This window comes from Pseudomonas sp. Colony2 (genome assembly GCF_019382755.1).
Taxonomy (GTDB): domain Bacteria; phylum Pseudomonadota; class Gammaproteobacteria; order Pseudomonadales; family Pseudomonadaceae; genus Aquipseudomonas.
Window position 1 is genome coordinate 5,151,846 of record NZ_CP080030.1, and the last position, 56,636, is coordinate 5,208,481.

The 56,636-nt window shown below is 60.8% G+C and carries 52 protein-coding genes, 4 tRNA genes and 1 pseudogene (1 of these 57 only partly in view); 23 read left to right on the forward strand and 34 right to left on the reverse strand.

The window, feature by feature from the left end:
* Positions 1-383: 383 nt before the first annotated feature.
* The 4 genes from JV201_RS20480 to JV201_RS20495 form a co-directional block, all read right to left on the reverse strand.
* Positions 384-1,163, reverse strand: a complete 780-nt coding sequence (locus JV201_RS20480) for an ABC transporter permease (protein WP_003217229.1) — start codon at positions 1,161-1,163, stop codon at positions 384-386.
* On the reverse strand, positions 1,160-2,092 hold the full coding sequence (locus JV201_RS20485; RefSeq protein WP_003217227.1) for an ABC transporter ATP-binding protein: 933 nt from the start codon (positions 2,090-2,092) through the stop codon (positions 1,160-1,162). Before JV201_RS20485 ends, JV201_RS20480 begins: the two co-directional genes overlap by 4 nt.
* Positions 2,093-2,227: 135 nt before the next feature.
* A complete protein-coding gene (locus JV201_RS20490) occupies positions 2,228-2,851 on the reverse strand; it encodes a glutathione S-transferase family protein (protein WP_102369632.1) in 624 nt (207 codons plus the stop codon).
* Between the two features lie 57 nt (positions 2,852-2,908).
* Complete coding sequence (locus JV201_RS20495; RefSeq protein ID WP_102369633.1) at positions 2,909-3,568, reverse strand: transglutaminase family protein; 660 nt, start codon at positions 3,566-3,568, stop codon at positions 2,909-2,911.
* 192 nt (positions 3,569-3,760) lie between these two features.
* On the opposite strand from JV201_RS20495, the gene JV201_RS20500 reads away from it, so the two are divergent.
* On the forward strand, positions 3,761-6,208 hold the full coding sequence (locus tag JV201_RS20500) for an acyl-CoA dehydrogenase (protein ID WP_087695358.1): 2,448 nt from the start codon (positions 3,761-3,763) through the stop codon (positions 6,206-6,208).
* A gap of 231 nt (positions 6,209-6,439) precedes the next feature.
* Positions 6,440-6,847 (forward strand): PA2817 family protein, encoded by a 408-nt coding sequence (locus JV201_RS20505; RefSeq protein WP_003217220.1) that lies wholly within the window; start codon positions 6,440-6,442, stop codon positions 6,845-6,847.
* Positions 6,848-6,989: 142 nt separating this feature from the next.
* Here the strand turns inward: JV201_RS20505 and JV201_RS20510 are convergent, their stop codons facing one another.
* Positions 6,990-7,922 (reverse strand): LysR family transcriptional regulator, encoded by a 933-nt coding sequence (locus tag JV201_RS20510; protein WP_087695359.1) that lies wholly within the window; start codon positions 7,920-7,922, stop codon positions 6,990-6,992.
* Positions 7,923-8,013: 91 nt separating this feature from the next.
* Between JV201_RS20510 and JV201_RS20515 the strand changes: the two genes are divergently transcribed.
* Entirely contained in the window at positions 8,014-8,640 is a 627-nt protein-coding gene (locus tag JV201_RS20515; protein WP_003217215.1) for a hypothetical protein, read from the forward strand.
* Here JV201_RS20515 and JV201_RS20520 read toward each other — a convergent pair whose 3' ends face one another.
* Both JV201_RS20520 and JV201_RS20525 read right to left on the reverse strand, forming a co-directional pair.
* Complete coding sequence (locus JV201_RS20520) at positions 8,641-10,209, reverse strand: alkaline phosphatase (RefSeq protein WP_219405985.1); 1,569 nt, start codon at positions 10,207-10,209, stop codon at positions 8,641-8,643.
* Positions 10,209-10,763 (reverse strand): GNAT family N-acetyltransferase, encoded by a 555-nt coding sequence (locus JV201_RS20525; protein ID WP_219405986.1) that lies wholly within the window; start codon positions 10,761-10,763, stop codon positions 10,209-10,211. The genes JV201_RS20520 and JV201_RS20525 overlap by 1 nt, the downstream gene beginning before the upstream one ends.
* A gap of 189 nt (positions 10,764-10,952) precedes the next feature.
* Between JV201_RS20525 and JV201_RS20530 the strand changes: the two genes are divergently transcribed.
* The 7 genes from JV201_RS20530 (at position 10,953) to JV201_RS20560 (ending at position 17,331) form a co-directional block, all read left to right on the forward strand.
* Positions 10,953-11,360 carry a biopolymer transporter ExbD gene (locus JV201_RS20530; protein WP_003217209.1) on the forward strand — a complete coding sequence of 136 codons (408 nt, stop codon included), beginning with the start codon at positions 10,953-10,955 and terminating at the stop codon, positions 11,358-11,360.
* A 2-nt stretch (positions 11,361-11,362) separates the two neighbouring features.
* On the forward strand, positions 11,363-12,100 hold the full coding sequence (locus JV201_RS20535; protein WP_003217207.1) for an energy transducer TonB: 738 nt from the start codon (positions 11,363-11,365) through the stop codon (positions 12,098-12,100).
* A 24-nt stretch (positions 12,101-12,124) separates the two neighbouring features.
* Positions 12,125-14,407, forward strand: a complete 2,283-nt coding sequence (locus tag JV201_RS20540) for a TonB-dependent receptor (RefSeq protein ID WP_008431274.1) — start codon at positions 12,125-12,127, stop codon at positions 14,405-14,407.
* Between the two features lie 17 nt (positions 14,408-14,424).
* Complete coding sequence (locus tag JV201_RS20545) at positions 14,425-15,072, forward strand: MotA/TolQ/ExbB proton channel family protein (RefSeq protein ID WP_003217203.1); 648 nt, start codon at positions 14,425-14,427, stop codon at positions 15,070-15,072.
* Positions 15,073-15,128: 56 nt separating this feature from the next.
* Positions 15,129-16,346, forward strand: coding sequence for a phospholipase D-like domain-containing protein (locus JV201_RS20550; protein WP_177021681.1), 1,218 nt, complete (start codon positions 15,129-15,131; stop codon positions 16,344-16,346).
* A gap of 116 nt (positions 16,347-16,462) precedes the next feature.
* Entirely contained in the window at positions 16,463-16,789 is a 327-nt protein-coding gene (locus JV201_RS20555) for a hypothetical protein (protein WP_102606452.1), read from the forward strand.
* Positions 16,786-17,331: a hypothetical protein gene (locus JV201_RS20560; protein WP_219405987.1), complete on the forward strand. Its 546-nt coding sequence runs from the start codon at positions 16,786-16,788 to the stop codon at positions 17,329-17,331. The genes JV201_RS20555 and JV201_RS20560 overlap by 4 nt, the downstream gene beginning before the upstream one ends.
* Before the next feature lie 99 nt (positions 17,332-17,430).
* Here the strand turns inward: JV201_RS20560 and JV201_RS20565 are convergent.
* From JV201_RS20565 to JV201_RS20580, 4 genes are all read right to left on the reverse strand, one after another.
* A tRNA-Gly gene (locus tag JV201_RS20565) sits at positions 17,431-17,506 on the reverse strand.
* 3 nt (positions 17,507-17,509) lie between these two features.
* Positions 17,510-17,585 (reverse strand) — tRNA-Glu (locus JV201_RS20570).
* 104 nt (positions 17,586-17,689) lie between these two features.
* Positions 17,690-17,765 (reverse strand) — tRNA-Gly (locus JV201_RS20575).
* A 3-nt stretch (positions 17,766-17,768) separates the two neighbouring features.
* A tRNA-Glu gene (locus JV201_RS20580) sits at positions 17,769-17,844 on the reverse strand.
* Positions 17,845-18,214: 370 nt separating this feature from the next.
* On the opposite strand from JV201_RS20580, the gene JV201_RS20585 reads away from it, so the two are divergent.
* The gene (locus JV201_RS20585; RefSeq protein ID WP_003217193.1) at positions 18,215-18,973 is read left to right on the forward strand and encodes a hypothetical protein; all 759 of its coding nucleotides are present in this window, start codon (positions 18,215-18,217) and stop codon (positions 18,971-18,973) included.
* Positions 18,974-19,094: 121 nt separating this feature from the next.
* On the forward strand, positions 19,095-19,907 hold the full coding sequence (locus tag JV201_RS20590; protein WP_219405988.1) for an alpha/beta fold hydrolase: 813 nt from the start codon (positions 19,095-19,097) through the stop codon (positions 19,905-19,907).
* A 36-nt stretch (positions 19,908-19,943) separates the two neighbouring features.
* Here the strand turns inward: JV201_RS20590 and JV201_RS30240 are convergent, their stop codons facing one another.
* From JV201_RS30240 to JV201_RS20605, 4 genes and pseudogenes are all read right to left on the reverse strand, one after another.
* On the reverse strand, positions 19,944-20,825 hold the full coding sequence (locus JV201_RS30240; protein ID WP_371315662.1) for a methyl-accepting chemotaxis protein: 882 nt from the start codon (positions 20,823-20,825) through the stop codon (positions 19,944-19,946).
* A pseudogene (locus JV201_RS30245) lies at positions 20,805-21,911 on the reverse strand (HAMP domain-containing protein); the annotation flags it as partial. The pseudogene JV201_RS30245 and the gene JV201_RS30240, both read right to left, overlap by 21 nt.
* Before the next feature lie 115 nt (positions 21,912-22,026).
* Positions 22,027-23,451 (reverse strand): PLP-dependent aminotransferase family protein, encoded by a 1,425-nt coding sequence (locus tag JV201_RS20600; protein WP_003217187.1) that lies wholly within the window; start codon positions 23,449-23,451, stop codon positions 22,027-22,029.
* Between the two features lie 203 nt (positions 23,452-23,654).
* A complete protein-coding gene (locus JV201_RS20605; protein WP_008431261.1) occupies positions 23,655-24,416 on the reverse strand; it encodes an SDR family oxidoreductase in 762 nt (253 codons plus the stop codon).
* A gap of 229 nt (positions 24,417-24,645) precedes the next feature.
* On the opposite strand from JV201_RS20605, the gene JV201_RS20610 reads away from it, so the two are divergent.
* Entirely contained in the window at positions 24,646-25,653 is a 1,008-nt protein-coding gene (locus JV201_RS20610; RefSeq protein ID WP_102606305.1) for an NADP-dependent oxidoreductase, read from the forward strand.
* A 155-nt stretch (positions 25,654-25,808) separates the two neighbouring features.
* Here JV201_RS20610 and pyrF read toward each other — a convergent pair whose 3' ends face one another.
* The gene (pyrF, locus tag JV201_RS20615) at positions 25,809-26,507 is read right to left on the reverse strand and encodes an orotidine-5'-phosphate decarboxylase (RefSeq protein WP_003217180.1); all 699 of its coding nucleotides are present in this window, start codon (positions 26,505-26,507) and stop codon (positions 25,809-25,811) included.
* A gap of 290 nt (positions 26,508-26,797) precedes the next feature.
* Here pyrF and JV201_RS20620 point away from each other — a divergent pair, with 290 nt between their 5' ends.
* Together JV201_RS20620 and JV201_RS20625 are read left to right on the forward strand one after the other, a co-directional pair.
* Entirely contained in the window at positions 26,798-27,562 is a 765-nt protein-coding gene (locus tag JV201_RS20620) for a response regulator (protein WP_032898726.1), read from the forward strand.
* Positions 27,562-28,599, forward strand: coding sequence for a cell wall metabolism sensor histidine kinase WalK (locus JV201_RS20625; RefSeq protein ID WP_003217175.1), 1,038 nt, complete (start codon positions 27,562-27,564; stop codon positions 28,597-28,599). Before JV201_RS20620 ends, JV201_RS20625 begins: the two co-directional genes overlap by 1 nt.
* A 28-nt stretch (positions 28,600-28,627) precedes the next feature.
* On the opposite strand, the gene JV201_RS20630 is transcribed toward JV201_RS20625, so the two are convergent.
* The 9 genes from JV201_RS20630 to JV201_RS20670 form a co-directional block, all read right to left on the reverse strand.
* Positions 28,628-29,692, reverse strand: a complete 1,065-nt coding sequence (locus JV201_RS20630; RefSeq protein ID WP_003217173.1) for an AI-2E family transporter — start codon at positions 29,690-29,692, stop codon at positions 28,628-28,630.
* A gap of 73 nt (positions 29,693-29,765) precedes the next feature.
* On the reverse strand, positions 29,766-30,584 hold the full coding sequence (locus JV201_RS20635) for a DUF4892 domain-containing protein (RefSeq protein WP_003217171.1): 819 nt from the start codon (positions 30,582-30,584) through the stop codon (positions 29,766-29,768).
* Positions 30,585-30,686: 102 nt separating this feature from the next.
* On the reverse strand, positions 30,687-31,541 hold the full coding sequence (locus JV201_RS20640) for an alpha/beta hydrolase (protein ID WP_177029369.1): 855 nt from the start codon (positions 31,539-31,541) through the stop codon (positions 30,687-30,689).
* Positions 31,538-32,347: an alpha/beta fold hydrolase gene (locus JV201_RS20645; RefSeq protein WP_008431257.1), complete on the reverse strand. Its 810-nt coding sequence runs from the start codon at positions 32,345-32,347 to the stop codon at positions 31,538-31,540. Before JV201_RS20645 ends, JV201_RS20640 begins: the two co-directional genes overlap by 4 nt.
* 98 nt (positions 32,348-32,445) lie before the next feature.
* Entirely contained in the window at positions 32,446-32,889 is a 444-nt protein-coding gene (locus JV201_RS20650) for a hotdog fold thioesterase (protein WP_087695369.1), read from the reverse strand.
* Positions 32,890-32,920: 31 nt separating this feature from the next.
* A complete protein-coding gene (locus JV201_RS20655; protein WP_219405989.1) occupies positions 32,921-34,588 on the reverse strand; it encodes an AMP-binding protein in 1,668 nt (555 codons plus the stop codon).
* Between the two features lie 937 nt (positions 34,589-35,525).
* The gene (sixA, locus tag JV201_RS20660; RefSeq protein ID WP_177023052.1) at positions 35,526-35,975 is read right to left on the reverse strand and encodes a phosphohistidine phosphatase SixA; all 450 of its coding nucleotides are present in this window, start codon (positions 35,973-35,975) and stop codon (positions 35,526-35,528) included.
* Positions 35,972-36,319 (reverse strand): DUF4389 domain-containing protein, encoded by a 348-nt coding sequence (locus JV201_RS20665; protein ID WP_003210547.1) that lies wholly within the window; start codon positions 36,317-36,319, stop codon positions 35,972-35,974. Before JV201_RS20665 ends, sixA begins: the two co-directional genes overlap by 4 nt.
* 10 nt (positions 36,320-36,329) lie before the next feature.
* A complete protein-coding gene (locus tag JV201_RS20670; RefSeq protein WP_003210548.1) occupies positions 36,330-37,355 on the reverse strand; it encodes an NAD(P)H-dependent glycerol-3-phosphate dehydrogenase in 1,026 nt (341 codons plus the stop codon).
* 195 nt (positions 37,356-37,550) lie between these two features.
* Between JV201_RS20670 and JV201_RS20675 the strand changes: the two genes are divergently transcribed.
* The 5 genes from JV201_RS20675 to fabB all read left to right on the forward strand — a co-directional run bounded on the left by JV201_RS20675 (position 37,551) and on the right by fabB (position 44,509).
* The gene (locus JV201_RS20675) at positions 37,551-39,683 is read left to right on the forward strand and encodes a TonB-dependent siderophore receptor (RefSeq protein WP_087694449.1); all 2,133 of its coding nucleotides are present in this window, start codon (positions 37,551-37,553) and stop codon (positions 39,681-39,683) included.
* Positions 39,684-39,703: 20 nt separating this feature from the next.
* Positions 39,704-40,615 (forward strand): ABC transporter substrate-binding protein, encoded by a 912-nt coding sequence (locus JV201_RS20680; RefSeq protein ID WP_052024261.1) that lies wholly within the window; start codon positions 39,704-39,706, stop codon positions 40,613-40,615.
* A complete protein-coding gene (locus tag JV201_RS20685; RefSeq protein ID WP_102369646.1) occupies positions 40,612-42,513 on the forward strand; it encodes an ATP-binding protein in 1,902 nt (633 codons plus the stop codon). Before JV201_RS20680 ends, JV201_RS20685 begins: the two co-directional genes overlap by 4 nt.
* A gap of 248 nt (positions 42,514-42,761) precedes the next feature.
* Complete coding sequence (fabA, locus tag JV201_RS20690) at positions 42,762-43,277, forward strand: 3-hydroxyacyl-[acyl-carrier-protein] dehydratase FabA (RefSeq protein WP_003210552.1); 516 nt, start codon at positions 42,762-42,764, stop codon at positions 43,275-43,277.
* Between the two features lie 11 nt (positions 43,278-43,288).
* Positions 43,289-44,509, forward strand: coding sequence for a beta-ketoacyl-ACP synthase I (gene fabB / locus JV201_RS20695; RefSeq protein ID WP_017480195.1), 1,221 nt, complete (start codon positions 43,289-43,291; stop codon positions 44,507-44,509).
* Positions 44,510-45,012: 503 nt separating this feature from the next.
* Here the strand turns inward: fabB and JV201_RS20700 are convergent.
* Both JV201_RS20700 and JV201_RS20705 read right to left on the reverse strand, forming a co-directional pair.
* Positions 45,013-46,638, reverse strand: a complete 1,626-nt coding sequence (locus JV201_RS20700; RefSeq protein WP_134327086.1) for a methyl-accepting chemotaxis protein — start codon at positions 46,636-46,638, stop codon at positions 45,013-45,015.
* Between the two features lie 148 nt (positions 46,639-46,786).
* On the reverse strand, positions 46,787-47,791 hold the full coding sequence (locus JV201_RS20705) for an amidohydrolase family protein (RefSeq protein WP_219405990.1): 1,005 nt from the start codon (positions 47,789-47,791) through the stop codon (positions 46,787-46,789).
* Between the two features lie 140 nt (positions 47,792-47,931).
* Between JV201_RS20705 and JV201_RS20710 the strand changes: the two genes are divergently transcribed.
* Entirely contained in the window at positions 47,932-48,348 is a 417-nt protein-coding gene (locus tag JV201_RS20710; RefSeq protein WP_003210558.1) for an OsmC family protein, read from the forward strand.
* Positions 48,349-48,412: 64 nt separating this feature from the next.
* Positions 48,413-49,285, forward strand: coding sequence for a pirin family protein (locus tag JV201_RS20715; RefSeq protein ID WP_219405991.1), 873 nt, complete (start codon positions 48,413-48,415; stop codon positions 49,283-49,285).
* Between the two features lie 135 nt (positions 49,286-49,420).
* Here the strand turns inward: JV201_RS20715 and JV201_RS20720 are convergent, their stop codons facing one another.
* The 4 genes from JV201_RS20720 to JV201_RS20735 all read right to left on the reverse strand — a co-directional run bounded on the left by JV201_RS20720 (position 49,421) and on the right by JV201_RS20735 (position 53,135).
* Positions 49,421-50,149, reverse strand: coding sequence for a dienelactone hydrolase family protein (locus JV201_RS20720; RefSeq protein ID WP_087694452.1), 729 nt, complete (start codon positions 50,147-50,149; stop codon positions 49,421-49,423).
* 66 nt (positions 50,150-50,215) lie between these two features.
* Complete coding sequence (gene htpG / locus JV201_RS20725) at positions 50,216-52,120, reverse strand: molecular chaperone HtpG (protein ID WP_219405992.1); 1,905 nt, start codon at positions 52,118-52,120, stop codon at positions 50,216-50,218.
* 89 nt (positions 52,121-52,209) lie between these two features.
* On the reverse strand, positions 52,210-52,662 hold the full coding sequence (locus JV201_RS20730) for a PaaI family thioesterase (RefSeq protein ID WP_219405993.1): 453 nt from the start codon (positions 52,660-52,662) through the stop codon (positions 52,210-52,212).
* The gene (locus JV201_RS20735) at positions 52,659-53,135 is read right to left on the reverse strand and encodes a PaaI family thioesterase (protein WP_003210563.1); all 477 of its coding nucleotides are present in this window, start codon (positions 53,133-53,135) and stop codon (positions 52,659-52,661) included. The genes JV201_RS20730 and JV201_RS20735 overlap by 4 nt, the downstream gene beginning before the upstream one ends.
* A 157-nt stretch (positions 53,136-53,292) precedes the next feature.
* On the opposite strand from JV201_RS20735, the gene JV201_RS20740 reads away from it, so the two are divergent.
* A complete protein-coding gene (locus JV201_RS20740; protein ID WP_003210564.1) occupies positions 53,293-53,535 on the forward strand; it encodes a hypothetical protein in 243 nt (80 codons plus the stop codon).
* Positions 53,536-53,684: 149 nt separating this feature from the next.
* On the opposite strand, the gene brnQ is transcribed toward JV201_RS20740, so the two are convergent.
* From brnQ to sucC, 3 genes are all read right to left on the reverse strand, one after another.
* On the reverse strand, positions 53,685-54,998 hold the full coding sequence (gene brnQ / locus JV201_RS20745) for a branched-chain amino acid transport system II carrier protein (RefSeq protein WP_177054674.1): 1,314 nt from the start codon (positions 54,996-54,998) through the stop codon (positions 53,685-53,687).
* Positions 54,999-55,415: 417 nt separating this feature from the next.
* On the reverse strand, positions 55,416-56,297 hold the full coding sequence (gene sucD, locus JV201_RS20750; protein ID WP_003210566.1) for a succinate--CoA ligase subunit alpha: 882 nt from the start codon (positions 56,295-56,297) through the stop codon (positions 55,416-55,418).
* Positions 56,297-56,636: the 3' end of an ADP-forming succinate--CoA ligase subunit beta gene (gene sucC / locus JV201_RS20755; protein ID WP_003210567.1), read on the reverse strand. It continues 827 nt past the right edge of the window; the window shows 340 of its 1,167 coding nt (coding positions 828-1,167); the start codon falls outside the window, past its right edge; it ends in the stop codon at positions 56,297-56,299. Before sucC ends, sucD begins: the two co-directional genes overlap by 1 nt.

Consider the following 56,636-nt stretch of genomic DNA (forward strand, 5'->3'; position numbering starts at 1 on the left):
CTTTTGCTCTTCAACACTCAAGCCGGCCGGTAGGCCGCTGTGCTCTTGCTTTTGATCTTGATCTGACTGCCCCAATAAGCCCGAGGCCGAACGCAGGTATTGCGSAGCGGGTAAACCGGCAGGACGCCGGTTTAGCCGCGCCGGGCCATGGATGGCCCGTCGCGGCGGCCCGCGGAGCAATGCCGGAGTGAGGGAACGCCGAGCCACAGCGAGGCGCCGACAGGCGGGGCAGAGCCCTTTGCTTACTTTGGGGCTTTTGCAAAGTGACTCGCTGTAAGAGCGAAACCATAAGTAGCCGTTACCGAAGAAACGGATATGTACTCAAACCAATCGCCAAAAAAAACGGCCTCATCTGGAGGCCGTCTTTCATCACATATCAACGCTTAGGTGCGCATCCCACGCCCACTCACCAGCAACCGCGCACACCCCACATACAGCACCACAGTCGCCACCAGCATAAAGGTGATCGCCACACTGATCTTGATGTCCGAAACGCCCAGGATCCCATAGCGAAACGCGTTAACCATATGCAACACCGGGTTAGCCAACGACACCGTCTGCCAGAACGGCGGCAGCAAGGTGATCGAATAAAACACCCCACCCAGATACGTCAGCGGCGTAAGAACAAACGTCGGAATAATCGAAATATCATCAAAGTTGCGCGCAAACACCGCATTGATGAACCCCAGCAACGAAAAGATAGTCGCCGTCAGCACCACCACCAACAGGGTGATCCCGAGGTGATGCACCTGCAAATGGGTAAAGAACAGCGACAGCAACGTCACAATCACCCCAACCATCAACCCGCGCAGCACACCGCCCAGGGTGTAGCCGATCAAAATCGTATGAGGCGACACCGGCGACACCATCAATTCCTCGATGGACCGCTGGAACTTGCTGCCAAAAAAGCTCGACACCACGTTGCCGTAGGAGTTGGTAATCACCGACATCATGATCAACCCTGGCACGATGTACTCCATATAGGTGAATCCACCCATATCACCAATCTGCCGACCAATCAGGTTACCGAAGATCACGAAGTACAAAACCATGGTGATCGCCGGCGGCAGCAAGGTCTGCGGCCAGATCCGGGTAAAGCGCTTCACTTCGCGATAAACGATGGTCTGCAGCGCGACAAGGTTGGGTTGCAGTTCCGAACTCATACCGCCACCTTCGCCAGATTTTTCTCCACCAGGGACACAAACAACTCCTCAAGGCGATTGGTTTTGTTACGCAGGCTCAGCACCTCGATGTTCTGGGTAGCCAGTTGGCCAAACAGCGCGGTGATGCCCACGGCTTTGTCCACCTGGACTTCCAGGGTGTGGCTGTCCACCAGGCGATTCGGGTAGCCGATCAACTGGGGCGCAACCGTCATGTCGTTTTTCAGGTCGAGCAGGAAGGTCTCGACGTGCAACTGGCTCAGCAAATTACGCATGCTGGTGTTTTCGACAATGGTGCCGTGGTCGATGATGCCGATGTTGCGGCACAGCTGCTCAGCCTCTTCCAGGTAGTGCGTGGTGAGGATGATGGTGATGCCTTTCTGGTTCAGCTCGGTGAGAAACGTCCACATCGAACGACGCAGCTCAATGTCCACGCCCGCCGTCGGCTCGTCGAGGATCAGCAGGCGCGGTTCGTGAACCAGGGCGCGAGCGATCATCAAGCGGCGCTTCATGCCCCCGGACAGGGAACGCGAAGGCACGTCGCGCTTGTCCCACAAGCCCAGTTGCGTGAGGTATTGCTCGGCGCGTTCCTTCGCGATCTTCGGCGGGATGCCGTAGTAACCGGCCTGGGTCACGACGATGTCGAAGGTCTTTTCAAACTGGTTGAAGTTGAACTCCTGGGGCACCACGCCGATGCTGCGCTTGAGCGCCGCCGGGGATTTGTCCAGGTCGTTGCCAAAGATGTTCACCGTACCGGTGGTCTTGTTGACCAGGGTCGAGAGAATCCCGATGGTGGTGGATTTGCCGGCGCCATTGGGGCCGAGCAAGGCGAAGAAATCACCTTCGGCGACGTCCAGATCGATACCACTCAGGGCCTGGAAACCGTTGCCGTAGGTTTTGGTTAGCTGCCGGATGGACAGAGCGGAACTCATATCGGATTACGCACCAAAGAAGAGGAATAGAATTGTTACATGAGGGCAGACCGCACGGAATACAACGGCTGCGCGTGACAAGCATGGTGCTTGTCCGCGCCGCACAAGTACAGTAACCCGTATTAATAGTCGGTATCAGGTCAACGCGGTCATGACCGATTTCTGATAGGCCGGACGCTGGCGCAGCCGCTGGTACCAGGCTTCCAGGTTAGGCATCGACGGGCGTTCGATGGGCATTTCGAACCAGGCATAAATGAAGCTGCCCAAGGGGATATCGCCCATGCCGATCTCGCTGCCGGACAGGTAAGGTTGCGTGGCCAAGGCCTGATCCACCGTCTGCAAAACGTCGATGCAGGCCTGGCGACCGGCGTTGATGGTGTCCCAGTTCTGTTTTTCAGCCGGGGTTCGCAGCACGCCCCAGAACACGGTCTTGAACGGTTCGGCCAGGGTCGAGGTGGTCCAGTCCATCCACTTTTCCGCGTTGGCCCGGGCTTGCAGCTCGCTGGGGTACCAGTTCGAATCCGGCGCATGTTTGGCGGCCAGGTAGCGCACGATGGTGTTGGATTCCCACAGCACAAAGTCGCCGTCTTCAATCATCGGCACCCGGCCATTGGGGTTCCGCGCGCGGTATTGCGGCGTGTCGACCACACCAAAAGCCCCGCCCGCATCAATTGCCTCATAGTCCAGGCCGAGCTCCTCGGCGCACCACAGTGCTTTCCTGACATTTGACGAATTTTTACGACCCCAGATTTTCAGCATGACCGCCCCGATTTTGAAAAAGATGGTTGGATGAATGCCGGGGCAGCATACGCCGGATCACGTCCGGCTTAAATCACTCTGCATGTCCCCCAGCAGGATCGGCATCTGCTCGCCAAACAGGTGCGGGTAACATTTCTGGATGTGGGCGAAGAAAAATTCCTCGGGCACCTCGGCAAATTGCCCATGGTCCACCACGTACTCCATGGAGCGCTGGCCCTTGCGGTTGAAGGCGTGGAAAACACTGTCATGAATGCCATCGAAATCCAGCGGCGGCACATCGAACAGTTCGCACAGTTGCTGATTGAACGCCGGCGTGGCCTTGACCCAACGGCCGTCCAGATACAACTCGGTATAGCCATGCATGGCAAATACGTCACTTCTGAGCAGCTCGATCAAACGGGGCGTCGAGAGGTGGTTACGCACGTCGGCCAGGCCGATGCGCGCCGGGATCCCGCAGTGCCTTGCGCACGCCGCCAGCAATGTTGCCTTGGGCACGCAATAACTCTCGCCGGCCGCCAGTGCGAAGCTCGCGCTGAGGGTTTGCGGGTCGCGACTGAAGGTATAGGGGTTATAGCGCACCGCCTCGCGCACAGCGTAGTAAAGACTGACTGCCTGGTCACGAAGTGCGGCACTCGAACCGCGATGTTTTTCGGCGAACTCCACCACCGCAGGGTGGTCACTATCGATGAAGCGGCCGGGATTCAAGTACGCATTCATGAGGTTAATCTCAGAGAGCAAGCCCTGAGTCTAACCACAGGCATGCACCTGGGATAACGACGATTCGGCCAAATGTCGGCGCCTGGTGCTGATCATTGCCGGCACACCACGTAACACCCTCGTCACCCCGCTTGTTCGGATGCCGACTAAGCTCTGAGGTGATTTCGCACCTGGTTTCACGGAGGATTGAATATGCTGTTGTTGTGGATACTGGTTCTGGTGGTGGGCATTGCCTACCTGGCGCACCGGCGCATCGCGCCCCTGCCCGCCATCGGCGTGGTCGCCGTCTACCTGTTGGCGATGGGCGCCTTCAGCCACGCACCAGGCTGGTTGCTGCTGATCTTCTGGGTACTGATCGCCGTGGTAGCCGCCCCGCTGCTGCTGCCGGACCTGCGCCGCAAGTACTTCACCGCGCCGCTGTTCAACTGGTTCCAGAAAGTCCTGCCGCCGATGTCCGAGACCGAGCGCGACGCCATCGACGCCGGCACCGTGTGGTGGGACGGCGAGCTGTTCAGCGGCCGCCCCGACTGGGACAAGCTGCTGGCCTATCCCAAGGCGCAACTGACTGAAGAAGAACAAGCCTTCATCGACGGCCCTACCGAAGAACTGTGCGCCATGGTCACCGACTGGGAAATCGGCCAGGCCATGGACCTGCCCCCCGCCGCCTGGGAACACATCAAGCAGCATGGCTTTTTTGCCCTGATCATCCCCAAGGAGTTCGGCGGCAAAGGCTTCTCCGCCTATGCCCACTCCCAGGTCGCGATGAAGCTGGCGACCCGCAGCGGCGACCTCGCCTCCACGGTCATGGTCCCCAACTCCCTGGGCCCGGCCGAATTGCTGCTGCACTACGGCACCGATGAACAACGCAACCATTACCTGCCACGCCTGGCCCGTGGCGACGATATCCCGTGCTTTGCCCTGACCGGCCCACTGGCCGGTTCCGATGCTGGCTCCATGCCCGACACCGGGGTGATCTGCAAAGGCGAATGGGAAGGCAAGGAAACCCTCGGCCTGCGCCTGAACTGGGAAAAACGCTACATCACCCTCGGCCCGGTAGCGACTTTGCTCGGCCTGGCCTTCAAGGCCCATGACCCGGATCATCTGCTGGGCGACAAAGAAGACCTGGGCATCAGCCTCGCGCTGATCCCCACCGACACCCCGGGTGTTGAAATTGGCCGCCGTCACCTGCCACTAGGCGCCGCGTTCATGAACGGCCCCAACTCCGGCAAGGATGTTTTCATTCCGCTGGAATTCCTGATCGGTGGCCAGGAAATGCTCGGCAAGGGCTGGATGATGCTGATGAACTGCCTGTCGGTAGGCCGTTCGATTTCCCTGCCTGCCGTCGGAACGGGCGCGGCCAAGTTCACCAGCCTGGTGACCGGCCAGTACGCCCAGGTGCGTGAGCAGTTCAACGTACCGCTGGCGGCCTTTGAAGGCATCCAGGAAGCCCTGGCCCGCATCGGCGGCAACGCGTGGCTGATGGACAGCGCGCGGATGCTCACCGCCAACGCGGTCGACCTGGGGGAGAAACCCTCGGTACTGTCGGCGATCCTCAAGTACCACCTGACCGAACGCGGCCGCGAATGCATCAGCCACGCGATGGACGTGCACGGCGGCAAGGGCATCATCATGGGCCCCAACAACTACCTGGGCCGCAGCTGGCAAGGCGCGCCGATCTTCATCACCGTGGAAGGCGCGAATATCCTCTCGCGCAACCTGATGATCTTCGGCCAGGGTGCGATTCGTTGCCATCCGTTCGTGCTCAAGGAAATGGCCCTGGCCGGTCGCGAAGACCATGACCAGGCGCTGAAGGAGTTCGACGGCCTGCTGCTGCAGCACATCGGCTTTGCCGTAAGCAACGCCGCCAGCACCCTGGTGTTGAACCTCGGTTTCGGTCACTTCGAAAAGGCTCCGGGCAACAGCCTGAGCCAGGGCTATTTCCGCGCACTCAACCGTCAGGCCGCGGCGTTTGCGATGCTGGCGGACCTGAGCATGATGCTGCTGGGCGGCGAGTTGAAACGACGCGAACGCCTGTCGGCACGTCTTGGTGATGTGCTGAGCCACATGTACCTGGCATCGGCTGCACTCAAGCGTTATCACGACCTGGATTCGCCAGACCACCTGGAACCGCTGTTCGCCTGGGCCATGGAAGAGAGCCTTGGCCACTCCGAGCGTGCACTGGATGAACTGCTGACCAACTTCCCGAGCAAGGTGTTGGGTTGTCTGTTGCGGGTGATCGTGTTCCCGTTCGGCCGCCGTCATAAAGGCCCGTCCGATGCGCTGGATGCCGAGGTGGCCGCAGTGCTTGGTCGCGCCAAGGGTGACCCGACCCTGGAAGCGGTACTGGCGGGCTGCTATCGCCCACAGTCCGCAGAAGATCCGGTGGGCGCCCTGCAACACGCCTACGACCTGTTGGCCGACAGCCATCCGTTGCAGAAAAAACTCCACGAAGGCCTCAAGAGCGGCCAGGTCAAACCGACCGCGGGCGAACACGCCATCGATGCCGCGCTGCATGCCGGCGTGCTGCAACCGGCCGAGGCGCAGACCCTGCGTGACGCTGAAGCGGCGCGGCGCAAGGTGATCGACGTGGATGATTTCAGCAAGGAAGAACTGAGCCAGGCCGAGGGAAAAGTCCGCTGATCCCAGCGGTCATATAAAAACGGGTAGAGTGCCCTGCCTCACAAATACTGATCCCTTTTGACGGCGTCTGTTGTCGTCATGCTGCGTTGCCGCTCCTCGCCATAGCAAGCTATGACTCGTCGCGGCGCCTTGCCTGACAACAACAGCCACTCGTCAAAAGGAATCGTATTTGTGAGGCAAGGCACCGAGCTATATACTCTCGCGCCCGTTTTGCTCTTGAGGACTTATCTCGTGTCCAACGTCGTTGCCGATCATCTCGTCTTGCTCGACCACCTGCGCAGCATCCTGGTTGCCGTCGGCGAAGCCGAACAGGTTCCCGAGGAAAGCCACCTCCTGTTCCTGGAGCGCTTCGATGAACTGCGCGCCTTGCTGCCCATCGACCCGATCGAAAGCCAGTACCTGGGCCAGGACATGATGAGCCAGGTCATCCTGCGCTATCCGCAAATTGCTCACCTGGTGCCACGCGACCTGCTGTGGTTCTTCGGTGGCGACTGCCTGCACTTCATGCCCGACGACGAGCTGGACCTGTACCAGGCCCTGGAAGAACGTCGCTTCGAAGCTGAACAGAACGACGAACCGTTCGACTGGAACCAGGAAAAGCAGTTGTTGGCCATGTCCAATGACCAGCCCAAGCACTGATCTCAGGGCTGACGAAAATCAAATGTGGGAGCGGCGGTGCGACGGTTCGACTTGCTCGCGAATGCGGTGGTTCAGTCAATATTTTAGGTGACTGATACACCGCATTCGCGAGCAAGCCCGCTCCCACATTTAAACTGTATTCCTACCGTTTCTTCAGCGTCGGCTCTTTGGCCATGCACTCCACCAGATAATCAATAAACACCCGCAACTTCGGCGGCAGGTACCGCGTCGGCGAATGCAGTAGCCACGCATCCCCGTGGTACGACGCAATGAAATCCCACCCCGGCAACACCTGCACCACCTCCCTCGTCTCCAGCGCATGCCGCGCCGTGAAATACGGCAAGCTGCCAATCCCCACATGTTGCAATACCGCATCCAGCCGCACGCCTGTGTGATTGGCCGCATACCGCCCGCGCACGCCCACCGTCACCGCCTTGCTGCCCTGGCGAAACTTCCAGCGCGCATCCCCCGGCGTCTCACCCAGGTAGATGCAACTGTGCTCCAGCAAATCATGGGGATGCTGCGGCGTACCGTGCTCCGCCAGGTACCGCGGCGTGGCGCAGATCAAATGCTCGATCGGCAGCAACTGGCGCCCCACCAACCCCGGCGGCGGGCTGTCGGTGATGCGGATGCTCAGGTCGACATTGTCGTCAATCAGGTCCACATGCCGGTCCTCCAGGATCAACTGCACGTCAACCTTGGGATAACGCCGCAAAAACTCCGGCATATGCGGATGCACCACAAAACGCCCTACCGCCTTGGGCACGCTGACCCGCACCAGCCCTTCGGCTTCATGGGTGTATTGGCCGCTGATTTCCATCACCGACCGCGCAGCACTGACCATTTCCTGGCAGCGCTTGAACACCTCTTCGCCACCTTCGCTGAGGCGCAACTTGCGCGTAGTGCGTTGCAGCAGGCGAGTTGCCAGGGCCTTTTCCAGGCGTGAGATGCTGCGGCTCACGGAGGACGGCGATGCTCCCAGTTGGCGCGCAGCCTCGGAGAAGCTGCCTGTTTCCACCACCTTGACGAAAATCGCCATTTCGCCCAGCAGCGGTAAGGGAAGATTGATGCTCATGACGCACAAGTCCATTGAGATTTGAACGGATTATCACCCATTGGCGCACTTCTTATACTGCCGGTTAGAAACCCTGATGCGGATATAAATGATGACCCAGCGCCTGTTTTTTACCCATGACCACCTGAATGCCGAACTTGAAGTGCTGGGATGCACACCTTTTGATAACCAGTTTGCGGTAATCCTGCAGTCCACAATCTTCCATCCACAAGGTGGCGGCCAGCCCTGCGACACCGGCTGGCTCGGGGCAAGCCAGGTGTTGAAGGTGGTGCAGGAAGGCGATCATGTCGTGCATTACGTAGACCGCCCCGTGGCTCCCGGCGTGATCCAGGCACGCGTCGATGAAGACCGCCGCACCTTGCACACGCGCCTGCACTCGGCCGGGCATCTGATCGGCAATGCCGGTGAAACCCTGGGCTGGATGCCGATCAAGGCTCATCACTGGCCGGGCGAAGGCAAGATCACCTTTATTCGCGGCACCTCGGCCCAGGCCATGGACGCCGAGGCGATCCAGCGGCAAGTCGACCAATGGATCGCCGCCAACCTGCCGCGCCATATGGCCCTGGATGACGGTACGCGGCAAGTGGGTTTTGGCGACCTGCCGGCCTATGCCTGCGGCGGCACGCATGTGCAGGCATTGGGGGACGTGGGTCAGGTGACGATCCTGGCCCTCTCCGAGAAAAAGGGTGCATTGTCGGTGCGCTATACCCTGAACTGACTAAACCGCAATCGCCCCCGCCCTGCCCGGTTCCACCACAAACGACTTGAGGGTCGAGACGCTGGCGTTCGGATCCCGGGGATCGGAAATCACCCGGAAGTTCGTCAGCATATTCCTCTCCTCAAGCGCCACCGACACATAGCCGCGCTGGCGGCTGTCGAAAAACTTCACATGGGGATTGAGGGGCAGGATCGCACTGAACGCATCAAATGGTGGCCCGTCAGACGTCACCGACGTGCCGACAAACTCGGTCGCGACCACGGGCGAATCCGGATTCCCTGCGTCAGCGTGCAGGTCCGTCGTCCAGAACGAGTGAATATCGCCGCCCCAGAACACCGGGTTATTCACCTTTCTGCGCACCATCGACGCAAGCATCCGCTCACGGTTGGCCATGTAACCATCCCAGCCATCGGTCCAGCGGCCGGGCTTGTGGTTGGTCAGGTCACGTTGCGTGAGCGGCGCGACCAACAGGTCCTGCGCGATCACGTTCCATTGTGCCCGGGACTCGGCAAAACCCTGATCCAGCCAAGCCTCCTGCTCCCAGCCGAGCATGGTGCGACGGGGATCGCGCAGGTCAGCACAGGTGTTCGCGGCCACATGTCCCTTGTGGCTGCCATTGGCCAGGATGCATGGCTGCTCGGAGCGGTACTGACGCCCATCCAGCACATGGAAACGCGCCAGCCGGCCGTAGTCCAAACGCCGATAGAGGCGCATGTCCGGCCCGCGCGGCAGGCTGCTGGCCCGCAGCGGCATGTGCTCGTAGAAGGCCTGGTAGGCCGCCGCCCGCTGCTTGAGAAAACTCGTCACCGGGATGTTCGGGTCCTGGGACCACTGGCTGGCATAGTCGTTTTGCACTTCGTGATCGTCCCAGGTGACCACACTGGGCGCCGCAGCATGCAGTGCCTGCAAATCCGGATCGGTCTTGTACAGGGCGTAGCGGTTGCGGTAATCCACCAGATTCAACGCATTGCCGCTGCCGTGGGGGCGAATGATCTTGCCGGAATCAGCCGCGTAGGAACTGTCATAGATGTAATCCCCGAGGAAAAACACCAGGTCAGGCTGCTCGGCGGCCAAATGCCGATAGGCGCTGAAGTAGCCTCGCTCCCAATGGGAGCAGGAGACAAAACCCAACTGCGCCGATGCCATGGCATGCACCGCCGGCGCTGTGCGCGACTGGCCCACCGGGCTTTGCGCACCGAGGCCCTCGAACTGGTACCAGTAAGGTCGACCCGCCTCCAACCCGCTCACTTCCACATGCACCGAATGGGCGAAACGCTCGCTGGCCATCACCTCGCCCTGGCGCACAACGCGCGTCATCGCTGCATCGCGGGCCACCTTCCAGCGCACCGGCACCGCTCGGTTCAGGCCACCCCGACCGTCGGCGGCATTGAACAGCGGCGCGAGGCGCGTCCAGATCACGAAACCATCGGGCAATGGATCGCCTGACGCCACACCGAGGGTGAAGGGATAGTCGATGCCTGCACTACGGGCAAACGGGCTGAGGATCGAAAACGCCGTGGCAACTGCAAGCCCGCCCAGTACGCGACGGCGATCGTGATTCACACTCATCAACTGCGCTCCTTCCAATCGGCACGCACCAGGCCATACAACAACATGTCCTCGTGCACCCCATTCTTGAGGAAGGCGCCCTTCATGCACCCTTCGTAACCCAAGCCAATTTTTTCCATGACCCGAGCGGACCCTTTGTTACGAGCAAAGCACTGGCTGCCCACACGCTGCAGCGCCAATTCGCTGAACCCAAACGCTATGATCTGCGCCGCTGCTTCGGCGGCATAACCCTGGCTTCGAGAATGGGCGGCCACCCAATACCCGAGATGCCCACTTCGATGAGCAGCAGATAATCTGAGACTGATCACGCCGATCAATTCGCCAGTTTCCCGCAGATGAATCCCCAGCCCCAGTGAATGCCCCGAGCGGTAATTCTCTGCCTGGCCATCAATAAAGGCGTGTGCGGTTTCCAAGGTGTATGGCGATGGAATCGCAGCCGTGTTGTTCGCAATATCGGGATCGTTGGCCAGCACCGACAACGTCTCGGCCTGCTCCTTTTGCAGAGGCTTCAACAGCAGTCGCGGGGTGGATAAATGCGGCAGTGCAATGCTCATGCAGGGGGACTCGCGAAATAAATTCTCCAAGAATGTACCCGCGTCGTGTCAGTTTCATTACGTAGATAAATAGACCTACGAGTCGTCTGTAAGACGCGTCCTAGAGCCTTAAAAGCTTAAATTAAAGTTAACCATTCGGTCATTTTTGGTTGCTAGCGTGTCGCCCCTAATCAACTGCGGGGTAGCGGAATGAGAACTTGGGATGAACCCAAAAAACGCAAGGCACACATCGAACTGATCCCGATGATCGACGTGATGATGTTCCTGTTGGTGTTTTTTGTACTGGTGAGTTTGAACGTGATTCCGGCCCTGGGCATGAAGACTCAGCTGCCGAGCGCCAGCAGTTCACAGCAGCTCAAGCCGCAAAATAAATTCATCCTGACCCTGGGCCTGGAAGGTCAGCTGCAGCTCGATGGCAAGGACCTGACCGTCGACGCGCTGGTGCCTGCACTCAAGGCCGGCGAGAAGCCAGACACCAAGTCGACGATCATCGTCAACAGCGACAAAGGCGTGGAAGTGTCGCGCCTGGTCGAGGTGATGGACACCCTGCGCCTGGGTGGCTTTACCTCTGTCTCCATCGCCACGAAAAAGTCCTGATCATGTATGCCTTGTTTCGTGCGCGTCGGCTGCTGGGCAGTGTCCCGGCCCTGATCGCCCTGGTGCTGATTGCACTGGGTATCCAGTCCCAACCCCTGAAGATCCAGCCGCAGTACGACGAGTCGGCGGTTGAACTCGCGCTGGTCGAGCCCGAGCCGGAAGTGGTCCCCGAGCCCGTGGTGGAAGAACCGCCGCCACCGCCGCCGGTGATCGAAGACGAGGAGGCCGAACCTGCCCCTCCGCCTCCGCCACCCAAGCCGATCCCCAAACCACTGCCAAAGCCTGAGCCCAAGCCAAAACCGGTGCCCAAGCCCGTGGTCGCCAAGCCAACGCCTGTGCCTGCGCCAGCTCCGGTGGCCGCCAAGCCGGTGCAAGCCGCTCCCGCTCCCACGCCAGCACCCGCTGCGCCACCGGCGCCGCCGAAAGTCGACGGCCAGGCACTGGAAGGCGGCTACCTCAAGGGCTTGCGCAACGAGTTGGACACCTACAAGCAATACCCCACCGGGCGCCAGGCGTCCCTTGAACGCCCGAGTGGCGAGGTGGTGGTCTGGTTAATGGTGGACCGCCAAGGCCGCGTCCTCGACTCCGGGATCCAGACCCCGGCGCCGAGCATGCTGCTCAACCGGGCCGCCACCAACAGCCTGCGCCGTATCAAGCAGGTGAAACCGTTCCCCGAACAAGCCTTCGGTGGACGTAACGAGCAGCGCTTCACCGCCACCTTCAACTACAGCGTGCAATAAGCACACACCACCAGGACGACAGTGATGAAGTTCACCCGGATTCATCTGGCACTCGTTGCCGCGACGAGCATGACCCATGGAGTGGTCATGGCAGATACCAGCGACAGTGACGTCGGGACTATTGGGGTACAGGGCAAGGCAACCGCTGGGGGCGGTTACATGGTCCAGGAAGAGAGCGCCAAGGGCCGCTCGACCATCACCAAGGAAGCATTGGACAAACAGACGGCCACCGGCAACGCCATCGACAAGCTCAAGTACACCCCGGGCCTGAACATCTCCAGTGAAGACAACACCGGCCTCTCGGGTTTCCGCTTCACCATGCGCGGCATGAACTCCGACCAGGTCGGTATGTCGGTGGACGGCATGCCGATCAACGACTCCGGCAACTACGCGTTGTACTCCAACCTGTTGGGCGACCCGGAAAACATCGACCAGATTTTCGTCACCCAGGGCTCGTCGGAAGCCGACGGCCCGCACATCGGTTCCAGCGGCGGCAACATCGGCATCGTGACCATTCGCCCCACCAAGGAAACCGGTGCCTTCGTCAAGCAAGTGGTCGGCAGCAACGCCACCCGCAAGACCTTCGCCCGCCTCAATACCGGTGAAGTCAACGGCCTGAGCAACTGGCTGTCGGCTTCTCACACCGAAGGCCAGATGTGGCGCGGCTCGGGTGCCGTACGTGCGGACAAGGTGGAGTGGAACAGCTTCTTCGACGCCGGCAACGGCAACACCGCCAACCTGATCCTCAAGTACCACGAGCAGGACAACAACAGTTACAGCCAGTTGACCAAGGCACAGTTCCAGCAGTACGGCCGCAAGTACGACCCGTACCCGGCGACACCGGCGGTGGGCGCCAACGGCAAGGTCAGCAGCTACTACGACCTGGCGCAGAACCCGTTCCAGACCTTTACCGCCGTGCTCAACACCCAGTACAAGCTGAGCGACAACCTGTCCCTCTCGGTGATCCCGTATTACTACTACGGCAACGGCAGCGGCGTGGGCTCCTCGGCCTATGCGCTGAACAGTGGCTCGAACAAGGGCGGCGTTTTCGACCTCGGCAACCTGCCGACACAGGCTCAATACAACGCCGACGGTTCCGCGACCACCGGCGTCTACTACCGCCCTTCGCGCACCCAGACCTGGCGCCCGGGCATCACCACCAAGCTGAACTGGGACCTGGGCGACCACAGCCTGCAATTCGGCTACTGGTATGAACGCGCCCGCCAAAGCCAGACCCAACCGTTCATTGCCCTGAAGAACAACGGCAAGCCAAGCGATACCTGGCCCGACGGCAACTCCGTGGTCGACGCCAACGGCAACACCGTACAGGGTCGCGACCGCTACACCGTGACGCCGGCGCAAAAGGTCTGGACCCAGGACACCTGGTACATCAACTCGGACTGGACGTTGATCGCGGGCATTGCGTACATGAACGTCGAGCGTGACGGCACCAACCACGGCAGCCTCACCGAGCAACCCGGCAAGGCCAGCCAGACCTACAACAAACTGCTGCCCAACGCCGGCCTGAAATACCAGCTCGACGAGCGTGACCAGTTGTTCTACAGCCTGTCGCGCAACATGCGTATTCCACAGAACTACGTGCTGTACGACAAAGGCGTCGGCTCCCTCGACTCCAAGCCGGAACTCAGCTGGAACCAGGAACTGGGCTGGCGCTACACCGGCGAAGACAGCACCCTCGCCGCGACCCTGTTCTACATGCAGTTCAAGAATCGCCAGCTCACCTCCCTGGACAGCAACGGTGATTCCGCCGACATCAACGCCGGCACCGTCATCAACAAAGGCCTGGAACTGGAGTGGAGCGGCAAGCTGCCGCACAACTTCAACTACTACACCTCCTACACCTACACCAGCTCCAAGCAGCAGGACGACCTGACCGTCTACAGCGCCGGCAAGCCGATCGTGCTGCCCACCAGCGGCAAGCAGTTCGCCAACGTGCCGACCAACATGCTGGCGGCCAACATCGGCTATGACGACGGGCGCTTCTACGGCACCTTCGGCGGCAAGTTCACCAGCAAGCTCTATGGCGACCTGACCAACGACGAAGCCATCTCCGCCCGCACCATCTTCAACCTCGGCGCCGGTATCTACCTGCCGGTGGACAAGAAAGTCGTCAAGGACGCAACCCTGCGCCTGAACGTCGACAACCTGTTCGACAAGAAGTACCTGGACGGCGTGTACACCACCAAGACCAACTCGGCGAGCTACAGCGGTTTCCGCGATGGCGACCCGGCCTACATCGTTGGGCTTGACCGCACCGTCACCGTTTCCCTGGAAGCCAATTTCTAACTGCGAGGCTCAGCATCATGGACATGAACCTGCTTCACCAAATCACCTTTTATGTGATGTACGCCGCACTGGCGATTGCAATCTTCATCACCATCGAACGTGGCATCTACTTCGCCTACGTGCGCCGCCAGGCCCGTGCATTGACCGAAGTGCTGGGCGCCAATGTGCACAGCGAACGCGACCTGCCGGAAAACCTGACTCGCCGTGACAGCCTGCCGCTGAGCATGGTGCTGCCGATCCTGGCGCAGAAGGCGTCCCATGGTTCGCGCAAGGACCTGGACGACGAGATCGAAACCCAGTACCTCAAGACCCGCGCGCCGCTGTCGCGCAGCCTGTGGATCATCGAAACCATCACCACCGCCGCGCCGCTGCTCGGCCTGTTGGGGACCATCCTCGGCATCATCGACACCTTCAAGGCGCTGGCCAGTGCCGGTGTGTCCGACCCGGGCCAGATTTCCGGTGGTATCGGTACGGCCCTGTTCGCCACGGGTTTGGGTATCGCCATCGCGCTGTTCTGCGTGGTGTTCCACAACTTCTTCCAGGACAGCCTGGAGCGCATCAACGACCAGCTGAAAATCCTGCTGATCCGCGCGGCAACCGGTGCCCGCGTGCAGGGTGAAGTGCCGCACCTGGTACCGACCCCGCTGCACACCCGCACTGCGTGACCTTCCCGGGGCGGGCGCATCATGCGCCCGCCCTTTTTTTGCCCGATGAGACGCCTATGTCCATATCGCTGAAATTACGTATCGCCGGCCTTGCAGGCCTGCTCCTCAGTCCGCTTGCCCAGGCGGACTTTTCAATTCCGGGATTTGAGTTGGTACACACCGTGCCAGTGGACACCCAACTTGGCACCGCCGATCTGCGCCAGCCCGGCCCCGTGTGGATCCAGCTGTTCGACGGCGCGAAAAGCCGCATCGACATCGGCCAGTTCTACGCGGCCGACCATCCTGGCTCGGTGATGGACAAGGTGATTGAACACCTGGAAGCCGCCGGCAAACGCGGGGTGAAAATTCGCTTCCTGCTGGAAGAAAAAGGCGTGCGGCTGTCGGAAGCCTCGACCCTGGAGCGCCTGAAAGCCATTCCCAACCTGACCTTCCGCATCCTGCCCTATGGCAAGCTGAGTGGCGGGATCATCCACGCCAAGTACATGGTAGTGGATGGCAAGCAGGCGTTTATCGGCAGCCAGAACTTCGACTGGCGTTCGCTGGAGCATATCCACGAAACCGGGCTGTTGATCAGTGATGCAAACGTCGTCGCCCAGACCCAGGCCATTTTTGAACAGGACTGGCAGGCCCAGGCTGCGTTGGCCGACAACCAGCCTGTTGCCCTGCCCGCCACAGGCGCCACACCGGCACGCACCGGCAACTACCTGGTAGCCAGCCCCCAGCGCTACAACCCGCCGGGTGTGGGTGATTCGCAGCTGGAACTGCCACGTCTGCTGGGCGAGGCGAAAAAGGAAGTGCGCGTACAACTGCTGGACTACGCGCCGCTGTCCTATGGACCTGACAGAACCCGGCCTTACTACGCGATGATCGACAACGCCGTGCGTGCAGCGGCAGCGCGCGGGGTCTCGATCAAGTTGATGGTATCCAACTGGAACACCGAAGCACTGGAATTGCCGTACCTGAAAAGCCTGGCGGTGCTGCCGAATGTCGAGGTCAAGATCGTCACGCTGCCCGAGGCCAGGCAAGGATTTATTCCTTATGCGCGGGTGATCCACAGCAAGACCATGGAAATCGACGGGCAAGTGGCGTGGGTGGGCACTAGTAACTGGCTGGGGGGTTATTTCGATAACTCGCGCAACCTGGAAGTGGTGATGCGCAGTGAAGCGATGGCCAAGCGCGTGGGAGATTTACACGAACAGCTGTGGGACGGGCCGTACGCCAAGGCACTGGACGCGACAAGCGAGTACCCGGAGCCGCATCCGGGCAAGCCGTGAGCCGTTGCCTGCAAATCCCATGATTTGCGGGCAATGTCACATTGCCAGATATGAATGTTGCACTTTTCCGCCGTTGCGCTGACCAACCCTGCACACCTCATGGATGGAGAGCAGGGATGAACACCACACGCAATGGACTGTACGGTACGGCGCTGGTTTGGGCGGCCATCGGGCTGGCAGGTTGTGCCAATTCCATGACCTCCACCGGGGTGCCGGGGGTGAAGATGGGCGACAGCTATGAGCAGGTACTCGCCGTGGTCAGCCGTGACAATACGGTGACCAGGAAGATCGACGGGCAGGGATTCCGGGCTGAGGGTTACTCGCAGACGTTCAAGGATTGTCGCAGTACATATTTTATCTTCCAGGGCGCCGATGGCTTGCAGATGGTCAGCCATGAGCCCGCGCCGCATCTGTCGGTCAGCCAGAACTGCCGCCAGCCATGAGCACTTTACGTGTCATTCCCGCCCTGTTCCTGGTGCTCCTCAGCGGCTGCGGCCAGGTGTATAACATCCGCTCCCTCAACACCGCCTATACAGCGCCACCGTCTGCCGAGACGGCGCGCTTGCGCATTATCAGCGACGGCATGGTGCGCGCAGTGCCCGGGCGCGATTGTCTGGACTGGAATGTTCCCGGAGCAGGCGTGATGGTGTCCGCCAAATCCGGCTTCGCCGACCGCAATGGCGCAAGCCTGGGGATGCCGGGGCCGATTTACACCTGGGACGGTGCGGTGTCGTCCGAACAGGTGATTCCGGCGAACACGCCCATTGCCTTTCATTACCTTGGGTTGCCGCAATATGGCCGGCAATGTTTCAACACCATGACGTTTATCCCCAAGCCCGGCATGGACTACATGGTGCGAGCATCAATGTCCGGGAGTTGCTCATTCGAGCTTGCTGAGCTGCCGAAAGGTGCCGAACGATGGAGTCCGATTGAACCGACGCCATCGGGAAGGCTATCGATGTGCCATGCGATGGATAATTTCTAGCGGTACAAACGCAACGTGGGCCGAGGCATTGCACTCCGGCTCACAAAAAACCCACAAACAAAAACGCCGATCATTGCTGATCGGCGTTTTCGTTAAATATGGAGCGGGAAACGAGACTCGAACTCGCGACCCCGACCTTGGCAAGGTCGTGCTCTACCAACTGAGCTATTCCCGCAAATGGCGTCCCCTAGGGGACTCGAACCCCTGTTACCGCCGTGAAAGGGCGGTGTCCTAGGCCACTAGACGAAGGGGACACGCTACTGAAACACATGGTGTGTGTTTCAGTGCCCAGAGATTAAATCCGAAGATTACGCCCTGGTTTCACTCAGTGCCGCCCGAGGGCAACACTGCTTAAATTTGGAGCGGGAAACGAGACTCGAACTCGCGACCCCGACCTTGGCAAGGTCGTGCTCTACCAACTGAGCTATTCCCGCATATGGCGTCCCCTAGGGGACTCGAACCCCTGTTACCGCCGTGAAAGGGCGGTGTCCTAGGCCACTAGACGAAGGGGACACACGTACAACATTCACTCCCTACCGCGTTTCGCTGTGTGCTTTACGCTGTAAGTGGCGCGCATTCTATGGATGGATTGGGAGGTCGTCAACCCCCAAGGATAAATTTATTTAAATCAATGACTTCGCCGTGGTTTACGGGGGTTGCAAGGGTTTCTCGCCGTCCAGGCTTTGGCGCCTATATTCTGGCGTTCCACAAGGCGCTATAGTTCGCCACAGCAAATGATGGCAATGTGCATCTACGCAGGGACTGCCCCGCTATATAGAAGAAACTACTGACGCAACTGGTCGCTCAGTCCTATCCGGTCACTGCACCAGTCACTACACTTCAATGCAAACCCCATAAAGAGGTCACACCGGTGACACCACTCATGATCACCCTGCTGGTAATAGCCGGGATCGTAATACTGATCGCCATTGGCTACATGAACCACGTGGTGGAAAACAATAAGCTGGAAAAGAACCGGACCCGGATCGAACTCAATGACCGGCTGCGCCGCTGCGGCGAAATCACCGAGACCTTCCCTGGCCAGTTGATGACGCCGCGACTCAAGTTGCTGCTGACCCGCCTGGAGCTCAACGTCAATCAGCGCCTGCTGAACCTCGACAAGTCCAATGCGTCGCTCAAGGCACGCATCACTGAACTCAACGCACTGGTGGCCCAGGGCGAATCGATTCCGGTGAACAACCCGCCAGGCCCGATCCAGACCGAAGCCAAGGCCAAGGATGTACGTTTCCTGCTCGAAGCACTGCATGGCCAGGTGACCCGAGCGGCCCAGGACGGTTTCCTGCCGACCAATGAAGCCAAGCACTGGATCAAGGAAATCCGCCATATCCTGGTGCTGCTGCACATCGAGTTCTTCAACAACCTGGGCCAGCACGCACTGCAACAAGGCCAGCCGGGCCAGGCTCGCCTGGCGTTCGAACGCGGCGTGCAGTACCTGCGCAAGCAACCGGAGCCGGTGGTGTACAGCCAGCAGCTGCAATTGCTCGAGAAACAGCTGGCGCGCGCCAACTCCATGGTGCTGTCCAACCTTGAACCGGCTGAAGACGAGGTCAACGAATTGACCGAAGGCTTGAAAGTGGTGGATGCGGACGCCGACTGGAAGAAGAAAGCCATCTACGACTGATCCCCTGCCATTGTGGTGGGCGGCAAACCCGCTCGCCACATGCCATCACTCTGCACCTATCCCCTTCCCCTCGAATAGCGTAAAAAAGGCCCCTCACTCCGTTAACGAAAAGGGCTTCGCCATGCCTGTCGTGCTCATCGATGGACAACCGCTGCACTACCTCGACCAGGGCACCGGCCCGGCCGTTCTCCTCGGTTCCAGCTACCTGTGGGACAGTCAGATGTGGGCGCCGCAGATCGAAGCCCTGTCGCAACAGTACCGGGTGATCGTCCCCGAGCTTTGGGGCCACGGCGAGTCCGGCGCACTGCCTGCAAACACTGCATCCCTGGACGACCTCGCACGCCAGCACCTGGCGCTGCTGGATCACCTGGACATTGCCCAGGTCAACCTCGTGGGCTTGTCGGTCGGCGGCATGTGGGGCGCACGCCTGGCGCTGCTGGCTCCCGAGCGGGTCAACAGCCTGGTGCTGATGGACACGCACCTGGGCGCCGAGCCGGAAGCCACTCGCCAATACTACTTTTCGCTGTTCAAGATGATCGAAGATGCCGGCGCCATTCCGGAACCGCTGCTGGATGTGGTGGCGCCGATCTTCTTCCGTCCCGGTATCGACCGGGAGTCGGCCTTGTACCAGGATTTCCGCAACGCACTGCAGGCCTTCCCCAAGGAGCGCCTGGTGCACAGCATCGTGCCCCTGGGCCGGATTATCTTCAGCCGCGCGGATGTGCTGGAACAACTGGCGCGCCTCGACACCGACACCACCCTGGTGATGTGTGGCGAGCAGGACAAGCCACGCCCACCGGCCGAATCAGAGGAAATGGCGGCCTTGATCGGCTGCGCGCTGATGTTGATTCCGCACGCCGGGCATATCTCCAGCCGGGAAAACCCCGATTTCGTCAACGAAGCGCTGCTGACCTTCCTGGCCAACAACGCCTGACCGCCCTGCCCTTTGATCGCCGCAGGCCTGCGGTGATCAAAGGCGGAAGTGCCCGACCATCCCCTTAAGCTCCGTACCCAACTGCGCCAGCTCGATGCTCGACGCTGCATTGCCCTGCATGCTCAACGCCGATTGATCGGCACTCGCACGGATGCTGGTGACGCTGCGGTTGATTTCCTCGGCCACCGAGCTTTGCTCTTCGGCCGCTGCGGCAATCTGCTGGTTCATCTGCTGGATCAACGACACCGCCGCCGCGATGCTGCCCAGGGCGCTTTCGGTTTCCAGGGCATCACTGACCGCCAGCTTGACCAGTTCGCCGCTCTGCCTGATCTGCTGCACCGAAGCCTGCGCAGCGCTGCGCAAGGTACTCACCAACCGTTCAATTTCCTCGGTCGATTGCTGGGTGCGCTTGGCCAGCGCCCGCACCTCGTCGGCCACCACGGCAAAACCGCGGCCCTGCTCGCCCGCCCGCGCCGCCTCGATGGCCGCATTCAGCGCCAGCAGGTTGGTTTGCTCGGCCACGCTCTTGATCACCTCAAGGACGGTACCGATAGTCTGGATCTCCGCGCTCAGGCTTTCGATGCTGGTACTGGCGGAGGTCGCGGAGCTGGCCAGCAACTCGATACGCTGCAAGCTCTGGCGCACAACCTGCTGACCGCTGTCGACCTTGTCATCCGCCGTCTGCGCCGCCTGGGCCGCTTCTTCGGCGTTGCGCGCCACATCGTGCACGGTGGCGGTCATCTGGTTCATGGCCGTGGCCACCTGCTCGGTTTCTTCCTTCTGGCTGCTGACCTCGATATTGGTCTGCTCGGTGACGCTGGACAGCGAATGGGCCGAGCTGGCCAGTTGCTCGATACCTGCCTGCAACCCGCTGACCATGCTGCTCAGGCCGCTGCTCATCTGTTGCATCGCGAGCATCAATTGGCCCATCTCGTCCCGGCGACTGACTTCCATGCGGCCACTGAGATCACCGGCGGCAATCTGCTGGGCCACTGCGATCACGCTGCGCAACGGTGCAACGATCAAACGGGTAATGATCCACGCGGCAATCAGCCCGACCAATAACGCCAACGCCGAAGAACCGATGATCAGCAACGCGCTTTTCTTCAACTGCGCCTGCATCGACAGGTCTTCTGCGTCGTAGGCCTGATTGACCCGGGTGACCACTTCGGCTGCGCGCTCGTGCAACTGCTTGTAGACGACTTTTTCCTGGGCCAGCAGCCCGGTGTATTCGCCGAGTTTTTCGCTGAAGGCCGCGATATGCCCGGACACTTCGTTAAGCACGGTTTGGTAGCCAGGATCCTTGACGGTGGTTTTCAGCTGTTCGACCTGGGCCAGGGCCTGATCGGCCTGCTCGATCTTGCCCTGCTCGGCGTTCTCGTCATCGCCCTTGCGGCTCTGGTCCAGGCGCACGTGCGCTTCGTTCATGGCCTGCAGCATCAGGCGCGAGACCTGGCTGACCTGCCCCGCCTGCTCGATGAATTCGGCACCTTCCTTGCCCTGGCTTTCCTTGAGGCCATAGGCGCCGTCGTCCGCCAGCCCGGCCTGCAACACATCAAGGTTGTTGGCGACACTGGAGACCGACCAACTGGCCATTTCCAGCGCCAGGTCCTTGGTCTGGGTCAGCTCGACAAACTCATCGAACGCCTTGCGATACGCCGCCAGCGCCTGCTCGACGTCGCTCATCACCGGGACATTGGCAGGCGACTGGGCCTTGAGAATTACCGCCTGGGCCGCCAACGCGTCGACACTTTCGTGCAAGGCGTCCACCGACTTGGGGTCGGCATGCAACGCGTAGTCCTGCTCGATCAAGCGCACCTTGAGCAAGCCGCTGTTGAGCGCCGACATGGCTTTAAGGCCCTCGAAGCGCTGGCCAACGGTTTGCAGCGACCATACGCCAATCGCGGCCACCAATGCCGTCAACAGCAGTACCAGGGCAAAGCCCAAGCCCAGTTTCTTGGCCATACCGAGGTTGGCAAAACGTCGTTGCACGGCAGAAATCATTGCACTTGAGTCCTCTTGCAATGGCGAATGCCATCAAGCCAGGTTTCGATGCAGCGAGATTCGCAACCCCGGGGCACTGAATACAAGGGTTTGGCGCCACAATAATGGCAAAAAGCTACATCCTCGTCGTTTTCAGAATGGTAGAGGTCGATCCTGCCGGCCCCATGGCCTTGAACAACGCCAGTGCACGCTGATCAGAAGCGTAGGCCACATTGATGCGCAGCCAGTCGCTGGATTCGCCCGTCGGGCTGAAAAGCGTCCCCGGCGACAGCAACACCCCCAGCCGGCGAGCCCGCGCCTGCACGGTGGAACGGTCGCCGACACCAGGGCGCGCCCAGAGGAACATGCCCCCCGCCGGCACCGCAAACACCTCCCACTCTTCGTCTTCCAGCACCTGCAGGGTCATGGCCATTTCCGTGCTCAGCCGCCGGCGCAGGCGTTGCACCCACTTGCGGTAGGTACCATTGGCCAGCAACGTCGCCACCACCGCCTCGGCAAACCGCGAGGTGCCGATGCCGGTCAAGGTCTTGACCCTGGCCAATTGCGCGATGATCGCCCCGCTGGCCGTGAGATACCCCACCCGCAAGGCGCTGCTGAGGGTCTTGGAAAAACTCGAGACATAGATCACCCGGTCCTCGTGGGGCAACGCCGACAACCGGGTGCACGTGGCATGTTGCAGGTCGCCATAGACGTCTTCCTCAATGATGAAGAAGTCCTGGGAATGGGCCAGTTGCAGCAAGCGCTCGGCCACCGCCAGGGACAGGCTGGTGCCGGTGGGGTTGTGATACAGGCTGTTGATGAACAGGCACTTGGGCCGGTGCCCGCGCAACAGCGCTTCCAGGGCAGGCATGTCCGGGCCGCCACGGGTGCGCGGCACTTCCAGCAGCTTGACACCGTGAAAGGCCAGTTGGCGGTAAAGGTTGCCGTACCCCGGGCTTTCCACCACCACGGTGTCGCCGGCCTTGAGCAGCGTGCGGATCAGCAGGTCCTGGGCGTGGCTCGCGCCGTGGGTGGTGAGAATATGCTCGACCCGGGTTGCCACCTGGATGTGCGCCAGGCGCTTGAGCAGCTGTTCACGCAGGGCCGGCAGCCCCAGCGGCGTGCTGTAGTTGAAGACGGCCGCGGTGTCGGTGCGGGTGACTTCACGAATCGCGTAGCTGATGTCGTCGCTCTCGCGCCAGGTGTCCGGCAGCCAGCCGCATCCCAGTTTCAGTTCGCCCAGTTGATTGTCGATGAAGGCGCCCCACCCCGACTCGGCGCCCTCATACCATTGGTTTTCACCGCGAAGACCACGCTCGGCGGGTGGCTGGGCCACACAGAAACCGGCGCCTTGCCTTGAGGCCAGCACACCTTGGGCAACCATCCGCTCGAACGCCTCGATGACGCTGGACTGACTGAGCAGGTTCTCGTGGGCCAGTTGCCGCACCGAGGGCAACCGCGTCCCGGGGCTGGCGCCGCTCTCGCGAATCCAGGCGGCCAGCGCACTGACGATTTGCTGCACTACCGGTACAAGGGCTTGTCGATCGATCCCTAAATCCATGAGCCACTCACTTAAACTGTTGTCATTTAACCCAAACCAGTTAAGCACAGAAGCCCAATGACAGCCGCGATCAAGATTTATTAAATCATTGATTTAATTGAATTATTTACCTAGTGAAACACATTCAGGTGAGGCATCTGGCCACCTGCGGAAAAACCCCACAGCGCCTCCAACGCTTTTCTGAATGGCATCCGCCTCACTTCCTAAATCGCGGTCGCGCCACCGTCCACCGCCAATGCCTGGCCCGTGGTGAAGGCAGCACCGTCGCTGCACAGATAAAGCACTGCGCTGGCGATCTCCTCGACCTTGCCGATACGCCCGACCGGGTGCATGGCGGCGGCAAATTCGGCTTTGCGCGGGTCAGCTTCATAGGCACGGCGGAACATATCGGTGTCGATCACGGCCGGGCATACCGCGTTGACGCGGATTTTCTTTTTCGCGTACTCGATCGCCGCCGACTTGGTCAGGCCGATCACCGCGTGCTTGGACGCGGCATAGATACTCATCTTCGGCGCCGCCCCAAGTCCTGCCACAGAAGCCGTGTTGACGATGGCGCCGCCGCCCTGAGCCAGCAGCAACGGCAGTTGATACTTCATGCACAGCCACACGCCCTTGACGTTGACGCCCATGATTGCGTCGAACTCATCCAGGCTGCCGTCCGCCAGCTTGCCCTTCTCGATCTCGATCCCGGCGTTGTTGAAGGCATAGTCCAACCGGCCATAGGTGGCCACGGTCTGCTGCATCAACTGCTGCACGTCCGCTTCGAGGGTGACATTGCAGCGCACAAACACCGCTTCGCCACCGGCCTGATGAATCAGCGCCACAGTGCCCTCGCCGCCAGCCGCGTCCAGGTCGGCGACTACGACTTTCAAGCCTTCAGCGGCGAACGCCAGCGCAGTGGCGCGGCCAATGCCGGCGGCCGCACCGGTCACCAGGGCGACCTGGCCGGAAAATGTCATGCTCATGGTGGATGTTCCTTCGATGGGAATGCTCGATGACCCCAGTCTAGCCAGAGCCACCATCGGCGCGTCAGCACTATCAAAAGCCCGGTTGGCGAACCATGAGCCGCAGTGATAACGGCACCGGCATCACTATCATTGCAGTGGATCGGTGGGCATTCGCAGGTGCCGCGCACCTTGCCGGTGCAGCCCGAAGGGTCTATCACTCAAGGTCCACTTCTCAAGAGTCGCTGCCATGACTGCCCAGACTAACCGCCAATTCCTGCTCGCCAAACGCCCGGTCGGCGCGGCCACGCGGGACACCTTCACTTACCAGGAAGTGCCGGTGGGTACACCCCAGGACGGCCAGGTGCTGGTGCACAACGAATACCTGTCCCTGGACCCGGCCATGCGCGGCTGGATGAACGAGGGCAAATCCTACATTCCACCGGTGGGTATCGGCGAAGTCATGCGCGCCTTGGGCGTAGGCAAGGTGATCGCGTCGAACAACCCGAAATTTGCCGTGGGCGACTACGTCAACGGTGCCTTGGGTGTGCAGGATTACTTCCTCGGTGAGCCGCGGGGTTTCTACAAGGTCGATCCGAAACTGGCGCCGTTGCCGCGTTATCTGTCTGCGCTGGGGATGACCGGCATGACCGCTTACTTCGCCCTGCTGGACACCGGCGCGCCCAAGGCCGGCGAGACCGTGGTGATCTCCGGCGCGGCAGGCGCGGTGGGCAGCATTGCCGGGCAGATTGCCAAGATTAAAGGCTGCCGCGTGGTAGGCATCGCTGGCGGCGCCGACAAATGCAGGTTCTTGGTGGATGAACTGGGTTTTGATGCAGCCATCGACTACAAGAACGAAGACGTGCATGCCAGCCTCAAGCGCGAGTGCCCGAAAGGTGTGGACGTGTATTTCGATAACGTCGGCGGGGACATTCTCGATGCCGTGCTCAGCCGCCTGGCATTGAAAGCCCGCGTTGTGATCTGCGGCGCCATCAGCCAGTACAACAACAAGGAAGCTGTCAAAGGGCCAGCCAACTACCTGTCACTGCTGGTCAATCGTGCGCGCATGGAAGGGTTTGTGGTGATGGACCACGCGGCGAATTTTGCCGCTGCCGGGCAGGAAATGGCCGGCTGGATGGCTCAGGGCAAGCTCAAGAGCAAGGAAGATATAGTCGAGGGGCTGGAGACGTTCCCGGAAACGCTGATGAAACTGTTCAACGGTGAGAACTTTGGGAAGTTGGTACTTAAAGTCAGCTGACACACCTCAGAACCAAATGTGGGAGCGGCGGTGCGACGGTTCGACTTGCTCGCGAAGGCGGTGTGACAGTCAATGCATAAGGTGACTGCTCTACCGCCTTCGCGAGCAAGCCCGCTCCCACATTTTTTTACCGTGCCCGCTTCAGGTCGGGTAGGTCAGGCAATCTCGGCAACTACCGCTGCCAGCGCCTTGGCCGGGTCGGCCGCCTGGCTGATCGGGCGACCGATCACCAGGTAATCGGAACCGGCATCCAGGGCCTGGCGTGGGGTCAGGATGCGACGCTGGTCGTCCTGGGCGCTGCCCGCCGGGCGAATCCCCGGGGTCACCAGTTGCAACGCCGGGTGGGCGGTCTTCAGCGCCTGCGCTTCCAGCGCCGAGCACACCAGGCCGTCCAGGCCAGCCTTTTGCGCCAGGGCCGCGAGGCGCAGCACTTGTTCCTGTGGCTCGATGTCCAGGCCGATGCCGGCCAGGTCTTCACGCTCCATGCTGGTCAGCACGGTTACGCCAATCAACAATGGCTTGGGGCCGCTGCGCTGATCGAGCACTTCACGGCACGCAGCCATCATGCGCAAGCCGCCGGAGCAGTGCACGTTGACCATCCACACGCCCATTTCGGCGGCGGCCTTGACCGCCATCGCGGTGGTGTTGGGGATGTCGTGGAATTTCAGGTCGAGGAACACCTCGAAACCTTTGTCACGCAAGGTGCCGACAATTTCGGCGGCACAACTGGTGAACAGTTCCTTGCCAACCTTGACCCGGCAAAGCTTGGGGTCCAACTGGTCAGCCAGCTTCAGTGCGGCGTCACGAGTGGGGTAATCCAGGGCGACGATGATAGGAGTCTGGCAGGCGGACATTGGAATGGGCTCTCAGGCAAGTCGAAATCGGCGCGGATTGTAGCGCAAGCAGCGGGTTTGCGGGATCCGATGATCGGTAATTCGCGATTTAGCCGCCATATTGCGGGCTCCCGGGCAATTGTGTCGAAACAGATACATTCCCGACATGCCTGCAATACCCCCGAAGATTAGCCTCGCACACGTGAACCATCGTACAGAACTTCCAGCCCCGGGGCTGGGCGCCTATGCTGAACGCAACAACCTCGCCGCCGAGCTTCGGCCCGGCGGCCAACCAGGTAGATGATCGCACCATGCAAACCCTGACTCCTGTGCTGAATGACGATCAAAAAGCCTCGCTTGTCGGTGAAGACAAACGCTGGAATACCCGCGCACTGATTGTCGACGACGACGTGCCGATCCGCGAACTGCTGATCGATTACCTGGCGCGCTTCAATATCCTCGCCAGCGGCGTGACCGATGGCGCGGCCATGCGCCAGGCCATGCAAGCCGAGACCTTCGACGTGGTGGTGCTCGACCTGATGCTGCCGGGCGAAGACGGCCTGTCGCTGTGCCGCTGGCTGCGGGCGGAATCGGACATCCCGATCCTGATGCTCACCGCCCGCTGCGAACCTACCGACCGCATTATCGGCCTGGAACTGGGGGCCGACGACTACATGTCCAAGCCCTTCGAGCCCCGTGAACTGGTGGCGCGCATCCAGACCATCCTGCGCCGGGTGCGGGATGACCGCACCGAGCAGCGGGCGAATATCCGCTTCGACAACTGGCGCCTCAACAGCGTGCTGCGCCAGCTGGTGGCCGACGACGGGCTGGTGGTGCCGCTGTCCAACGCCGAATTCCGTTTGCTGTGGGTGTTTATCGAGCGCCCGCGCCGGGTGCTGAGCCGCGAACAATTGCTGGACGCGGCCCGGGGTCGCTCCATCGAGGCCTTTGATCGCAGCATTGACCTGCTGGTCTCGCGCCTGCGCCAGAAGCTGGGGGACGACCCCAAGGCCCCGCAGTTGATCAAGACCGTACGCGGTGAAGGCTACCTGTTCGACGCCCGAGATATCGGCTGATGCGCAACGCCTTCAACACCCTGTTCGGGCGGCTGTTCGGTGTGTTGCTGGTAGCGATTGTGCTGGCCCACGCGCTGGCATTCTTCTGGTTTCACCATTATGGCCCGCCGCCCCCTCCGCCCCACGAGACCTTCATCGAGCAACCGGACGGCAGCCTGACGCCAATGCCCAAGGAGCATCGCCGTCCCTGGTTCGGCGGGCCTGTGGTGCCACTGACCTTCCAGTTTATCTCGCTGATCATCGCCGCCTGGTATGGCGCCAAGCTGCTCAGCCGGCCGATCCAGCGCCTGAGCGCCGCGGCCGAGCGCCTGAGCCTGGACCTCGACAGCCCACCGCTGAACGAGTCCGGCCCACGGGAGGCGCGGCAAGCGGCATCGACCTTCAACCTGATGCAAAAGCGCATCCGCGAACAGGTCACCCAGCGTGCCCGCATGCTGGGCGCCGTGTCCCACGACCTGCGCACGCCGCTGTCACGGCTCAAGCTGCGCCTGGAACAGATCGAAGACACCAAGCTGCAGGGCCAGATGCGCCAGGACCTGGACGACATGATCGGCATGCTCGACGCCACCCTGAGCTACCTGCACGAGCAACGCACCAGCGAAACCCGGCATTGGCTGGATGTGCAGGCGCTGGTGGAATCCCTGAGTGAAAACGCCCAGGACCGCGGCTCCGATGTGCAATGCAGTGGTGAGTGCGCGCCGCTGCAAGTGCAACCGATGGCCCTGCGTTCGTGCCTGAACAACCTGATCGATAACGCCCTGCGGTACGCCGGCACCGCGCGCATCGAACTCGCGGACACTCCGCAGGCGCTGGTGGTGAAAGTGATCGACCACGGCCCGGGCATTGCGGCGGATAAACGCGAGGCGGTGTTTGAACCGTTTTATCGGCTGGAAGGCTCGCGCAACCGCAATTCCGGTGGCGTGGGGTTGGGCATGACGATTTCCAAGGAAGCCGTGGAACGCCTCGGTGGACGGCTGAGCCTGGAGGAAACTCCGGGCGGCGGCCTTACCGCCGTAATGTGGCTGCCAAGGGCGTAGGAATGGTTCCTGCGCCCTGCAGGAACCATTACTGCCCGGTTTTATCTTCCCGCCGCACCTGAGCCTGGGTGGCACTCCAGTCCGTCAACAAGCTATACGCCACCGCCAGCAATGTCGGGCCGATAAACAGGCCGATAAAGCCGAACGCAATCAACCCGCCAAACACCCCCAGCAACACGATCACCAGCGGCAGGTTGCCGCCACGGCTGATCAGGTAGGGCTTGAGCACGTTGTCGACGCCGCTGATGATGAACGTGCCCCATACACCGAGGAACACCGCATAGGTGTAGTCGCCCTTCCAGGCGAGCCAGGCGGTGGCCGGAATCCAGATCAGCGGCGGGCCCATCGGAATCAGGCTGAGCAGGAAGGTCACGATCCCCAGCACCAAAGCCCCCGGAACACCGGCAATCCAGAAGCCGATCAGCGCCAGCAAGGCCTGGGCGGCAGCGGTGCCGATCACACCGTTGACCACCCGCTGCACCGTACCCGCGACCAGTTCGATGTAATAACCCGCCCGGTCGCCGATCAACCGCTCCAGCAAGCGATGCACAAACATCGCCAGGCGCGGCCCGTCACGGTAGAAAAAGAACACGAACACCAGGCTCAGGGTCAGTTCCAGGATGCCGCCGCCGATCTGCGCACTGCGGGCCAGCAACCAGTTGCCGACCTGGCCCAGGTACGGTTTCAACGTGACCATCAGTGCCGCGCCCTGCTGGTCGATGCTGTCCCACATCGCCACCAATCGTTCGCCGACAAAGGGAATGGAACCGAGCCAGGTGGGCGCCGCAGGCAAGCCATCCACCTGGATATCCTTGATCAGGCCCACGGCATCGCGCACATGGTCGGCCAGGTTGAACCCCAGCCAAACCAGCGGCAACGCCACCAATAGCATCCAGACCAGGGTCAGGATCCCGGCGGCCAGCGATTCGCGACCGCCCAGCCAGCGGGTGAGCAAGCGCATCACCGGCCAACTGGCAAACGCCAGTACCGCGCCCCAGAACAGCGCCGACCAGAAAGGCGCCATCACCCAGAAGCTGGCACCAAACAACACCAGCAGCAGGATCTGCACCAGCAGGCGATCGTTATTGAGCATGTGGTTTCTCGAAAAGAAGTCTGTAAGAGGAAGAGCTTAGGCGAACGGCGCGGGTCCGTTCGCCCTGGAACGGTCAGCGTATCAAATGCAGGTGCAAACCCTTGGCTTCGGTGGTGCCGGTTTCCAGGCGCGCCGCACGTACGCCCTGATCGATCAAGCCCTGGCGCCATGCCTCGGCGGTGGGCCCGGTCAAACTGACCCGCAACGTGGCATCCAGGTTCAATCCGCGGGAAATAAGGGTGAGCCAGGTGGCGTCAGGCTCGGCGCCCAGCTTGGGAAAATCCAGCTCGCCAGTGCTTTTCAGTTCCCGCAGCAGCGTAGCGGAGGTCGGCAGCAAATCGCCCAACGGTGCGCTGGCGTCCATCTGTTCCACGTGCAGGTACGCCCGTCGATTGCCCCGGGTGATGCCGTACAACGCGACCAGGGAGTTGTCCTGCGGGGCCGCCAGGCGCAGCAGCAGGTATTCCTGCTGGCCATCGGCGCCCACCAGCTTGGCATTGCCGAACACTTCATTGGCCCACAGGCTGCTTTCGCCGCAATCACGGGCCTGGCACCAGAACAGCAGTTGCGCGCCCTGGGCCTGCAAGGCTTCACGGGTGGCGGTAAAGGCGGCGCTGGAGGTGTGCTCGGCAGGCAGTTCGTAGGTGATGGCAGTGGCTTGGCCGCGGGCGGTGGCCTGGCCTTCATAGCGCAGCTGGCCGCTGATCTTGCGGATCGAGCCCAGCGGGTAGATACGTTCTTTCTCTTCGGCGGGACGGTAGTCGACAATCTGCGCGTCGACCTGACGGGCCACGGCGGGCAAGTCCTGGCTACCCGGTACGTCGGCGGCAAACACCAGCGGGCTGAAACAGCACAGCCCCAGAACACGGAAAAATCCCTTCGGCATACTCATCGGATCGGCGCGCCCTGGCCATTGGGGTGCGCTGCGGTGTTGAGATCGTTCATGGTTGACTCCCTTTCGATCCGCCCAGCCTCGGCAGTTGACCCCGCCAAGTCAAGGCGTGGAGAAGAACCGATTGAAACAGTCTGCAACAAGGGTAGCGCCTGGCTCGTCATTCAGGTGCAAATGATGGCCACCGGGCAAGGTAGTCACCTGGAACGTAAGCCCGGAAAGCAATTCGGAATGTTTCGCCAACATGCCGTCTTCGGCGACCACCAACTGTGTCGGACAGCCGACTCGGCGCACGAAGGCCATCGCCTGTTCTTCTGTCAGGCGCATGGGGGAGGCCAGGGTCAGGCGGCTGTCGCTGCGCCAGGTGTAACCACCCGGCACGGGCATCAAGCCACGCTGGGCCAGCAGTTCGGCGGCTTCACGACTGACTGCCACCACGCCTTTCATCCGCGCTTCCACCGCGCGATCAAGGGTGCTGTACACCGGCTTGCGCTTGTCCTGCAGGTTCATTTGCGCCTGCAACGCCATGCCGAGGCGTTCGGCGGCGTTGTCTGCGGTGCCGGTCGGCGGGATCACGCCATCAATCAATCCCAGGTGCGTCACCCGCTCCGGCAAGGCGCCGGCCAACACCAGGGAAACGATGGCGCCGAGAGAGTGGCCAAGTAATGCAAAACGTTTCCACCCGAGTTGTTCGGCGACTTGCAGCACGTCGTGGACGTAATCCCACAGGGAATAACCGGCGCCAGCGGGTCGATGGGCCGAGTGACCATGGCCGGCCATGTCCAGGGCGACGATGCGCAGGCCATCGAGTTTCGGCGCCAGGCGGGCGAAGCTGTTGGCGTTGTCCAGCCAGCCATGCAGGGCAATCACCGGCAAACCGTCTTCAGGGCCGAACAGATGCGCCGCCAACTCGATGTGCGGCAGCGCCAGGCGGACTTCTTCGACGGGCGCAGTCATGCGCAACTGCGCTCGCGCTGGCGAGCTTCCCAACGGGCAAACAGGTTCTTGATCAAAGTGGCGGTGTCCTGTGGGCGTTCAAGGGGAAACATGTGGCCGCCGGGCATGGTCAGCATTTCGCCCATGGGCATGCGCCCCACGCCGCTGGCATGGTGACGCATCACCACCCGGCTCTGGCGACCACGCACCACCGCCAGCGGCACTTTCAGTTGCCGGGCCTGGCCGGGGCTGGTGTGGGGCACGCCGCGGTAGATGCTGATTTCGGTGGCCGGATCAAAGCGCAGGCGCAGGCGATCACCCACCGGCTCCAGGCCGTGTTGCAGGTAGGCATCAAAACAGTCGGGATCAAAGCCGCGAAACAAGGTCTTGCCAGCGAAGTACTGGCGCGCAGCCGCCAGGTCGGCGAACTCTTCACGACGGCCCAGGGTGCGCCCCGCCGGGGTCAGCCGGTCGATAAAGCCGAAACGCTTGGCCGCACGGATCACCCAGCGATCGGCCAGGGTCAGTACCGGCGAATCCAGCATCACCACCCCGCGATACAGCTGCGGGCTACGCATGGCCGCATGCAGGTGCAGCACACCACCCAACGAATGGCCCACGCCCCACACCGGCTCCGGTTGTTGCTCAAGGTGGTGGATCAGTTCGTCCACCAGGTTCTGCCAATTGTCATCCACTGGAAACCGGGGGTCGTGACCGTGCTGCGGCAAATGCGCGACGGCGTACTCCGGGGCCAGGGCGGCAAACAACTTGCCGTAGGTCGCCGAAGGAAAGCCATTGGCGTGAGCGAAAAACACGTGCTGCGACATACCAGATCCATCACCGTAAACAGAGTGTTGATTCTCCCCAGACCGGGCAGTCACGGCAATGACTGTAACTGCCAGGAATGATGACACTCACGCCACGCCTATCGGGCCGGCGGGTTCTCCCCCAGCGGCACCACGGCCATGGTCAGGCGCGATACGCAGCTGGCCTTGCCTTCATCACTGGTCAGGCGAATGTCCCATACGTGGGTGGTGCGTCCGATGTGAATAGGCTTGGCCACCGCCGTCACCCGCCCGCTGCGCAGGCCGCGCAGGTGGTTGGCGTTGATTTCCAGGCCAACGCAATAGAACTTGCTGGCGTCGATGCACAGGTAACTGGCCATGGAGCCCACGGTTTCCGCGAGTACCACCGACGCGCCGCCGTGCAGCAGGCCGTAGGGTTGATGGGTGCGGTGGTCGATCACCATGCTGGCTGTCAGGGACTCGTCGTCAAAACGTTCAAAGCGGATATCCAGTACTTCACCGATGGTGTTTTTCTGAATCGCATTCAGTTGCTCGATATTCGGTTGGGTGCGCCACAGGCTCATTGATCGGTCCTTATTGGTTTTATGTCAGTGCTCAATCCTGCCACAGCACGGCTTCGGAGCGCTCGCTCCAGGCCAGGAACTGCGACCCGTAGGCTGATTCAATCACGTTGCGCTTGATCTTCAAGGTCGGCGTGAGAAAACCGTTTTCCACCGCCCAACTGTCTTTCACCACCACCAGTTGGCGCAAGCGCTCATGTTTATCCAGCACCTGGTTGACCTCTTCCAGCAAGCGTTCAAGGCTGCCCTGCAAAGCCTGGCGCCCAGCGCCTGCGGCATCTTGCAGGCCCACGGCAGATAACACGCACAGGCCCATGGGCGCACTCAAGCCATCGCCCACCACGCACACCTGCTCGATGCGTGCATGTTCGGCCAGGCGGTTTTCAATCGGCGCCGGGGCCACGTATTTGCCTTTGCTGGTCTTGAAGATTTCCTTGAGCCGCCCGGTCAGCCGCAGGCGGCCATCGGTGCCCTGCTCGCCCTTGTCGCCGGTGCGCAGGAAGCCGTCGGCGGTGAGGGTCTCGGCAGTTTTTGCCGGGTCCTTGTAATAACCGAGCATGGTCGCGCCGCTGCGTACCTGGACTTCGCCGTCGTCACCGATGCGTACTTCGACGTCCGGGCATGGCGGGCCTATCCAGCCGAGTTTCTGCTGGCCGGGGCGGCACACGTGGGAGTAGCCGCAGCTTTCGGTCATGCCATAGACCTCCAGCACATCCAGGCCCAGCCGGCGATACCAGACCAACAGTGCTTCGGGCACGGGGGCTGCGCCGGAGATCGCCACGCGCACAGCGTCCAGGCCCAACCCGGCGAGTACTTTGTGGCCGACCCGCTTGCCGATGAAGGGCAGGCGCAGCAAGGTATCGAGGCGGCTTGCGGGGATTTTGCTATAGACGCCCATCTGGAATTTGGTCCAGATCCGCGGTACGCCGAACAGCGCTGTTGGCCTCGCCCGTTTGAGGTCTGTCAGAAAAGTGTCGAGGCTCTCGGCGAAAAATACTGTCTGTCCGGTGTAGATCGAGGCCATCTCCACGAACATGCGTTCGGCGACGTGGCACAGCGGCAGGTAGGACAGCAGGCGATCGCCCTCCCCCAGGCCGAACAGTTCAGTGCCGCGGATGGCCGCGAAGGCCAGCGCGCCGAAGCTGTGCATCACGCCCTTGGGCAGGCCGGTGGTGCCGGAGGTGTAGATGATGGTGGCTAGATCGGATGCTGCGGGCGCGGGGTTGTCCTGAATGGGTGAGCAGGCTTGCAGGTCGGCCCAGGTGAAATCGAATTCGCCATCGGGGCACAGCGGCAGGCTGATGGTGGGCAGGTCGGCCTTTACTCCGGCGGACATGGCGGGCCAGTCGTCCAGTTTGCCGATAAATGCCAGTGCGGCTTCGGAATGCTCGAGTACGTGGGCGACGGAGTCGGCGGTGAGGTTGGGGTAGAGCGGGACCGAGACGTGGCCGGCCATCCAGATGGCGAGGTCGGCGATGATCCAGTGGGCGCAGTTTTTCGAGATCAGGGCGATGTGGGAGCCCTGGGGCAGGTCGCGGGCTCGCAGCCAGTGGGCGGCGCAGCGGACCTGGTGACCGGCTTCGGCCCAGGTGAGGGTTTGGACCTCGCCGCCTTTGATGGGCTGAACCAGGAATCGTTGCCGTGGGTGGCGGGCTTCGCGGTCGAAGAAGACTTGCAGCGGCAAACGAATAGCGACAGACATGGACGCGCTCCTTTGTGTTCCGATGGTAGCCAACCAAGCACTTGCTTGGATGACTATTTCATGGGAGCGCGGGGGGTGCAAGTTCTGCTGTTTTTGGGGGTATATCCGTTATTTGGGTGATGGCTGAAATGGGTTCCGCTCTTACAGCGGCTCACTTTTGAAAAGCGCAAAAGTAAGCAAAACGCTCTTGCCCCACCACTCGGCACCTCGCCTAGGCTCGGTGTGCCCTCACTCCGGCTTTGGACCGTGGGCCGCCGTCATGGGCCATCCTTGGCCCAGGACGGCTAACCCGGCGTCCTGCCAGGTTACCCACGCTCCAAAGCCTGCGTTCGGCCAGCGTGGTTTAACGGGGCGCCTAAGATCAAAATCAAAAGCAGATCAAGAGCACAGCGGCCTACCGGCCGGCTTGAGTGTTAAAAGCAAAAGCAAAGACCAGAGCGAAAACAGATCTGCTTTTATGTGGGAGCGGGCTTGCTCGCGAAAAACCTGAGGTCGCCGCGCTGAATCAGAATGCCCGCGTCATCGTTAACGACCTTCGCGAGCAAGCCCGCTCCCACATTTGGACCGTGCCCGCCTTAGATTTTGCTTTTAACACTCAAGCCGGCCGGTAGGCCGCTGTGCTCTTGCTTTTGATCTGCTTTTGATCTTGATCTGCGGGCCCCGTCAACCACGATGGCCGCAAGTAGGCACGGTGGAGCGGGTAAATCGGCAAGGATGCCGATTTAGCCGCGCCGGGCCATGGATGGCCCGTCGCGGCGGCCCGCGGAACCGGGCCGGAGTGCGGGCATGCCGAGCCTAAGCGAGGCACCGAGTGGTGGGGCAAAGCGTTTTTTGGTTACTTTTTTAGGCGTTTGTAAAAAAGTGACCCGCTGTAAGAGCGGAACCCTAAGTGGCCGTTACCGAAGAAACGGATATGTACCCAAACCCAAACCCAACCTTAAGGATTCCGAACACTCAAAAGACTCATCAACCCCGCCAACGGAAAGTCCCCTTCCAACTCCGCCAGACTCGCCGTACTCATAGGCTGCGGCTGCCGCAAATGCCCATGCTGCAAATAACTGATCAGCCCCCCCACAAACGGCTGATGGCTAACCAGCAACACATCATCGTCATTGTCGAGATGCTTGAGCACCTCCAGCGGATTACTCTCCGGCGTCAACCAAGGCACAGTGCGGATCTCAGGCTCAAACCCCAACGCCTCCCGCACCAACTGCGCCGTCTGCTGCGCCCGCACATACGGACTGGCAATGATCGCCCGAATCGGCTGCCCAATCAGATGCCCCGCACTGCGCAAAACCTCATCGCGCCCATGGGCCGTCAAATTACGCTCGGCATCCGTACGCGCATGCCCCTCGGCCTCACCGTGACGCAACACCCACACCTTCATAGCTTGGGTTCCTCATCACGCGCCGGATGCGGTGCAGGCGGCACACTGTGGGCAGCCTCACCTTCCGGTGCACGGGGCGTCGGCCAATCTGCAAACGGCCAAGGCTTCTGATCACTGTGAAAACTGCCAAACCGCCCAATCTGCGCCAAAAACTGACTCAGGCTGTCACCAAAATTCATCAGCCCCAGGTTCGGCGCCCCATACACCAGGCGATAAACCAGTTGCACCACCACCAGCGCGCCCAGCAGAAACTGCGCCACTTGCCACACCAGGGCAAACACCAGCATCCACAGCACACGCAGGCCAATGGATTCGTACTTGGGAGCTGCTTTCGGATCGTTCATGACGCGTTCCTCAGTTGAAACCACTGGTGGAAATAAAGTCGACATCGGTTTTAGGCTCGGCGCGCATCAGCAACTCGATGACCTGGTTCAAGGTGCGCCCTTCAAACAGGATCGCGTGCAACCCGGCAACCAGCGGCATATACACCCCGACCTCCTGAGACTTGGCCTTCAGCACCTTCAGGGTGTTGACGCCTTCCGCCACTTCGCCCAAACGCGTCACGGCGTCTTCCAGGCTCAAGCCCTGGCCAAGGGCAAAACCGACCTGATAGTTGCGGCTTTTCGGTGACGAGCAGGTGACGATCAGGTCGCCCACACCCGCCAGGCCAAGGAAGGTCATCGGGTTGGCGCCCTGATTGACCGCAAACCGGGTCATCTCGGCCAGGGCGCGAGTGATCAGCATGCTCTTGGTGTTTTCACCCATGCCCAGCGCAACCGCCATGCCGGCGATGATCGCGTAGACGTTCTTCAACGCCCCGCCCAGCTCGACGCCGAAACGGTCGGCACTGGCGTACACGCGGAAGGTGCGACCGTGCAGCACCTCCTGCACCCGCTCGCAGAGTTCTTCGTCTTCACTGGCGATCACCGTGGCAGTCAGCGCGTGCTCAGCCACTTCCCGCGCCAGGTTCGGCCCGGACAACACGCCAATCCGCGCTTCGGGGGCGATTTCTTCAAGGATCTCGCTCATCAACTTGAAGGTGTGCGCCTCAATGCCCTTGGTCAGGCTCACCAGCAGCTTGCCCGCCAGCCGCTCGGCATGGGGTGCAAGCACCGAACGCAAAGCGCTGGAGGGCAGCGCGACGAAGCACAGGTCGCATTCGTCCAGCGTCGCCTGTAAATCAGTCACCGGCTCCACGGCCGGCAGAATCTTGATGCCTTTAAGGTAACGGGGGTTTTCCCGGTTGACCCGAATGGCTTCGGCTTGCTCGGGGTCACGCATCCATTGGCGCACCCGGTGACCATTTTCAGCCAGCAGATTAGCCACGGCGGTACCAAAACTTCCGCCTCCCAGGACCGCAATAGGGCGCTGTTCAGTCATATGCAATCCGTTAATCCATAGCAGTGGCGATGGCCGCATTATACGGAGCGACCCGCCTGCGGCCAGCCCCCGCGTCAATTCAAACGCTTGTCGGAAAATGCGACATTTGTGCGAAGTAATTACAGGGCCGACGACTGGCAAAAGGCCCCACCTCAGTTAACATGGGCGGCTATCCGTAATTATCAAGGCCGTGCCGTGTATTTGGGCCCTCCTCCTCGCTCATCCCTTTTGCTGACGTTGTTGTGCATGCCGTGGTGCAGTGTGCCGGTGCTGGCTGACGACCTGTTCCTCGACAGCCAGCCGCTGCCGCAGGTGCTGACCGCCACCCGGCTCAAGCAATCGGCCGCCGCCGTGCCCGGCAGCATGACGGTGATCGACAGCGAGCTGATCAAGGCCAGCGGTGCGCGGGATATCCCCGAACTGCTGCGGCTGGTGCCCGGGATGATGGTCGGCTACACCACCGGCAACCAGGCCGCCGTGAATTACCACGGCACCCAGGCGGGCGATGCGCGGCGCATGCAGGTGTTGATCGATGGGCGCTCGGTGTACCGAGCGGGCCTGGCCACGGTGGACTGGAGCGATATTCCGGTAGCCCTGGAAGACATCGACCGCATCGAGGTCTTCCGCGGCCCCAATACCGTCAGCTACGGCGCCAACGCGCTGATGGCCGTCGTCAACATCCTCACCCGCTCGCCGGCCAACAGCCATGGCACGCGGATGAAACTCACCCAGGGCGGCCGAGGGATCAACGACTGGTACGCCAGCCAGGGCATGGGCTGGGACACCGGCGATTTGCGCCTGTCACTCTCCGGTCAACAGGACGATGGCTTTGACAGCGACCGCGTGGGCGCTGACCGCCGCGACGGGCGCCGCCTGAACCGCTTCAGCCTGGCCGTGAGCCAGACCCTGAATGCGCAACAAAGCATCGACTGGCAACTGGACGCCAAGGAAGGCACCAACCAGCGCCCTTACACCTACCAACCAGTGTTCGACGGGATTACCGAAGGCGGTAACAATTCCGACGTCAGCGCCAAGGACTATGCCGGTTCCCTGCGCTGGAACTTCGATTTCAACCCCGATCACAGCCTGTATATCCAGGGTTCGGCCCAGCAGTGGGATCGCCGGCAGATCTGGCGCGCGTGCGATGCCAAGGTCTCGTTCAGCCCGGAACTGACGCAGCTGTGGCAGCTCAACCCCAACTATGCCGAGCGACTGGCCCGGCACATGAACAACTTCAACCCAGGCAACCTCCCACCCGGCAGCGCCGCCGAGCAGGCACTGGCCCGCCAGGTGCTCCAGCAATGGGGAGACGGCGGCAAGGACCCGGTCTGCGGCAACATCGACCAAAGCACCAAGGAAAGCCGCTACGACCTGGAGCTGCAAGACACCCTCAGCCTGTCCGACAGCCTGCGCCTGGTCAGCGGCATGAACTACCGCTACGACCGCGCCGACTCCGACACCTACTTCAACGGCACCCTGGACGACACCACCTGGCGCCTGTTCGGCCACCTGGAATGGCGGGCCAGCGAACACTGGCTGCTGCAGGGCGGCGCGATGTACGAAGACACTCACCTGAGCGGCAACTCGCTGACGCCACGGGTGGCCGTCAACTACCTGATCAACCCGCGCCACGGCCTGCGCGCGGTGTACTCCGAAGCCATTCGCTCCCCGGACATGTTCGAGAACAACGTCAACTGGAGCTACCGCGTCACCAACCTCAGCTCGCCGGCCTACGGCCAGAACTCCGGCCAATACTTCGTGGTGACCCGTGGCCCGGGCAACCTCGACAAAGAGCTGATGCGCTCCCGGGAGCTGGGCTACAACGGCTTTTTTGCCGACATCGGGCTGAACGTCGACGTGAAGCTGTTCTACGACGAAATCAGCGAAATGGTCAGCGAGCCGCTGCGCAACAACCAGTACATCGCCAGCAACTCGAACAGCTCGCGCTTTACCGGCACCGAAACCCAGCTCGACTGGCACATGAGCACCGCCGACCGGCTGCGCGTCACCTATGCTTATGTGGATGCCAGCGCCACCAACCCCCTGGACAGGCAGCAGACCGCCCGCAACAGCGGCTCGGCCGGCTGGATGCGGGAATGGGGCCATGGCTGGTCCAGCGCGGTGTTCTACTATGGCGACGATGCGCTCAACCAGTATCGCTTCGAACGGGTCGACCTGCGGGTGGCCAAGCGCATTGCCTTGGGCAAAGCCAACGTGGAGCTGGCCGGCATGTTGCAACAACGCCTCGACAATCAGCCCACCACCTGGCGCGACAACAACTATGACCAACGCCACGTGCTCTACTTCAGTGCGGAGTTAGAGTTCTAGTGGACAGCGACTCGTCACGGATGACCCTCCCCTTTACCGCCCGGCTCTGGCGGTGCTGTGTGTTGCTTGGGGTTTTACTGTTCGGCGCACCGACATGGGCAGCGGATATCCTGCTGACCGCCGACGAAGACGGCCCGGGCGTACAAACATTCGTCCAGGCCCTGGCCCTGCAGCGTCCCGAAGACAGCGTGAAGTTCACCCCGCTCAAGGACCTGCCCGCCCCTGCAAACTTGCCGACCAGCACCCGCCTGATCCTGCTGGACCTGCCCAGCCTTGACTGGCGCCTGCAAGACGCCCAGGGCCCACCGACCCTGGTGCTGCGCATCAGCCGCCTGCAAGCGCGCCAGCGCCTGGGTGCCACGTTGCCTGCGAAGATCAGCCTGCTGTGGAGCGACCCACCGCTGGACCGACAACTGCGCCTGATCACCGGCATCCTGCCTCAGGCCCGGCGCATCGGCGTGCTCTATGGCATCGACAGCGAGTTCCTGCTGCGCGAGCTGCGCCAGTATGCCGCGCCCATGGGCCTGGAGATCGTGCCCCAGCTTTGGGAAAACATTAATGACAGTCGCCCGCTGCAAAGCCTGTTCAAGAACAGCGACGTCTTGCTGGGGCTGGATGATCCCCAGCTGTACAACCCGAAAACCGCGAAAAACCTGCTGCTCAGCAGCTACGCCAGGCAATTGCCACTGGTCGGGCCCAACGCCGGGTTCGTCAAGGCCGGCAGCCTGGCCAGCACCTACAGCGATCAGACCGACTGGCTGGATGTGCTCGACCGCCTGCTGGATCATGCGCCGGCCAGTTGGCCGCGCTCGCTGTACCCGGAACGTTTCAAAGTCGTAGGCAACCCGCAGGTTGCGCGCTCACTGGGGATCGAACAGGTGGACGAAACCAACGTCGCCGCCCGCCTGGCCGAAGGAGAAAAACGCCCATGACATTTCGTCGCCGTTGGGACATCAACACCCGGACCCAGCTCATTACCCTGGGCCCGGCACTCCTGCTGACGCTGCTGTTGATCAGCTTCTTCACCTTCGTGCGGATCCAGGACCTGCGCCAGGAACTGGACCACACCGGCCAGTTGATCGCCAACCAACTGGCGCCGGCCACCGAATACGGGGTGATTTCCGGCAACAACGACGTGCTTGAAAGCCTGTTGCGGGCCACCCTCGCCACGCCGCACGTGCGCTTCCTGGAGATTCAGGACAGCGCAGAAAATATCCTGGTGTATGTCGAGCAACCGTCGGAGAAGCACGATCGCTCGCTGTCGGTGAAAGTCTTCCAGGCGCCGATTCGCCTGCAACATATCCAGCTGGGCAATGACTTCTTCCAGGACAGTACTGCCGAGCCCAAGGCCCCGCGCGCGGACTACCTGGGGCGAGTGATTGTCGGCATGTCCAACGATGCGTTCAGCCAGCGCCAGCAGGAAATCCTGTTCAAGGCCGGGATTCTCGCGCTGTTCGCCCTGCTGTTTACCTTCCTGCTGGCCCGGCGCCTGGCGGCCAGCCTGTCGCAACCGATCAGCGCCATGGGCAATGCGGTCAAGGCGATCCAGCAGGGCGATTACCAGACGCCGCTGCCCATCGTGGATGACTCGGAGCTGGGCGACCTGTCGCGCCACATCAATAACCTCGCCGATGGCTTGAACCAGGCCAGTCGTGAACAGCACCAGGCCATGGCCCAGTTGATCCAGACCCGCGAAGAAGCCGAGCGGGCGAACAATGCCAAGTCGGACTTCCTGGCAATGATGAGCCATGAATTGCGCACGCCGATGAACGGGGTGCTGGGCATGCTGCAACTGCTGGAAACCACCGACATGACCGAGGAACAGACCGAATACGCGGCGCTGGCCTCGGAGTCCACCGAACACCTGCTGAAGGTGATCAACGACATCCTCGACTTCTCGCGCATCGAGCGCGCGGCCCTGGAGCTTGAGCACATTCCGTTCGACCTGGTGGAGCTGATCAGCAGTTGCGCCCAGGCCTTCCAGCACGCCGCCCAACAACGCGGGCTGGCGCTCGAAGTGCCGATCCCCCAGGGCCTGGGCTCGCTGCAGGTACAGGGCGACCCGACCCGCATCCGGCAGATTTTGGTGAACCTGATCGGCAATGCCCTGAAGTTCACCGAGCAGGGCACCGTCACCGTCGAACCCCACTGGCAGACCCTGGACCATGAATTGCTGTGGTTCACCTGCACCGTGCGCGATAGCGGGATTGGCATTTCCGCCGAGCGCCTGGAACTGATGTTCGATGCGTTCCAGCAAGCCGACAGTTCCATTTCAAGACGTTACGGCGGCACCGGACTGGGACTGCCTATCGCACGCACCCTGGCCGAACGCATGGGCGGCACCCTGCGCGCCCAGAGCGAAGAAGGCCACGGCTCGGTGTTCACCCTGGAAATCCCGCTGGCGATCTACCAGCAGAGCTTGCCGGTGCTCGCGCCGAATACCGAAGGCAATGGCCGTGCGGGCGAAGGGCGCAACGTGTTGCTGGTGGAAGACAACCCGGTCAATCGCACGGTGGTCGAAGCCATGCTGCGCAGCCTGGGGTTCGAGGTGAGCATCGCCACCGACGGCGCCGAAGCGATTCGCAGCGCCGAGAGCCTGATTTTTACCGCAATCCTGATGGACTGCCGACTGCCGGGCATCGATGGCTACGAGGCTACCCGGCAGATTCGCCAGTTGCCCGGTTGCGCCGAGCTGCCAATCATTGCCCTCACGGCCAATGCCTTGCAGGGCGATCGCGAAGCCTGCCTGGCAGCTGGAATGAACGATTACCTGGCAAAGCCGTTCAAACGCACGGATTTGCAGCAAATCCTGCAGAGATGGGTGCAGTAACACGGTGCCATCAGCCAACTGCGACTGGCGTGAAAGACGAAAGTGCGGCAGTCTTAGGCACCCGAACGGGCCCGTAAACCGGCCCGGTTTATAATTTCAGTGCACAAGTGTACATTCATGACCTTGACGCTGTGACTTTCACTACAACGCAATAGTCTATGTGTAGGCTGCCGATATGAGGCATGAACGCTTCAGTCGGCCGGGAAGATTTGCCCTGCCCTGCCGCATGGGATTATTGAGGAGCTCGCATGACCAAACAAAACGCCTTTACTCGGGAAGACCTGCTGCGCTGCAGTCGCGGTGAGCTGTTCGGCCCAGGTAACGCGCAACTGCCCGCCCCGAACATGCTGATGGTGGATCGCATCACCCATATCAGCGAAGAGGGTGGCAAGTACGGCAAAGGTGAATTGGTCGCCGAGCTGGATATCACCCCTGACCTGTGGTTTTTCGCCTGCCATTTCGAAGGCGATCCGGTGATGCCGGGCTGCCTGGGCCTTGACGCCATGTGGCAGTTGGTCGGTTTCTACCTGGGCTGGCAAGGCCTGCCGGGCCGCGGTCGCGCCCTGGGTTCGGGCGAAGTGAAGTTCTTTGGCCAGGTCTTGCCGACCGCCAAGAAAGTCACTTACAACATTCAAATCAAGCGCGTCCTCAAGGGCAAGCTGAACCTGGCCATTGCCGATGGTTCGGTGACTGTCGACGGTCGCGAGATTTATACTGCCGAAGGCCTTCGGGTCGGCGTATTCACTTCCACTGACAACTTTTAAGGGTTATCCGCATGCGCCGCGTCGTTATCACTGGTCTGGGCATTGTTTCGTGCCTGGGCAATGACAAAGAGACCGTCTCCGCTAACCTGCGTGCAAGTCGCCCTGGCATCCGCTTCAACCCGGAATATGCCGAAATGGGTCTGCGTAGCCAGGTTTCCGGCTCCATCGACCTGCCCCTCGAAGAACTGATCGATCGCAAGATCTATCGCTTCGTCGGCCACGCAGCCGCTTACGCCTACCTGGCCATGAAGGACGCGATCACCGATTCCGGCCTGAGCGAAGACCAGGTATCCAACGTGCGCACCGGCCTGATCGCCGGTTCCGGTGGCGCGTCGACCTTGAACCAGATGGAAGCGCTGGACATCCTGCGCGAGAAAGGCGTCAAGCGCGTTGGCCCGTACCGCGTCACGCGGACCATGGGCAGCACCGTTTCCGCCTGCCTGGCCACACCGTTCAAGATCAAGGGCGTGAACTACTCGATCTCCTCCGCTTGCGCCACCAGTGCTCACTGCATCGGTACCGCTGTAGAGCAGATCCAGTTGGGCAAGCAGGACATCGTGTTTGCCGGCGGCGGTGAAGAAGAACATTGGAGCCAGTCGTTCCTGTTCGACGCCATGGGCGCCCTGTCGACCCAGTACAACGAAACCCCGGAAAAAGCCTCCCGCGCCTACGACAAGAACCGTGATGGTTTCGTCATTGCCGGCGGTGGCGGCATGGTGGTGGTCGAGGAGCTGGAACACGCCCTGGCCCGTGGTGCGAAGATCTACGCGGAAATCGTCGGCTACGGCGCGACTTCCGACGGCTACGACATGGTTGCGCCAAGCGGCGAAGGCGCCATCCGCTGCATGCAGATGGCCATGTCCACCGTTGATACCCCGATCGACTACCTGAACACCCACGGTACTTCGACTCCGGTCGGCGACTCCAAGGAAATGGAAGGCGTGCGTGCGGTATTCGGCGACAAGGCTCCGGCGATCAGCTCTACCAAGAGCCTGTCGGGTCACTCCCTGGGCGCCGCTGGCGTTCACGAAGCGATCTACTGCCTGCTGATGATGGAAGGCAACTTCATGGCAGGTTCTGCCAACATCGAGGAACTGGACCCGGACGTGGCTGACATGCCTATCCTGACCAAGACTCGTGAAGATGCGACCATCAATACAGTGATGAGCAACAGCTTCGGCTTTGGTGGCACTAACGCCACCCTGGTGCTGAAACGCTGGCAGGGTAAGTAAGCTCTCGCAGCTTGATCGCCTGAAAACGCCCCGACTGGTTCGGGGCGTTTTTTTACCCGTTTACCGCGCTTACAGTGGCTCACTTTTGAAAGCCGGAATGCGTGCCCAGTCAAAAGTAAGCAAAACGCTCTTGCCCGATCACTCGGCACCTCGCTCAGGCTTGAGTGTTTAGAAGCAAAATCAAAAGCTAAAACGGGCACGGTCCAATGTGGGAGCGGGCTTGCTCGCGAAGGTCGTTAACGATGACGYTGGCATCCTGAWTCAACGCGGCGWYCTCAGGTTTTCGCCGGCAAGCCGGCTCCKACAGAAAAGCGGTTCTGCTTTTGCTTCTAACACTCAGGTCGGCTTCCAGGCCGCCGTGCTCTTGCTTTTGATCTTAGGCGCCCCGCCGACAGGCGAGGCAGAGCGCTTTGCTTACTTTGCCGCTTTTGCAAAGTGACTCGCTGCGAGAGCGAAACCATAAGTAGCCCCTACCACAGCAACGGGCATACTCCCCCAACAACCTAAACCGAAAACCGAGCCACCATCGTGTTGAGATCCACCGCCAACCGCGACAACTCCTGGCTCGCCGCACTGGTCTGGTTCGCCCCCGCCGACGTCTGCTGTGCCAAATCGCGAATATTCATCAAATTGCGATCCACCTCCCGCGCCACCGCCGCCTGTTCTTCCGAGGCACTGGCAATCACCAGGTTGCGCTCGTTGATCAGGGTAAACGCCGAAGCAATCTCCTCCAGCGCCGTCCCCGCAGACTTGGCGATATCCAACGTTGACCGCGCCCGAGTATTGCTCTGCTGCATGGAGCTGACAGCCTGATCAGTCCCCTGCTGAATCCCACTGATCATCTGCTCGATTTCCTGGGTCGACTGCTGCGTACGATGCGCCAAGGCCCGCACCTCATCCGCCACCACCGCAAACCCACGCCCGGCATCCCCGGCCCGCGCCGCTTCGATGGCGGCATTCAGCGCCAGCAAATTGGTCTGCTCGGCAATCGAACGAATCACATCCAGCACCTTGCTGATGCCATACACCTTCTGCGCCAGGTCCTCCACCTGAGTCGCATTGGCCGTCACATCATCCGCCAGGGACTCAATCGACAACACCGTCTGATGCACCTGCTCGCGACCATGCTGGGCAATACGGTCCGACTCACGGGACGCCTGTGAAGTGGCCACCGCATTGCTCGCCACCTCCTCCACCGCCGCCGTCATCTGGTTCACCGCAGTAGCCGCCTGCTCGATTTCCTGACTCTGCTGATGCAACCCACGGGTGGCATCTTCGGTCACGCAACTAAGCTCTTCGGAAGCCGACGCCAACTGGCTGGACGAATCGGAAATACGCCGAATGGTTTCCCGCAGGCTCTCCTGCATGCTTTTCAGCGCCTGCTGCAAACGCGCCGGCTCATCCTGGCCGCTGACAGTAATCACCCCGGTCAGATCGCCACTGGCCACACCCTGGGCGACTTTCAAAGACTGGGATAACGGCAGCACAATACTGCGGGTCAGCAACAATGCCAGGCCGATGGTGATCAGCGCCGTCACGGCAATCATGCCAACCACCCAACTGCGCGATTGCGTGAACACACTTTGCGCCAGGCTCGCCGCCTGATTGGCACTGACCTTGTTCAACGTCACCAGCTCACGCAGGGTACCGGCCAGTTCGTCGGCCAACTGGTTCATCTCGCCGTTGACCACCTTGATCGCGTCTTCCAACTGATTCGCCTGGGAAAACGCCATCACCTGTTCCTGGCGCTGCAGGTAACGCTCTTCCTCGGTTTTAAAGCGATCGAACAGCACCCGCTCTTCAGGCAGCACGATCAAGCCTTCATAGAGGGACTGAGCCTTGTGCAGGCCGCTTTTCAGCTCGGTGATTTTCTGCTCATTCTGCGTGATTGCCTGCGGGTCGCGGTTAAGCAGCAGCCGCAACGTCAGGGCCCGCACCCGCAGCAGGTCCTGATTCATCTCGCCGACCGCCATCACGCTGGGCAGCCAGTTGTTTTCCACCTGGTCAGACTGCTGGCGCATATTGCCCATCTGCAACAAGGCGAACCCGCCCAGGGCAAACACCATCAGCGCCAGCAAACCAAACCCCAGGCCGGCGCGAGGGGCGATATTCAGACTTCTGATATTCATGCTCGGAATCCTTCCAAAAGCGCTGCATCCACCTGCAGCGGGCTCTTGAAAGGTATCGGCGAGTTGAGACTTTTGCCTAAGACGAAAACGCGATATCAAAACGCCTTACGATCGCCCCGCCCCGGCTGTAGCGATTCAGCTAAACCCATCACCTGGGCTTGGGCAGAATCGCCAGGAAATTGCCCCGTGCGACCTTTCTGGCCACATCCTCAGGCAACGCATCGAGGAACGGGTCAAAGCTGCGCATTTCCTTACCGAGCTTGTTGAAGCGTCCTACCACGTCTGAGCCAAGCATGAAGCGGTCCGGGAAGCGCTCCACCAGCTTTACCCACTCAGGGCGTGCCTTTCCCGCCTCATCCAGCAAGTAAGGCGTGAGCACGCTCCAGGACAGGTCGACGTACAGGTTCGGGTAAGCCTCCAGCATGCGCGCCAGGGTCGGCAGCAAAAAATCCATCTGCGTCTGGTGCCGGTGGATCTCCATGCTGCTGCCCGCATGGGCCCAGATAAACCGGGTGTGCGGGTGATTACGCAGCGGCTCTTCCATTTCCGCCAGGTACAACGGATTTTTCTCACGCTTGGAGGTGATGTTGGAATGCACCATCACCGGCAGATCATTCTCCGCGGCCAGGTGATAGATGCGGGTCATCGCCTCGTTGTTGGCCCTTGGGGTGTCGCCGGAGGTCAGCGCGGTCAGGTCGTCGTGACGGGTGAAGACTTCGCCGATGCCTTGCCAGAGCCCAGGATTGAGATCGAGCATGCGCTGGATATGGGATGCGGCATTTTTATCGTTGGGATTGAAACCACTGAGGAACGGATGAAAGCGCTGACGTTGCTCCGGGCTCAGTTTATTGACCGCATCGGCGACGAACACGTCGGTGGCGCTATACCAATAGGCGTCGGCGTCGTCCCCGGCGTAATAGCGCGGCCGCTTGGGTTCGTCCTCATGCCATTTCTTGGCCACCGGAATGCCGGAAATCATCACGTGCTCGATGCGATTATCGGCCATGGCCTTGAGTAATTTATCCATGCCCGCCGACTCCTGGAAGAAATCGACGTAATGCAGGTGTGCATCGCTGTAGGCATAGTCGCGAGCCTGCACCGCAAGGCTTGCGGAGGTCAGCAACAGGGCAATACTCAGGCGGGTCCGGCGCACGGGGGTATCTCAAACAAGGGCTAATGCCGGTAGACCTCGGGCCGCGCCTGCGGGTTCAGCGGTAAACAACGGGGAACACCAACGTGCCAGCATGCTCTATAACTGCATGAGCTTCTTCCTGCCACCCTGTGAGGTTTGCCATGCCTGTTACCGTGAACACGCTGAACGCCGAAAACTTCCGCCACAGCGTCAATATCAATAACCACGAGCTGTTTACCGACCTGCCCAAGAGCCTGGGCGGCGACGATTCGGCGCCCTCCCCCCACGATTACTTCGACGCCGCACTGGCGTCCTGCAAGGCCCTGACCGTCAAGCTCTATGCGCAGAAAAAAGACATACCGCTGACCGGCGTGACCGTGGAAGTCACCCATGACAGCACCGAAGAGCAAAAGGGCAAATACAAGCTCAACGTCAAACTGACCCTCAAGGGCGTACTCACTGACGAGCAGCGCGACGAGCTGCACCGCGTGGCGGATCGCTGCCCGGTGCACAAGCTGATGACCACGGCCGAAGTCACCATCGAGACCCGGCTCTCCGAAGGCGCCTTCAGCCAGTAGCGGCAACCTCCCGTCGAGCGGGTTATGCTCAGTACCATCAGACCCGCTCAGACTGGGAAGCACCATGACCACCGTGACCGTGATTCGCCCGCGCGCCGAAGATGTGGAAGGCCAACCGATCCTGCGCCCACTGCCCTCCAGGCAATGCCGCAGCGTCGGGCCTTTCGTGTTTTTCGACCATATGCTGCAAACCCGTTATGCCCCGGGTACCGGCATGAACATTCGCCAACACCCGCACATCGGCCTCTCTACCCTGACCTTCCTGTTTGAAGGCGAACTCCTGCACAAGGACAGCCTCGGCTCCGATCAGGTGGTCAAGGCCGGGGACGTCAGCTGGATGACAGCCGGCAGTGCCATTGCCCACGTTGAACGCAGCCCCGAGGCGTTGAAGGCCAGTGGTTTCAGCCTGCACGGGTTGCAAGTGTGGCTGGCCTCCCCCAAGGAACATGAACAAGGGCCTGGGCATTACAGCCATCATCCGGCCGCCAGCTTGCCGGTGAGCGATAACCTCGGCGTGCAGATTCGCCTGATTGCCGGCAGTGGCTTTTGCCTCGAATCGCCGGTGCCGGTGTTGTCGCCCACCTTGTATGCCGAGGTGCGGATGCAGACGGCTACCACCCTGCTGATCCCGGATGAGCATGAAGAACGGGCGGTGTATGTGCTGGAGGGTGAGGCGCAGTTGGATGGCGAAGCGCTGGAGGTGCATAGCCTTGTGGCGTTGCCGGCAGGCGCAAGCATGGGGCTGTTTGCCGAGACTGATTGCCACCTGGTGGTGTTCGGCGGCGCGGCGCTGGATGGGCCACGGCGGATTAACTGGAATTTTGTCGCGAGTGATCCGGCGTTGATCGAGCAGGCTCGGCAGCGTTGGGCGGCTGGGGATTGGCCGACAGTGCCGGGGGAAAGTGAGCGGATCGAGTTGCCTGGAGGCAAGGCTTAAGCGCTTTATTGCCTATGAAACAGCCTTCGCGAGCAAGCCCGCTCCCACATTTCGACCGCGTTCCTTCAGGATGTACACGGTTAAAATGTGGGAGCGGGCTTGCTCGCGAAGGGGCCAGCTCAGGCAACCGAACTATCAGCCCTTGAACACTTCATCCAGCAAGTTATGCATCGACTGGAAGGCCCGCGCAGCGGTCTTCGCGTCATACATCATCTTGCCCGGCACATTCGCGTGCGGGTCGGTAAACGAGTGCACCGCACCGCCGTAGCTCAGCAATTGCCAATCCACACCGGCGGCGTTCATTTCGTCTTCAAACGCCGGCAGTTGCTCCTTCGGCACCAACGGGTCGGAAGCACCGTGCAACACCAGCACGGAACCCTTGATGTTTTTTGCATCGGCCGGGTTCGGCGTGTCGAGGCTGCCGTGGAACGAAACGGCAGCTTTCAACGTTGCACCTGTACGTGCCAGCTCCAGGGAGCAGCAACCACCGAAGCAGAAACCAAAGGTCGCCAGCTTCGAGGTATCCACCGCCGCTTCAGTCTGGGTTTTCAGGTGATCAAGCGCGACCTGCATGCGCTTGTTCAACAGCGGCCGGTCATTCTTCAACGGCATCATCGCCGCACCCGCTTCATCGCCGTTCGAAGGGCGGACGGTTTGCCCGTACAGGTCGGCAAGCAGCACCACGTAGCCCTTGCTGGCCACGCTCTTGGCGATCTCTTCAGCGCCGGCACTGACACCCATCCAGTTCGGCGCCATCAACAACCCTGGCAGCGGGCCCTTATGACTGGCATCAAATGCCAGGCGGCTTTCATAAGACTGGCCATCAATCTGATAGACCACGGAACGCACGGTGATTTGGCTCATCATTTACTCCAGGTGAAAGGCTCCAGAACGAAAAAACCCGCCGAAGCGGGTTTTTCTACAACGGTGTTAAACCGACAGTTCAACCAACAGCTTGTTCAGTCGGCGCACATAAGCGGCCGGGTCTTTCAGGCTGTCGCCGGCAGCCAGGGCTGCCTGGTCGAAGAGGATGTGCGACAGGTCGCCAAACCGCTCTTCGCTCTGCTCGCCGTCGAGTTTCTCGATCAGCGGGTGCGCCGGGTTGAATTCAAAGATCGGCTTGGAATCCGGAACCTTCTGACCGCTGGCTTCCAGGATCTGACGCATCTGCATGCCCAGGTCCTGCTCGCCGATGGCCAGGATCGCCGGGGAATCGGTCAGACGGTGGGAAACCCGCACTTCGCTGACGGCATCGCCCAAGGCGGTCTTGATTCGCTCAACCAGACCCTCTTTGGACTTGGCCACTTCTTCAGCGGCTTTCTTGTCTTCTTCGGAATCCAGGTTGCCCAGGTCCAGGTCGCCGCGGGCGACGTCAATAAAGCTCTTGCCGTCGAAGTCGCTGAGGTAGCTCATCAGCCACTCGTCGATGCGGTCGGTCAGCAGCAGCACTTCGATGCCTTTCTTGCGGAAGACTTCCAGGTGCGGGCTGTTCTTGACCTGAGCGTAGGTTTCACCGGTCAGGTAGTAGATCTTGTCCTGACCTTCCTTGGCGCGAGCCAGGTATTCAGCCAGGGAAACGTTCTGCTCGCCGTCGTCACCGTTGGTCGATGCGAAACGCAGCAGGCCGGCGATTTTTTCCTTGTTGGCGAAATCTTCTGCCGGGCCTTCTTTCATGACCTGGCCGAAGTTTTTCCAGAAGCCCTTGTATTGCTCAGGCTCGTTTTTCGCCAGCTTTTCCAGCATGTCGAGGACACGCTTGGTCAGCGCCGACTTCATCGAGTCGATGATCGGGTCTTTCTGCAGGATTTCCCGCGACACGTTCAGCGACAGGTCGTTGGAGTCAACCACGCCCTTGATAAAGCGCAGGTACAACGGCAGGAACGATTCCGCCTGGTCCATCACGAATACGCGCTGCACATACAGCTTCAGGCCTTTCGGCGCTTCACGCTGGTACAGGTCGAACGGAGCACGGGCCGGTACGTAGAGCAGCGAGCTGTATTCCAGCTTGCCTTCGACCTTGTTGTGGCTCCAGCTCAGCGGGTTTTCGTAATCGTGGGCAATGTGCTTGTAGAACTCCTGGTATTCCTCGTCCTTGACTTCGGTACGAGGACGGGTCCACAGGGCGCTGGCGCGGTTGACCACTTCCCATTCCTGGGCTGGGGCTTCTTCGCCTTCGGCCGCCGCTTGTTCTTTCGGCAACTCGATCGGCAACGCGATGTGGTCGGAGTACTTCTTGATGATATTGCGCAGACGCCAGCCATCGGCGAACTCCTCTTCACCGGACTTCAGGTGCAGGACGATGCGGGTACCACGATCAGCCTTGTCGACAGTGGCGATTTCAAATTCGCCCTCGCCCTTGGAAGACCAGTGCACGCCTTCGCTGGCGACAAGGCCGGCACGGCGGCTGAATACTTCAACCTTGTCGGCAACGATGAAGGCCGAGTAGAAGCCCACGCCGAACTGGCCGATCAGGTGCGAATCTTTCTTCTGGTCGCCCGACAGGTTCTTCATGAAATCAGCGGTGCCGGATTTGGCGATGGTCCCCAGGTGGGTGATCGCATCGTCACGGCTCATGCCGATACCGTTGTCTTCGAGGGTGACGGTTTTCGCGTCCTTGTCGAAGCTCACACGGATTTTCAGTTCCGCGCCACCTTCCAGCAACTCAGGCTTGGACAGGGCTTCGAAACGTAATTTGTCGACAGCGTCAGAGGCGTTCGAGATCAATTCGCGAAGGAAAATTTCCTTGTTGGAATACAGCGAATGGATCATGAGGTGCAGCAGTTGCTTCACCTCGGTCTGGAAGCCCAGGGTTTCCTTTTGAGTTTCCACACTCATGGTCATCAAACTCCAATTGGATGGCAGTGGCCGCGCCCTTGAGGGTTGGCGGCGGGTTGTCATCAAAGTTGGGGGCTAAGACCAGGATTTCAAGGGCGAGCCGTTTCCTCAATCTTGAAATGCGCACGGGCGGTGGCAATCGGTTCGGCCTGGGTACTTTGCCACGCGGTAATTGCCACGTTGGCCACCCGCCGGCCCTGGCGCCACACCTGGCATTTGGCGTAGGTGTCGCGAAACTGGCCGGCGCGCAGGTAATCCAGGGAGAAATCGATGATCTTGGGAACGCCAGGCGCACCGGTGAATACCAGCAAATGCAAGGCTGCGGACAGCTCCATGAAGCCCGCGATCACCCCGCCGTGGATCGCCGGCAATATCGGGTTACCAATGTTGTCCTTGTTGGCCGGCATGCGAAACAGCAATTCATCCCCCAGCCGCGTGCATTCGATGCCAATCAGCTTGGCGTAGGGAATCAGGTTGAGCAGCGCCTCATAGTTGCCCCGTTCGTGGGCTTGCTGCAGACGGGTCTTGAACTGATGTTTCATGCCTGTTCTCCCTTGATTGCATTGCCCAGGCCCTGGCTGCCCTTGAGGCGCTTGCCCATGCGCATGAACGTGCCCACCACGTGGGCAATCGGTTGCTGCGGATCGTCCTGGTACGCGAAGCCGCGGGTGAAGATCACGTCGGTGGTCACCCGGTAGCACTGGGCAAAGCCGAATACCGGTTTATGGGGCTCGGCCGGGTGCATGTAGTCGATGCGCAGGTCCAGGGTCGGGCAAACCTCGAACTCCGGCAGTACGCACAAGGTAGCCATGCCACAGGCGGTGTCCATCAAGGATGTGATGGCGCCGCCGTGGATCACGCCGGTCTGCGGGTCACCGACGATATGCGGAGCATAGGGCAGCACCAGCGTCATGCCGTCCTCACTGGCGGCGTGCACCTGGATGCCCAGCACCTGGCAGTGGCGCAAGGCTGAAACAAAGCGCGTGGCACGGGATAAAAGAGGATTTTCGGTCATTCGTTAAAGACTCTTATTAGTGTGGAGCCGGCGGAGTAGACAACCTTGCTGAAAGTTCCCTAGGGAAAAGCCTTATATATCTGTGAGATTTAAGGAACTAAGCGTTGGGCATAGGCTCGAAAGGCCAGTAGATATCTTCAATAAGGAGAAACACCCCATGCGCAAGACTTTAGCTATTTCCATGATGCTGGCTGCTGCCCTCGGCCTCGCTGCCTGCGACAAAAAATCCGAAGACAAAGCCCAAGACGCCGCAGCCCACTCTGAGCAAGCTCAAAAAGACATGGCGAAAGCACAGGATAAAGTGAACGACGCTGCGAAAGAAAACGCCGATGCTGCCAAAGCTCAGGCTGAATCGAACGAAGCTGCTGCGAAAGAAGCAACACCTGCAACCGGTTCTTGAGTCTGACGACTTGAACACTGTGACGTGAAAAGTCATGTTGCAAAAGAAAGCCCGCTTAATAGCGGGCTTTACTTTGTCCGGTGTTTTTAACCCGGCCGGGCAGCTCGAAACTTCGAACTAAACCTCGGCACAAGTTAGTGGCTAAACGTTTAAGCCATCGCTTCACTGCGTTTGCCCAGCAGGCGGTCAATCACCACCGCAACCACCAGCGTCATCACCGAAGGCACCAGCCACGCCAGGCCCTGCTCGCTCAGCGGCAGGTGAGCCAGTTGCGATGGCATCCAGTCAGCCAGGCCCGCGCCCTTCAGCGCGTCAATGCAACCGAAGATGAACGACACCAGCATCACCGGGCCAACGATCCGGCCCTGCTCCTGCCAGAAGTCCTTACAGAAGCTCAGGGCCACCAGCACGATGCACGGCGGGTAGATGGCGGTCAGCACCGGGATCGAGAACGCGATCAGCTTGGTCAGGCCCAGGTTGGACACAAACAGCGAGAATACCGCCAGGATCACCACCAGGGTCTTATAGGACAGCGGCAGTACGCGGCTGAAGTACTCGGCGCAGGCGCAGGTCAGGCCCACCGCGGTTACCAGGCACGCCAGGGAAATCAGCACGGCGAGGAAGCCGCTGCCCAGGGAGCCGAAGGTGTGCTGGACGTAGGCGTGCAGCACGGCGGCGCCGTTGGCGGCACCGGCCGCCACTTCATGGCTGCCCGAACCGAGGCGGAACAGGCTGATGTACACCAGCGCCAGGCCCACACCGGCAATCAGCCCGGCGATGATCGCGTAGCGGGTGATCAGCTTCGGCGACTCGACGCCACGGGAGCGGATCGCGTTGACGATCACAATGCCGAATACCAGCGCGCCGAGGGTATCCATGGTCAGGTAACCATTGATAAAGCCCTGGGAGAACGGTGCCGCCACGTACTCAGGGGTGGCAACACCCACATCGCCGGCCGGCAAGGCAAAGGCAGCAATGCCCAAGACGGCCAGGGCGATGATCTTCAACGGTGCCAGGAAACGACCGACGGTATCCAGCAGGCGGCCCGGGTACAGGGAGATGAAGAACACCAGCAGGAAGTACACCGAGCTGTAGAGGAACAGCGCCAGCGGGCTTTCACCGGTCAGCGGCGCCAGGCCCACTTCAAAGGAAACGGTGGCGGTTCGCGGGGTGGCGAACAACGGGCCGACAGCCAGGTAGGCCGCCGCTGCCAGCAAGCCACCGGCAATCTTGCCGATCGGACTGCTCAACGCGTCCATGCCACCACCGACCTTGGCCAGGGCGATAACGGTGATCACCGGCAAACCGACCGCGGTGATCAGGAAGCCCAGCGCCGCCATCCAGACATGAGGCCCGGACTGCAAACCGACGATTGGCGGGAAGATGATGTTGCCGGCGCCCACGAACAGGGCAAAAGTCATAAAGCCCAACGCCAGGATGTCCTGGCTTTTCAACACTTTCATTTGAGGAAATACCACACTACTGAATCGGAATTTAGAGAGGGCTTCCCTATGGATGAGGGAAATACTGCCGGTCCGGATGGGGACCGACCGGTCTGGCGCGAGGCTTCCTTTTGGGAGGCACACGCATAAAGAGGCGGCTAGCCTAACGAATTTGCGGGTCAAACGCACTGTTGCGGGGCGAACTGTCCGATAAGCGACATTTTTATGTCGCGTTTTTATATCTAAATTTTGAAATACGATCGAATGTGGGAGCGGGCTTGCTCGCGAAAGCGGTGTATCAGCCACTCATGAGCTGACTGACACACCGCTTTCGCGAGCAAGCCCGCTCCCACATGTTGATCTCCACCAACCTTCAGAATGCACAAAGGCCACCCGAAGGTGGCCTTTGTGGGGTGAAGCGTCAGTTAAGCGCGAGGCTTACTTGACAGCCCATCCGGTCAGCTCGGACAAAGCCTTGCCGATGTCTGCCAGCGAACGCACGGTTTTAACGCCTGCGTCTTCCAGGGCAGCAAACTTCTCGTCTGCAGTACCCTTGCCGCCAGAGATGATTGCGCCCGCATGGCCCATGCGCTTGCCAGCAGGGGCAGTCACACCAGCGATGTAGGAAACAACCGGCTTGGTCACGTGTGCCTTGATGTAGGCAGCCGCTTCTTCTTCAGCCGAACCGCCGATCTCACCGATCATTACGATCGCTTCGGTCTTCGGGTCTTCCTGGAACAGCTTCAGGATGTCGATGAAGTTCGAGCCTGGGATCGGGTCACCGCCGATGCCGACGCAAGTCGACTGACCGAAACCGGCGTCAGTAGTCTGCTTGACAGCTTCATAGGTCAGGGTGCCGGAACGGGAAACGATACCGACTTTACCTGGCAAGTGAATGTGACCTGGCATGATGCCGATCTTGCATTCGCCTGGAGTGATCACGCCTGGGCAGTTAGGGCCGATCAGGACTACACCCAGCTCGTCGCACTTAACTTTAGCGTCCAGCATGTCCAGGGTAGGAATGCCTTCGGTGATGCAAACGATCAGCTTGATGCCGCCGAATGCTGCTTCCAGGATGGAGTCCTTGCAGAAAGGAGCTGGAACGTAGATCACGCTGGCGGTGGCGCCAGTGGCAGCTACAGCATCTTTCACGGTGTTGAACACTGGCAGGCCCAGGTGCTCGGTGCCGCCTTTACCAGGAGTAACGCCACCCACCATCTTGGTGCCGTATTCGATGGCTTGCTGGGTGTGGAAACTACCTTGGGAACCGGTAATACCCTGGCAGATAACCTTGGTGTCTTTATTGATCAGGACGCTCATTATTTGCCCTCCGCAGCTTTGACAACTTGTTGAGCAGCGTCGGTCAGGCTGGTAGCAGCGATGATGTTCAAACCGCTTTCTGCCAGTACTTTAGCGCCCAGTTCAGCGTTGTTACCTTCAAGGCGCACAACAACCGGGATTTTAACGCCGACTTCTTTCACTGCACCGATGATGCCTTCGGCAATCATGTCGCAACGAACGATGCCGCCGAAGATGTTGACCAGTACTGCAGCGACGTTGGAGTCGGACAGGATGATCTTGAACGCTTCGGTAACGCGTTCTTTGGTGGCACCGCCGCCTACGTCGAGGAAGTTGGCTGGTTTGCCGCCATGCAGGTTG

Bases quoted from the DNA above. Each gene is read 5' to 3' on its own strand.
- JV201_RS20480 (WP_003217229.1), bottom strand. From the start codon at position 1,163: ATGAGTTCGGAACTGCAACCCAACCTTGTCGCGCTGCAGACCATCGTT.
- JV201_RS20485 (WP_003217227.1), bottom strand. From the start codon at position 2,092: ATGAGTTCCGCTCTGTCCATCCGGCAGCTAACCAAAACCTACGGCAAC.
- JV201_RS20490 (WP_102369632.1), bottom strand. From the start codon at position 2,851: ATGCTGAAAATCTGGGGTCGTAAAAATTCGTCAAATGTCAGGAAAGCA.
- JV201_RS20495 (WP_102369633.1), bottom strand. From the start codon at position 3,568: ATGAATGCGTACTTGAATCCCGGCCGCTTCATCGATAGTGACCACCCT.
- JV201_RS20500 (WP_087695358.1), top strand. From the start codon at position 3,761: ATGCTGTTGTTGTGGATACTGGTTCTGGTGGTGGGCATTGCCTACCTG.
- JV201_RS20510 (WP_087695359.1), bottom strand. From the start codon at position 7,922: ATGAGCATCAATCTTCCCTTACCGCTGCTGGGCGAAATGGCGATTTTC.
- JV201_RS20515 (WP_003217215.1), top strand. From the start codon at position 8,014: ATGACCCAGCGCCTGTTTTTTACCCATGACCACCTGAATGCCGAACTT.
- JV201_RS20520 (WP_219405985.1), bottom strand. From the start codon at position 10,209: ATGAGTGTGAATCACGATCGCCGTCGCGTACTGGGCGGGCTTGCAGTT.
- JV201_RS20525 (WP_219405986.1), bottom strand. From the start codon at position 10,763: ATGAGCATTGCACTGCCGCATTTATCCACCCCGCGACTGCTGTTGAAG.
- JV201_RS20530 (WP_003217209.1), top strand. From the start codon at position 10,953: ATGAGAACTTGGGATGAACCCAAAAAACGCAAGGCACACATCGAACTG.
- JV201_RS20535 (WP_003217207.1), top strand. From the start codon at position 11,363: ATGTATGCCTTGTTTCGTGCGCGTCGGCTGCTGGGCAGTGTCCCGGCC.
- JV201_RS20540 (WP_008431274.1), top strand. From the start codon at position 12,125: ATGAAGTTCACCCGGATTCATCTGGCACTCGTTGCCGCGACGAGCATG.
- JV201_RS20545 (WP_003217203.1), top strand. From the start codon at position 14,425: ATGGACATGAACCTGCTTCACCAAATCACCTTTTATGTGATGTACGCC.
- JV201_RS20550 (WP_177021681.1), top strand. From the start codon at position 15,129: ATGTCCATATCGCTGAAATTACGTATCGCCGGCCTTGCAGGCCTGCTC.
- JV201_RS20555 (WP_102606452.1), top strand. From the start codon at position 16,463: ATGAACACCACACGCAATGGACTGTACGGTACGGCGCTGGTTTGGGCG.
- JV201_RS20560 (WP_219405987.1), top strand. From the start codon at position 16,786: ATGAGCACTTTACGTGTCATTCCCGCCCTGTTCCTGGTGCTCCTCAGC.
- JV201_RS20585 (WP_003217193.1), top strand. From the start codon at position 18,215: ATGATCACCCTGCTGGTAATAGCCGGGATCGTAATACTGATCGCCATT.
- JV201_RS20590 (WP_219405988.1), top strand. From the start codon at position 19,095: ATGCCTGTCGTGCTCATCGATGGACAACCGCTGCACTACCTCGACCAG.
- JV201_RS30240 (WP_371315662.1), bottom strand. From the start codon at position 20,825: ATGCTCGCGATGCAACAGATGAGCAGCGGCCTGAGCAGCATGGTCAGC.
- JV201_RS20600 (WP_003217187.1), bottom strand. From the start codon at position 23,451: ATGGATTTAGGGATCGATCGACAAGCCCTTGTACCGGTAGTGCAGCAA.
- JV201_RS20605 (WP_008431261.1), bottom strand. From the start codon at position 24,416: ATGAGCATGACATTTTCCGGCCAGGTCGCCCTGGTGACCGGTGCGGCC.
- JV201_RS20610 (WP_102606305.1), top strand. From the start codon at position 24,646: ATGACTGCCCAGACTAACCGCCAATTCCTGCTCGCCAAACGCCCGGTC.
- pyrF (WP_003217180.1), bottom strand. From the start codon at position 26,507: ATGTCCGCCTGCCAGACTCCTATCATCGTCGCCCTGGATTACCCCACT.
- JV201_RS20620 (WP_032898726.1), top strand. From the start codon at position 26,798: ATGCAAACCCTGACTCCTGTGCTGAATGACGATCAAAAAGCCTCGCTT.
- JV201_RS20625 (WP_003217175.1), top strand. From the start codon at position 27,562: ATGCGCAACGCCTTCAACACCCTGTTCGGGCGGCTGTTCGGTGTGTTG.
- JV201_RS20630 (WP_003217173.1), bottom strand. From the start codon at position 29,692: ATGCTCAATAACGATCGCCTGCTGGTGCAGATCCTGCTGCTGGTGTTG.
- JV201_RS20635 (WP_003217171.1), bottom strand. From the start codon at position 30,584: ATGAGTATGCCGAAGGGATTTTTCCGTGTTCTGGGGCTGTGCTGTTTC.
- JV201_RS20640 (WP_177029369.1), bottom strand. From the start codon at position 31,541: ATGACTGCGCCCGTCGAAGAAGTCCGCCTGGCGCTGCCGCACATCGAG.
- JV201_RS20645 (WP_008431257.1), bottom strand. From the start codon at position 32,347: ATGTCGCAGCACGTGTTTTTCGCTCACGCCAATGGCTTTCCTTCGGCG.
- JV201_RS20650 (WP_087695369.1), bottom strand. From the start codon at position 32,889: ATGAGCCTGTGGCGCACCCAACCGAATATCGAGCAACTGAATGCGATT.
- JV201_RS20655 (WP_219405989.1), bottom strand. From the start codon at position 34,588: ATGTCTGTCGCTATTCGTTTGCCGCTGCAAGTCTTCTTCGACCGCGAA.
- sixA (WP_177023052.1), bottom strand. From the start codon at position 35,975: ATGAAGGTGTGGGTGTTGCGTCACGGTGAGGCCGAGGGGCATGCGCGT.
- JV201_RS20665 (WP_003210547.1), bottom strand. From the start codon at position 36,319: ATGAACGATCCGAAAGCAGCTCCCAAGTACGAATCCATTGGCCTGCGT.
- JV201_RS20670 (WP_003210548.1), bottom strand. From the start codon at position 37,355: ATGACTGAACAGCGCCCTATTGCGGTCCTGGGAGGCGGAAGTTTTGGT.
- JV201_RS20680 (WP_052024261.1), top strand. From the start codon at position 39,704: ATGACCCTCCCCTTTACCGCCCGGCTCTGGCGGTGCTGTGTGTTGCTT.
- JV201_RS20685 (WP_102369646.1), top strand. From the start codon at position 40,612: ATGACATTTCGTCGCCGTTGGGACATCAACACCCGGACCCAGCTCATT.
- fabA (WP_003210552.1), top strand. From the start codon at position 42,762: ATGACCAAACAAAACGCCTTTACTCGGGAAGACCTGCTGCGCTGCAGT.
- fabB (WP_017480195.1), top strand. From the start codon at position 43,289: ATGCGCCGCGTCGTTATCACTGGTCTGGGCATTGTTTCGTGCCTGGGC.
- JV201_RS20700 (WP_134327086.1), bottom strand. From the start codon at position 46,638: ATGAATATCAGAAGTCTGAATATCGCCCCTCGCGCCGGCCTGGGGTTT.
- JV201_RS20710 (WP_003210558.1), top strand. From the start codon at position 47,932: ATGCCTGTTACCGTGAACACGCTGAACGCCGAAAACTTCCGCCACAGC.
- JV201_RS20715 (WP_219405991.1), top strand. From the start codon at position 48,413: ATGACCACCGTGACCGTGATTCGCCCGCGCGCCGAAGATGTGGAAGGC.
- JV201_RS20720 (WP_087694452.1), bottom strand. From the start codon at position 50,149: ATGAGCCAAATCACCGTGCGTTCCGTGGTCTATCAGATTGATGGCCAG.
- htpG (WP_219405992.1), bottom strand. From the start codon at position 52,120: ATGAGTGTGGAAACTCAAAAGGAAACCCTGGGCTTCCAGACCGAGGTG.
- JV201_RS20730 (WP_219405993.1), bottom strand. From the start codon at position 52,662: ATGAAACATCAGTTCAAGACCCGTCTGCAGCAAGCCCACGAACGGGGC.
- JV201_RS20735 (WP_003210563.1), bottom strand. From the start codon at position 53,135: ATGACCGAAAATCCTCTTTTATCCCGTGCCACGCGCTTTGTTTCAGCC.
- JV201_RS20740 (WP_003210564.1), top strand. From the start codon at position 53,293: ATGCGCAAGACTTTAGCTATTTCCATGATGCTGGCTGCTGCCCTCGGC.
- brnQ (WP_177054674.1), bottom strand. From the start codon at position 54,998: ATGAAAGTGTTGAAAAGCCAGGACATCCTGGCGTTGGGCTTTATGACT.
- sucD (WP_003210566.1), bottom strand. From the start codon at position 56,297: ATGAGCGTCCTGATCAATAAAGACACCAAGGTTATCTGCCAGGGTATT.